The sequence below is a fragment of the Sphingomonas sp. ATCC 31555 genome, from assembly GCF_000282895.1.
GTDB lineage: Bacteria > Pseudomonadota > Alphaproteobacteria > Sphingomonadales > Sphingomonadaceae > Sphingomonas.
In genome coordinates, this window is sequence record NZ_ALBQ01000040.1 from 1 (window position 1) to 43,903 (window position 43,903).

The 43,903-nt window shown below is 65.1% G+C and carries 36 protein-coding genes, 1 tRNA gene and 1 pseudogene; 25 read left to right on the forward strand and 13 right to left on the reverse strand.

Translation table 11 applies throughout. The features are described from left to right. The first annotated feature begins 71 nt into the window (after positions 1 to 71). Together B215_RS0115150 and B215_RS20240 are read left to right on the forward strand one after the other, a co-directional pair. Complete coding sequence (locus tag B215_RS0115150) at positions 72 to 1,529, forward strand: S41 family peptidase (RefSeq protein WP_173644869.1); 1,458 nt, start codon at positions 72 to 74, stop codon at positions 1,527 to 1,529. Between the two features lie 167 nt (positions 1,530 to 1,696). Continuing rightward, the gene (locus B215_RS20240) at positions 1,697 to 2,257 is read left to right on the forward strand and encodes a DUF4142 domain-containing protein (RefSeq protein WP_019370496.1); all 561 of its coding nucleotides are present in this window, start codon (positions 1,697 to 1,699) and stop codon (positions 2,255 to 2,257) included. Positions 2,258 to 2,326: 69 nt separating this feature from the next. On the opposite strand, the gene B215_RS0115160 is transcribed toward B215_RS20240, so the two are convergent. Beyond that, entirely contained in the window at positions 2,327 to 2,914 is a 588-nt protein-coding gene (locus tag B215_RS0115160; protein ID WP_152997761.1) for an alpha/beta hydrolase, read from the reverse strand. 151 nt (positions 2,915 to 3,065) lie between these two features. Here B215_RS0115160 and B215_RS0115165 point away from each other — a divergent pair, with 151 nt between their 5' ends. Together B215_RS0115165 and B215_RS0115170 are read left to right on the forward strand one after the other, a co-directional pair. After that, the gene (locus tag B215_RS0115165) at positions 3,066 to 3,572 is read left to right on the forward strand and encodes a DNA-deoxyinosine glycosylase (RefSeq protein ID WP_019370498.1); all 507 of its coding nucleotides are present in this window, start codon (positions 3,066 to 3,068) and stop codon (positions 3,570 to 3,572) included. Positions 3,573 to 3,655: 83 nt separating this feature from the next. Then, positions 3,656 to 5,008: a GAF domain-containing sensor histidine kinase gene (locus B215_RS0115170; RefSeq protein ID WP_019370499.1), complete on the forward strand. Its 1,353-nt coding sequence runs from the start codon at positions 3,656 to 3,658 to the stop codon at positions 5,006 to 5,008. Here B215_RS0115170 and B215_RS0115175 read toward each other — a convergent pair. Continuing rightward, positions 4,969 to 5,448, reverse strand: a complete 480-nt coding sequence (locus tag B215_RS0115175) for a hypothetical protein (protein WP_019370500.1) — start codon at positions 5,446 to 5,448, stop codon at positions 4,969 to 4,971. The genes B215_RS0115170 and B215_RS0115175 overlap by 40 nt on opposite strands. 204 nt (positions 5,449 to 5,652) lie before the next feature. Here B215_RS0115175 and B215_RS0115180 point away from each other — a divergent pair, with 204 nt between their 5' ends. From B215_RS0115180 to aat, 3 genes are all read left to right on the forward strand, one after another. Continuing rightward, positions 5,653 to 6,042: a hypothetical protein gene (locus tag B215_RS0115180; RefSeq protein ID WP_019370501.1), complete on the forward strand. Its 390-nt coding sequence runs from the start codon at positions 5,653 to 5,655 to the stop codon at positions 6,040 to 6,042. A gap of 86 nt (positions 6,043 to 6,128) precedes the next feature. Then, positions 6,129 to 6,869: a ParA family protein gene (locus B215_RS0115185; protein WP_019370502.1), complete on the forward strand. Its 741-nt coding sequence runs from the start codon at positions 6,129 to 6,131 to the stop codon at positions 6,867 to 6,869. Then, a complete protein-coding gene (aat, locus tag B215_RS0115190; RefSeq protein WP_019370503.1) occupies positions 6,866 to 7,591 on the forward strand; it encodes a leucyl/phenylalanyl-tRNA--protein transferase in 726 nt (241 codons plus the stop codon). Before B215_RS0115185 ends, aat begins: the two co-directional genes overlap by 4 nt. A gap of 35 nt (positions 7,592 to 7,626) precedes the next feature. Here aat and B215_RS22085 read toward each other — a convergent pair. The 4 genes and pseudogenes from B215_RS22085 to B215_RS0115210 form a co-directional block, all read right to left on the reverse strand. Further along, positions 7,627 to 8,061, reverse strand: a pseudogene (locus B215_RS22085) (DUF2155 domain-containing protein); the annotation flags it as partial. After that, positions 8,058 to 8,450 (reverse strand): NADH:ubiquinone oxidoreductase subunit NDUFA12, encoded by a 393-nt coding sequence (locus tag B215_RS0115200; protein WP_026009300.1) that lies wholly within the window; start codon positions 8,448 to 8,450, stop codon positions 8,058 to 8,060. The pseudogene B215_RS22085 and the gene B215_RS0115200, both read right to left, overlap by 4 nt. A 50-nt stretch (positions 8,451 to 8,500) precedes the next feature. Then, complete coding sequence (locus tag B215_RS0115205; RefSeq protein WP_019370506.1) at positions 8,501 to 9,094, reverse strand: cold-shock protein; 594 nt, start codon at positions 9,092 to 9,094, stop codon at positions 8,501 to 8,503. Between the two features lie 66 nt (positions 9,095 to 9,160). After that, positions 9,161 to 9,703 (reverse strand): regulatory protein RecX, encoded by a 543-nt coding sequence (locus B215_RS0115210; protein ID WP_019370507.1) that lies wholly within the window; start codon positions 9,701 to 9,703, stop codon positions 9,161 to 9,163. 121 nt (positions 9,704 to 9,824) lie between these two features. On the opposite strand from B215_RS0115210, the gene B215_RS0115215 reads away from it, so the two are divergent. The 8 genes from B215_RS0115215 to arsH all read left to right on the forward strand — a co-directional run bounded on the left by B215_RS0115215 (position 9,825) and on the right by arsH (position 18,119). Then, positions 9,825 to 11,591: a fatty acyl-AMP ligase gene (locus B215_RS0115215; RefSeq protein WP_026009301.1), complete on the forward strand. Its 1,767-nt coding sequence runs from the start codon at positions 9,825 to 9,827 to the stop codon at positions 11,589 to 11,591. 111 nt (positions 11,592 to 11,702) lie between these two features. Further along, entirely contained in the window at positions 11,703 to 14,072 is a 2,370-nt protein-coding gene (locus tag B215_RS0115220) for a putative bifunctional diguanylate cyclase/phosphodiesterase (RefSeq protein ID WP_026009302.1), read from the forward strand. 127 nt (positions 14,073 to 14,199) lie between these two features. Continuing rightward, entirely contained in the window at positions 14,200 to 14,751 is a 552-nt protein-coding gene (locus B215_RS0115225; RefSeq protein WP_026009303.1) for an FxDxF family PEP-CTERM protein, read from the forward strand. Positions 14,752 to 14,914: 163 nt separating this feature from the next. Next, positions 14,915 to 14,991, forward strand: a tRNA-Trp gene (locus tag B215_RS0115230). A 185-nt stretch (positions 14,992 to 15,176) separates the two neighbouring features. Further along, positions 15,177 to 15,530, forward strand: a complete 354-nt coding sequence (locus B215_RS0115235; RefSeq protein WP_026009304.1) for an ArsR/SmtB family transcription factor — start codon at positions 15,177 to 15,179, stop codon at positions 15,528 to 15,530. A 64-nt stretch (positions 15,531 to 15,594) separates the two neighbouring features. Beyond that, a complete protein-coding gene (gene arsC, locus B215_RS0115240) occupies positions 15,595 to 16,020 on the forward strand; it encodes an arsenate reductase (glutaredoxin) (protein WP_019370512.1) in 426 nt (141 codons plus the stop codon). Continuing rightward, on the forward strand, positions 16,020 to 17,309 hold the full coding sequence (locus B215_RS0115245; protein ID WP_019370513.1) for an arsenic transporter: 1,290 nt from the start codon (positions 16,020 to 16,022) through the stop codon (positions 17,307 to 17,309). Before arsC ends, B215_RS0115245 begins: the two co-directional genes overlap by 1 nt. 45 nt (positions 17,310 to 17,354) lie before the next feature. Further along, positions 17,355 to 18,119 carry an arsenical resistance protein ArsH gene (gene arsH, locus B215_RS0115250; RefSeq protein WP_019370514.1) on the forward strand — a complete coding sequence of 255 codons (765 nt, stop codon included), beginning with the start codon at positions 17,355 to 17,357 and terminating at the stop codon, positions 18,117 to 18,119. Positions 18,120 to 18,176: 57 nt separating this feature from the next. Here the strand turns inward: arsH and chrA are convergent, their stop codons facing one another. Further along, the gene (gene chrA, locus B215_RS0115255) at positions 18,177 to 19,574 is read right to left on the reverse strand and encodes a chromate efflux transporter (RefSeq protein WP_019370515.1); all 1,398 of its coding nucleotides are present in this window, start codon (positions 19,572 to 19,574) and stop codon (positions 18,177 to 18,179) included. Between the two features lie 257 nt (positions 19,575 to 19,831). On the opposite strand from chrA, the gene B215_RS20965 reads away from it, so the two are divergent. The 5 genes from B215_RS20965 to B215_RS0115280 all read left to right on the forward strand — a co-directional run bounded on the left by B215_RS20965 (position 19,832) and on the right by B215_RS0115280 (position 29,292). Next, the gene (locus B215_RS20965; RefSeq protein WP_019370516.1) at positions 19,832 to 23,002 is read left to right on the forward strand and encodes a PAS domain S-box protein; all 3,171 of its coding nucleotides are present in this window, start codon (positions 19,832 to 19,834) and stop codon (positions 23,000 to 23,002) included. Positions 23,003 to 23,145: 143 nt separating this feature from the next. Next, positions 23,146 to 23,682: an RNA polymerase sigma factor gene (locus tag B215_RS0115265; RefSeq protein WP_019370517.1), complete on the forward strand. Its 537-nt coding sequence runs from the start codon at positions 23,146 to 23,148 to the stop codon at positions 23,680 to 23,682. Beyond that, on the forward strand, positions 23,666 to 24,607 hold the full coding sequence (locus tag B215_RS0115270; protein ID WP_019370518.1) for a FecR family protein: 942 nt from the start codon (positions 23,666 to 23,668) through the stop codon (positions 24,605 to 24,607). Before B215_RS0115265 ends, B215_RS0115270 begins: the two co-directional genes overlap by 17 nt. Positions 24,608 to 24,685: 78 nt before the next feature. After that, entirely contained in the window at positions 24,686 to 27,649 is a 2,964-nt protein-coding gene (locus B215_RS0115275; protein WP_152997760.1) for a TonB-dependent receptor, read from the forward strand. A 14-nt stretch (positions 27,650 to 27,663) separates the two neighbouring features. Next, positions 27,664 to 29,292, forward strand: coding sequence for an FAD-dependent oxidoreductase (locus B215_RS0115280; RefSeq protein WP_050990199.1), 1,629 nt, complete (start codon positions 27,664 to 27,666; stop codon positions 29,290 to 29,292). 61 nt (positions 29,293 to 29,353) lie between these two features. Here B215_RS0115280 and galA read toward each other — a convergent pair whose 3' ends face one another. Further along, entirely contained in the window at positions 29,354 to 31,861 is a 2,508-nt protein-coding gene (gene galA / locus B215_RS0115285; RefSeq protein ID WP_019370521.1) for a beta-galactosidase GalA, read from the reverse strand. Positions 31,862 to 32,043: 182 nt separating this feature from the next. On the opposite strand from galA, the gene B215_RS0115290 reads away from it, so the two are divergent. Together B215_RS0115290 and B215_RS0115295 are read left to right on the forward strand one after the other, a co-directional pair. Then, entirely contained in the window at positions 32,044 to 33,606 is a 1,563-nt protein-coding gene (locus B215_RS0115290; RefSeq protein ID WP_019370522.1) for an alpha-L-fucosidase, read from the forward strand. A gap of 29 nt (positions 33,607 to 33,635) precedes the next feature. Further along, complete coding sequence (locus B215_RS0115295) at positions 33,636 to 35,705, forward strand: beta-galactosidase (protein WP_026009306.1); 2,070 nt, start codon at positions 33,636 to 33,638, stop codon at positions 35,703 to 35,705. Positions 35,706 to 35,770: 65 nt separating this feature from the next. Here B215_RS0115295 and B215_RS0115300 read toward each other — a convergent pair whose 3' ends face one another. Then, entirely contained in the window at positions 35,771 to 36,553 is a 783-nt protein-coding gene (locus tag B215_RS0115300; protein ID WP_019370524.1) for an IclR family transcriptional regulator, read from the reverse strand. A 226-nt stretch (positions 36,554 to 36,779) separates the two neighbouring features. On the opposite strand from B215_RS0115300, the gene B215_RS0115305 reads away from it, so the two are divergent. The 3 genes from B215_RS0115305 (at position 36,780) to B215_RS0115315 (ending at position 41,990) form a co-directional block, all read left to right on the forward strand. Next, positions 36,780 to 39,707, forward strand: coding sequence for a TonB-dependent receptor (locus tag B215_RS0115305; RefSeq protein ID WP_037513923.1), 2,928 nt, complete (start codon positions 36,780 to 36,782; stop codon positions 39,705 to 39,707). A gap of 129 nt (positions 39,708 to 39,836) precedes the next feature. Next, on the forward strand, positions 39,837 to 41,348 hold the full coding sequence (locus B215_RS0115310) for a tryptophan halogenase family protein (protein WP_037513934.1): 1,512 nt from the start codon (positions 39,837 to 39,839) through the stop codon (positions 41,346 to 41,348). 174 nt (positions 41,349 to 41,522) lie between these two features. Next, positions 41,523 to 41,990, forward strand: coding sequence for a hypothetical protein (locus B215_RS0115315; RefSeq protein WP_019370527.1), 468 nt, complete (start codon positions 41,523 to 41,525; stop codon positions 41,988 to 41,990). A 484-nt stretch (positions 41,991 to 42,474) separates the two neighbouring features. Here the strand turns inward: B215_RS0115315 and B215_RS21595 are convergent, their stop codons facing one another. The 4 genes from B215_RS21595 to B215_RS0115335 are packed head-to-tail and all read right to left on the reverse strand — an operon-like array spanning position 42,475 to position 43,667. Further along, the gene (locus B215_RS21595; RefSeq protein WP_173644868.1) at positions 42,475 to 42,684 is read right to left on the reverse strand and encodes a hypothetical protein; all 210 of its coding nucleotides are present in this window, start codon (positions 42,682 to 42,684) and stop codon (positions 42,475 to 42,477) included. Positions 42,685 to 42,722: 38 nt separating this feature from the next. Further along, positions 42,723 to 42,980 carry an FAD-dependent oxidoreductase gene (locus B215_RS21600; protein ID WP_026009309.1) on the reverse strand — a complete coding sequence of 86 codons (258 nt, stop codon included), beginning with the start codon at positions 42,978 to 42,980 and terminating at the stop codon, positions 42,723 to 42,725. Between the two features lie 24 nt (positions 42,981 to 43,004). Further along, the gene (locus B215_RS21605; RefSeq protein WP_026009310.1) at positions 43,005 to 43,241 is read right to left on the reverse strand and encodes an FAD-dependent monooxygenase; all 237 of its coding nucleotides are present in this window, start codon (positions 43,239 to 43,241) and stop codon (positions 43,005 to 43,007) included. Positions 43,242 to 43,280: 39 nt separating this feature from the next. After that, positions 43,281 to 43,667 (reverse strand): MarR family winged helix-turn-helix transcriptional regulator, encoded by a 387-nt coding sequence (locus B215_RS0115335; RefSeq protein ID WP_236704425.1) that lies wholly within the window; start codon positions 43,665 to 43,667, stop codon positions 43,281 to 43,283. Positions 43,668 to 43,903: the final 236 nt, after the last annotated feature.

A 43,903-nucleotide genomic window follows, 5' to 3' on the forward strand; every position in this document is an offset into this window, starting at 1 on the left:
TTCCTGCGGATATGATCCAGATTGATCGGAAAACGCTCTAGCCTGGCGACCGGATAGTGGGGGTCTGCGTAATGTCCGCGAGGCGTTCGGGAGTATCGGTGCTGGTGATGGCTGCGCTGCTGGCGGGATGCGGCGGCGGTGGCAGCGGCGGAGGCACCGGAACGGTGGTGCAGCCCGCCAGCCCGACGCCGACGCCTACGCCCACGGCAACCCCCACCCCCACCAGCAGCTGTTCGCTGCGCAGCCGCCAGGATTGGGTGCTGGCGACGATGCGGGAGTGGTATCTGTTCCCCGAAACGCTACCGGCGACGCTCGATCCATCGGGCTACAGTTCGCCCGATGCCTATCTCGATGCGCTCACCGCCACTGCGCGCGCTCAGGGGCGTGACCGCTATTTCAGCTATCTCACCTCGATCGCCGAGGAGAACGCCTATTACAATTCGGGATCGAGCGCGGGCTTCGGCTTCCGCCTCGCCACCGACGGCACCTCGACAATCACCGTGGCTGAGAGCTTTGAAGGCGCCAACGCACTCCAGGCGGGCGTCGATCGCGGCACTCGGATTCTCGCGATCGGGACCAGCGCCGGCAATCTGCGCGACGTAAGCAGCATCATTGCGAGCCAAGGGCTGAACGGCATCACCGATGCGCTCGGCCCCGACACCAGCGGCACCAGCCGCGTGCTACGCGTTCAGGCTGTGGATGGCAGCGAACGGATCGTAACGCTTACCAAGAGCGAATACAGCCTGCCCCCGGTTTCCAGCCGCTACGGGGCCCAGATCCTGACAGATCCGAACGGCGGCGGGCGTGTCGGCTACATCAACCTGCGCACCTTCATCAGCACCGCGGATCCGGCGCTGCGCAACGCATTTGCCAGCTTCAAGGCACAGGGCATCACCAATCTGATCGTCGATCTGCGCTACAATGGCGGCGGTCTCGTCTCGATCGCGGAACTGTTCGGCGATCTGCTGGGCGGCGCGCGCAGCCGCACCGATGTGTTCAGCTACACCAGCTTCCGCCCCGAAAAGTCTGCCTATGACGAGACCGACTATTTCGGCCCCCAGCCGGAAGCCATCACCCCGGCGCGGATCGCCTTTATCGGCACGAGCGGCACCGCCTCGGCGAGCGAGTTGGTGATCAACGCCATGCTCCCCTATTTCCGCGCTAATATCGCGCTGATCGGCACCAACACCTATGGCAAGCCGGTGGGCCAGGTGGCGATCGACCGCGCGGCCTGCGACGATCGGTTGCGGGTGGTCGCCTTCGCCACCCAGAACGCCAACCGCCAGGGTGCCTATTTCACCGGGCTGGCCAACACGCTGGAGGCGAGCTGCAGCGCCACCGACGATCTGTCGCGCCCGCTGGGCGATGTCGGCGAGGCGTCGGTAAAAGCAGGCTTGGACTTCGTTGCCGGGCGCAGTTGCAGCCGAATCGGCGGCATCGGCGTGGCAAGCATCGCGCGCCCGTCCCGCACGCTGCTCGCCCCCGATCGGCCGACGACGATCCAGCGCGAAGTGCCTGGCATCTTCTGAGTCGCGCAGGTCCGGTCGATAGAATCGGCACCGATAAGGGCATGAACAACACGCGGAACACGCCTTCACAGCTTCGAATTAATCCGGATCAACTTCTAGTAATACCAAGACAACCTGCAACCATTGCCAAGTCCGTCTGTTCTGCACACCATCACGAGGAGGACGGCATGAAGGCGATCATCTTTGGCGGCGCGTTCGCGTCGCTTGCATTTACGGCTGCCACCGGCGCAGGCGCACCTATCCAAATGGCGGCGACTGGCCAGGATATGGCACAGGCAGGGCCGCAGACCGGCGCTGCGCCCAAGGAAGCAATTCCCTATGCCAAGATGGCAGGCGCAAGCGACTTGTACGAAATCCAGTCGTCACGGCTCGCGCAGCAGCGAGGTTCTAACGCTGCGGTACGTCAGTTCGGTCAGATGATGATCGAGCACCATACGATGACCACGCAGCAGCTTACCAGCGCCGCGCGTGCCGCGGGTGTTACCCCGCCCCCGCCCGCGCTCCAGCCGCGCCAGCAGAAGATGATCGACGAGCTGCGGGGCTTGAACGGCGCCCAATTCGACGCCGCCTATCTGCGCCAGCAGCGCATGGCACATCAGGAAGCCTTGGCGCTGCATTCGGGCTATGCCGAAAATGGCGACACGCCAGCGCTGCGCAAGGTAGCCTCCGCCGCGGTGCCGATCGTCCAACGTCATATCGACCAGCTGGCAAATCTGCCGCGCAACTGATTGGTGCTCGGGCCAGGGCGGTTCGTCCTGGCCCAGCGTTTCTCAAGCCCCTGCGCCTGCAACGTGCAATTACCGCTGCGGCGGATCGAGCACGGCGGCCAGAGCGTAGGCGGCCTGCGCGCGGCGTTCGACGACGCCCGCCGTCATCCGCATCACAAACTCGCGCGCGCCCTGCCAGCGCGACGGCGCCTCGCCGCGCGACGCGGCGTCGACCATCCCACCCCATTCCAGCGCAAGATCCTGCGCGCGGCGGACCGCCTCGCCATCGGCACGCTCGCCGCTCAACAGCAGCGACGGAAACGGCAATCGGGTGCGGGGCGATGCGAACAGCGCAGCACTTGCCCCATCGGCCTCAAGCGGATCGACGAACAGCGCACCTGCGACGCGATCGATATAGTCGCGTGGCGAAAGCCGTGCCCACCAGGTCGCCGCGAAACAGCTTCGCCCGCTCGCCACCAAAAGCACGGGTCGCTGGGCGCCCATCACGGCATGGTCCAGCTTGGCGGCCCACAGGCTGCGCTGCCGCCCGGCATCGGCCGGATCATCGAGATGCGCGCCCAACTCCCCCATGCCCAGCAGGGACTGGAGGATGCCGCTCGTGCGGCTGCCGGTCGTGACGATCGAGAAGAAATCGTTGGGGGTCGTTGCCAGTGCCACGGCGTTGCTCCCGAGTCGATGTTGGTCGATGCTATATCCTATCTGAATCGTCGACAATCGACTTCGATCCTGTTCCATGTGCTCGTCGCAGCCACGCCTCTGCAGGCCGCCGCTCGACCGCACGGCTGCGCTCTGCAAAGAGCATCGGGTGATGACGATGCGCAAATCCAGCTTCCCGCCGGTGGTCGATCGCGACGTTCGGCTGCTCGTGCTCGGGTCGTTACCCGGCGAGCGCTCGCTAGCCGCGCGGCACTATTATGCCCATCCGCAGAACCAGTTCTGGCAGCTGATTTCGCCCGCGGCCGGGCGCGACTTGGTGCCCCTACCCTACGCCGATCGACTACAGGCGCTGCTCGCCGCCCATATCGGCCTGTGGGATGTCGTGGCGAGCGCCGAGCGTCCCGGAAGCACCGATGCCGCGCTTCGCAATGTCGAGCCGCACGATATCGCTGCGCTTGCCGCCAGCCTTCCGGATCTCCGCGCCATCGCGTTCAATGGTGCCACCGCCTATCGGCACGGCATCCGACAGCTCGTTGCGACATCACAAAGCTGGACAGTGATTGCGCTGCCTTCCTCCAGCCCGCTCCACACCATCGGCGTCGCGCGAAAGCTGCCCGAATGGCAGCGCTTGGCCTGCCTCTTAGAGGGTGCGCGGTAGGACCAATATGAAACTCAGTAGCAATACCTAATAGGGCATGGTTTCTGCACACCATAGCATGTGCGAAAGGGCGCATCAGCACCATGTCGAGCGAGGAAGGGACCGTTCCAGAACGGAAACATGGGTCCGGCGCCAGTGCGCCGGCAGACCCGAGCCAGCGCGCGCTCTCCGATCTCCTCGTCACCACCACCGATCTGCTGCTGCAGGCGCCGGCGCTCGCGCCCGCCCTGGCGCAGGTGTTTCAGGGCATTCGCGCGCCGCTCGGCATCGATCTGTTCATCCATCACGAATTCAACGAAGAGACCCGCGATCTCGGGCTGGTAACCCATGGCGGCCTGAACCATGAGGAAGCGGTGGTCGGCGCGTCGGTGCGGCTGCGTCCCGGTCAGTCGACCTCAGGCACGGCGGCGCAGCGCGGCGAGATGGTGGTGGTCAGCGATGTCCCGCATTCGCAGGATCCGGGCCATTACTTCCTGCGTCTGCTGCGACTGAACAGCTTCGTCGCGGTGCCGCTCTCGCATGCCGGGAAGCTGCTCGGCACGCTAGGCTTCGGCCGGCGTGACACGGCGCCGTTCAGCGAGGCGGAAACGGGCTTTCTCCAGGCAGTGTCGCGCTATGTCGCGCTCGCCGATTACCGCATCCGGATGGATCAGGAACTGCACAGCCGGATGCAGGAACGCGACCGCGTCGTCGCCGAACGGCTGGAAATCGAGCGGCAGATGGCCGCGCGAGCCCGGGCGGGGGCGCTGGGATCGATCGCCGCCGCGATCGCGCATGAACTGAACCAGCCGCTGTCGGCCGCGGCCAATTTCATGGCGGCGCTGCGCCTGTCCCCGAATAGTGACGAACGCACGCTGGCGATCACCCGCTCCGCCGAGGAACAGCTGCACCGAGCCGGCAACATCATTCGCCGCATCCGGCACATGGCCCGGCAGACGGATTTCGTGTTCCAGATGCACGACCTTAGCGGCGTCATCGATGAAGCGCTTGATGCCGCGCGCTCGGCTGCCTCGCAGCGCCTGCCGCCGATCGCCATTCAGATCGCACCTGACGCAACCCGAGCCTGTTTCGATGCGGAGCAGATCGTTCAGGCGCTCGCCAACGTCGTCGGCGCTGCCGCCGATGCCTGCATTCATTGCCAGGGTGGGCGGATCCGAGTCTCCACGGCAGCGCTGCCCGGCGGCGAAGTCGATGTGGGCGTAACGGTTACCGGTGTTGCCGCCGATCCCGAAGGTGAAGCGACGCGCTTCAACCTGAAGAACGATGCCGGCTCCACCGTCGGGCCCAGCATCGGCCTGCCGATTGCCATGCACCTGGTGGAGGAACATGGCGGCCGCCTCTGGCTTTCGCGCTCCGAGGACGGCGGCACCACCATCCACGTCACGCTGCCGCCCAATCACCCGCCGCCCGACATCGCCTCATTGTACAAGTCGTAGCGGATCTGCTCGATCGGCAGCGGCGACGCACAGCCAGCATAGCTGCGCGCCCCGATCGTGAGCGTCGCGGACAAAGGCGAGGCCCTGTCTCCCTCGTCGCAGCGTTCTGGGCGAAGGGTGATGACCACCTTTTCGCCATCCGGCGTCTGCGTCGGATAGGATGCCTGGCCGTCCGCCATGCGGGGCGATACCGGGTAGAAGGGAATCGGCGTCGCGTCCTTGGGGCGATAGAGGATGCGGCCGGGGGCCAGATCCATCGACCAGCCGCTGCCCTCGCGATCCTCGAGCCGCAGCGGCTTGGACAGGTCGATCGTCCCCAGCATCGGCCCTGTCCGTATCGCCGGTTCCTGTGCGTTGCCGTCCTCTTTCGGCGGCTCGCCGCCACAGCCTGCAAGCAGCGCCAGGGGGAGCAGGGCCAGCACTGATCCGCGAACCGACATGCAATCTCTCCTCGCGCCCCTCCTGCGCGGGCCGCTCGCACGGGTCAAGCACAGGCGCGCCCGAACGGCACCGCTTGCGGCGGTTCCGGACTTGCGAATCCGGTCCGGATTCCGTTCATTGCGCTGCATCGCACAAGTACGTGCCGGTCCGTGCCGGATTTCCGCTTGACGATTCTTCCCCGCCCAAGGAAAAGCCCGAACGCTATGAAAAAACCCTCCCCGTTAGTCCTCTCCGTCGTCGCGACGCTTGCGCTCGCAGCATGTAACAACAAGCCGGAAGTGGTCGACGCTCGCTCGCCCGATCCGATGGCTTCGCAACTTGCGAACGCAGCCCCGGTGGAACCGCCGCCCTCGATCGAGAGCACGGTCTCGTTCCGCTGCCAGCCGGGCAACACGCTGCTGTTCGTCGATTTCTTCAAGGGCGGCAAAATGGCCGCGCTGCGCGAGGAAAAGGGCTCGATGAAGTCCGTCCTGCTCAAAGCGCCCGAAGCCGGCCAGGCCTATGTCGCCGAAGGTGGCTACAAGCTCGAAGGCACCGCCAAGGCCGCCAAGATCACGCTGGCCAACGGCACGGTCCACACCTGCAAGGCCTGAGGCCCAAGCAAATTCACAAGAACCGGCCCGGTGGGAATTCTCACCGGGCCTTTTTAATGCCAGCTTGGGGTGACAGGAGAAGCGGCATGGCGACCATCGCGATCTACAGCCTCAAAGGGGGCGTGGGGAAGACCACGCTGGCCGTGAATCTCGCCTGGTGTGCGGCCGCCCGTTCTGCGCGACGAACCTTGCTGTGGGATCTGGACCCGCAGGCGGCGTCCACCTTCCTGCTGGGCGGAGACTCGGCGGGGCGGCACCCGGCGCAGTCGATCTTCTCCAAGGACGTCGCCGCTGCGCGTCTGATCCGGCGCACGGCGTTCGAGCGTCTGGAGTTGCTGCCCGCCGACACGTCGCTGCGCGGCCTCGACCATCTGTTCCATGCGCTCGACAAGAAGAAGCGGCTGAGCAAGCTGCTCGACGATCTTTCCGAGGACTATGATAGAATCCTGCTCGATTGCCCCCCAGGGCTGACCGACACGAGCGAGCAGGTGATCCGCGCCGCCGATCTGATCGTGGTGCCGGTCGTGCCGTCGCCCCTGTCGCGCCGGGCCTTTGACGAGGTCGCCACCCATCTGGTGCAACGCGGCGCCAAGGTGCCGTTGATGCCGGTGCACGCAATGGTCGACCGCCGCCGCAAGCTCCACCTGGAAGCGTTGGCGCAGGATGCCGACTGGCCGGTGATCCCCATGGCCAGCCAGATCGAAGCGGTGGCGGTGCGGCGCTCGCCGATCGGCACCTTCGCGCCGCGGAGCGAGGGCGCGCGTGCCTTCGCCAATTTGTGGCAGACGATCGAACGCGCGATCGTGCCGGGCATTCAGGCGGCATGACCCATCGCCGGCGCCCCGAGCAGGAGATCGATCCTTCGCTCGTGCTGCGCGCCTATGCCATGGGCGTGTTCCCGATGGCCGATCATCGCACGGATCCGAGCGTCTATTGGGTCGAGCCGAAGATGCGCGGCATCCTGCCGCTGGACCGGTTCCACCTCGCCCGCTCGCTGCGCAAAACCATTGCTGCCGATCGATTTGAGGTAACCGTCGACCGCGACTTTGGCGGCGTCATCCGCCTGTGCGCGGAATCGGCGCCGGATCGTCCGGAAACCTGGATCAACGGCCCGATCGAGCGTGTGTTCGTAGCGCTGCACCGGCAGGGCCACGCCCACTCGATCGAATGCTGGCAGCACGGCGAGTTGGTGGGTGGGCTGTACGGCCTCGCCCTCGGCCGCGCATTTTTCGGGGAATCGATGGTCACACGGGTGCGCGATGCCTCGAAAGTCGCCTTCGCCCATCTGGTGGCCCGCCTGCAAGCGGGCGGCTTCCAGTTGCTCGATTGCCAGTTCATCACCGATCACCTGGCATCGCTGGGCGCGATCGAGGTGCCGCGCGACGCCTATATCGCGTTGCTGGGCGAGGCGCTGGGGGATTCGTCCGGCGTCGGCGGCGCTGCCTCCGGCGATTTCTTCGCGCTCGACGGGGCGGCGGACGATGCGGGTACGGTATCGGGCCCGCTCTCGCGGAAGGTCATCGCACAGCTTTTAGGCCAGATGTCGTAAACCGGGTGCTGGACGGCGTTGAGCGCCGGCTGTTCCTTGTACAGCCATCCGGAAAAGACGCGGTGCCACGCCTTGTCCTCGCGCAGCACGTCCATCTGCACGAACGCGCCAGTCAGCCGATCCGCTTCCCACGGCGCCGTCCGCTCGCAGGCGCGCAGCCGCAGCGTGATCTTGCCATCGATGCGAACCGCTTGGCCCGGCTTCAGCGTCACGTCGCGGGCTACGCCGTTGCGCTTGTTGAGCACGCCGATCACGGCAACGCGTTCGCGCATCGGCGTCGCCGCGGCATCGGCGGTCGCCGCATCAGGGCCGATCGACACCACTTCGGCGCCTTGGGCATCGTTTCCTGCGGCGCCGGTAATCACCAGCGCGTCACCAGCATTGTCCCCGCCAGTGGCGCCGTTGCCGCTACCGCCTTGCGAGCAGCCAGCCATAAGGGCGAGCGCGATCAGCGCCGCCGCGGCCTTCATGCGTCGGGCGTCCACGCCTCGTAGTCGCCGGTTGCGCGCACGCGCTGGCCACCCTTTTCGAGCGCGCCGGGCGGACGATAGGCAAGCTCGGTGCCCGTCTGATTCGGCACCCAGGGCTTTTCCCACTCACGCACCGGCGGCAACGCCTCATCGGGCGCGCCGTCGATCTGGTGGTGCAGCCAGCTGAACCATTCCGGCGGAATGCGGCTGGCGTCGTTGGACCCCTTGTAGATCACCCAGCGGCGCGGAATGCCGTTGGGATCACGTCCGCCCTCGAAATAGAGGTTGCCGAGCGAATCCTCGCCGATGCGCTTCTTACCGCGCAATCCCATGCGAGTGCCGAACGTGGCGCCGTTCCACCAGGTGAAGATCGGAAAAGGAAGTCCCATGGGCCGGTTCGATACCGCCAAGCGCGCGCTTCGGCAAGGTTCCGATGCGATCATTCGAGAATGCGGGGCTGCTCCACGGCGACTGCCAGCGGGCCCTTTTCACCGGCCACGATTCGCGCGCGCAGCGGCTGTCCAGGCTCGACTTCCTCAATGCCCGCGCGGCGCAGCGTTTCCATATGCACGAAGATGTCCGTGCTCTCGCCCGATCGGACCAGGAAGCCATAGCCCTTCAGGCGATTGAACCACTTGACCGCCACAGGTTCGAACGGCCCGGCATCGTCGATCAGCTTCAATCGCTCGATCCGGTCTCCGCCGCGCTTCACCGGCTCTACGGCCTCGCTGAGATCGATCGAAACAACGCTACGCGCCTGAAGTCCTCGTTGGCGCTGCACGGCAACGCATTCCAGCCGCGCGCCTTCGGGCAAGCTGCGGCGGCCATGTTCCTGCAATACCGAAAAATGAATTAGAATGTCCCCAACCGAGGGGTCATCAGCGACCATGAAGCCGAAGCCCCGCGTTACGTCGAACCATTTGACAACGCCGCAATACAGACTCCCGTCGCTCTGGGAGTCTTCATGGAACCGGACTTCCCCGCTCGCGTCGCCCGGATAGTGATCAGAATCCAGCTGTTGCTCAGCACGCATTATCGTTATCCCCCAAGCCAGCAACATTAACACAGAGTTACCAAAAAGGGGAATGGCTTTGTGTGATTAGGCCTGTCCCGCTTCGAGCAACCTTGCCGGATCCTCCCCCGGCAGCATGTTCAATATTCTAAGCGCAATCTGCGGCGAATGACCCGCCCGTAAAAATGCGGAAAGCTGCTTGTGTTTCAGCTCTCGATCGGCGGGCTCGGCGGCATAAGGCCCCAGTCGGCGCCTGCGGGCGAAGGTGATCGCGCTGGCCACTGCATCCGCCTCGATCGCTTCGGCCAGGTCTTCGGCGTCGTCACTGGCGATCCCATCCTGGCGTAGCGCCATGCTGACGCGCCGCGCACCCAAGCCACGCCGGGCCATGCTGCGCACCCGCGCTTCGGCGAACAGCCGATCGTCGACATAGCCCCGCGCTGCCATGCGTTCCGCGATATCGGCGGGGGCCGGACCGGCATCGCCGCTCCAGCCGCGCTCGCGGATCTTGCGGTCCAGATAGGCCGCGAGCTTGCCGCGGCTGGTGGCGAAACGCTCGACATAGCGCAGGGCAAGCCGCTCGAGGCTGCCGGCATCCAGCGGCGGTTTGGCACGGGGGGTGTGGGGCATACGCCTTGATTGTGCCACACTGCCAACCGATTTTGAACGATAGCGTGTAGCAGAGCCCGTGCGGAAAACTGCGTTGTGGGGGCACAACGAACTGCTACCTCACAGGGGCACGAGACAAAGAATGACATTGGACGAAACGGGATCGCTCGAAACAGTGGACATGGCAACGCTTACGCCTACACCCACGGAAGACCGTCTCCCGCGCCGTTTCGCTGACTTCGAAACGCTGGGTGACGCGCTTGATTATGCCGCGCAGGGTGTTCGTGGACTCAATTTCCACGATGCGCGCGGCAAGCTGGTACAGGCTTATGGCTTTGTTGAGCTGCGTCGCGACGCGCTCGAACAAGCGCGGCGCCTGATCGCGGCCGGCATCCGGCCGCAGGATCGCATTGCGTTGATCGCGGAGACTGGCCCCGAATTCGCAGCCCTGTTCTTCGGGGTGATCTATGCTGGTGCCTGGCCGGTGCCACTGCCGCTGCCGACCAGCTTTGGCGGCGCGCAATCCTATATCGATCAGTTGCGCGTACAGCTGGAAAGCTGCGATCCGGCACTGCTGATCTACCCGCCGGAAATCGGCGCGATGTGCGCCGAATCCGCGCGCCTGACCGGTGTCGACGCAACGGACTGGTCGACGTTTTCGCAGCGCGCCGCGCCGGAGGCCGAACTGCCCCGCGCGAACACGGACGATATCGCCTATCTGCAATATTCGAGCGGCTCCACGCGCTTTCCGCACGGCGTGGCGATCACGCACCACGCGCTGCTCAACAACCTGGCAGCGCACAGCCATGGCATGAAGCTGATCGCAACCGATCGCTGCGTTTCCTGGCTGCCCTGGTATCACGACATGGGCCTGGTCGGCTGCTTCCTGTCGCCCGTCGCGAACCAGGTATCGACCGATTATCTGAAGACCGAGGATTTCGCGCGGCGCCCGCTCGCCTGGCTGGACATGATCAGCCGCAATGCGGGTACCACCCTCTCCTATTCGCCCACCTTCGGCTACGATATCTGCGCCCGTCGCATGTCCAGCCAGACCAAGGCGAGCGAGCGGTTCGATCTCAGCCGCTGGCGTGTCGCCGGCAATGGCGCGGACATGATCCGTCCGGACGTGATGCAGCGCTTCGTCGACGCGTTCGCGGATGCCGGCTTTAACGCCACGGCGTTCCTGCCGAGCTATGGCCTCGCGGAAGCGACGCTGGCGGTATCGATCATGCCGCCGGGCGAAGGCATCGTCGTCGAATTGGTCGAAGAGACGCAGCTTTCCGGCGGCACTGCCCGTGCCGATCGCCCGCAGCGCTACCGCGCCGTCGTCAATTGCGGCAAGCCGGTGCGCGACATGGCTGTCGAGATTCGCGAAGAAGACGGCACGCCCCTGCCCGAAAAGGCGATCGGCAAGGTGTGGTGCAAGGGTCCGTCCGTCATGGTCGGCTATTTCCGGGACGAAGCGGCGACGGACGCCTGCATGGCGGATGGCTGGCTGGATACCGGCGACATGGGCTATATGTCCGATGGCTATATCTACATCGTCGGCCGCGCCAAGGACATGATCATCGTCAACGGCAAGAACCACTGGCCGCAGGACATCGAATGGGCGGTGGAACAGTTGCCCGGCTTCAAGCAGGGTGACATCGCCGCCTTCTCGATCACCACGCCGGGCGGTGAGGAAACGCCGGCCGTGCTCGTGCAATGCCGCACGTCCGACGAGCAGGAGCGACTGCGCCTGCGCGACGAGATCCGCGAGCGAGTGCGCTCGGTCACCGGCATGAACTGCGTGGTCGAACTGGTACCGCCGCGCACCCTGCCGCGGACCAGCTCGGGCAAGCTCAGCCGAGCCAAGGCCCGCAACCTTTATCTGAACGGCGAAATCAAGCCCTACGCGGTAGCGGCCTGAACTCCTGTCCCCCGGGCGCACCGGGGGACCTTCGCTCTCGTGCGGCCGAGGTTGCTGCAAGAACGTTCGGGCAGGCGTCCCTGCCTAACCTATCGCTAACCCCCCGCCGTTATGCTGCCACGGGTGAGCAGCAAGAGTACCTCATCCCTTCCCCTGCCAACGGTGGATACGCGCGCGCTGCTGGGCCTGCGAGACGCGGCGGATGCGATTGATTGGCAGCGCATGCGTGCTGCGCAACTGCATGCGGGGCGGCGCTTTGCGCCGTTGCTCCTGGCGACACAGATAACCGGCACGGCAATGGTGCTCGTCACGCTCTGGCCCCGCATTTCGCCATGGCCGCTCGCCGCCTGGGCGATGTTGGTGATATGTGCCGCCGGCTGGGTCGCTCGTCGTCGGCTTGCGTTCAACGACTGCGACGCCATTGCGGCAACTCTGGCGGACGTGCGCAAAACGCTTCCGGAAGCGATCCTGCTAGGCCTGTTATGGTCGGTCCCCGCGCTGGCCTTCGGCACCGCCCCCTCCGAGGGCATCGGCGTAAACCTTTGGGCCGCGCTGATGCTGGTCATCACCGCGATGGCGATCGCGATGGGCGCAATCCCGATGGCGAGCCTGTTGTTCGTCGGGATCATGGGGATTTCGAGCGGCGCGGCTCTGCTCGCCGTCGGCGCCCCGCTGGTCGCGCTGGCGGCCGTCTTGCTGAGTGGCATTCTGGCGATCGGCAGCTTCAGCCGGGGACGCACCCTGGTGTTGCTGCGCGCCAACCAGATCGCACTGGCGGATCGCGACGAAACCGTCAGCCTGCTGCTTCGCGAGTTCGAGGAGACCGGAAGCGATTGGCTGTGGGAGATCGACGCCCAGCGCCGCGTGGCGCGCGCCAGCCCGCGCTTCGCGCTTTCGCTGGGCCTGGATCCCAAGACCATCAACGGCATCCCCTTTCTGCAGGCCTTGACGGGCGCGCAGTGGGAAAGCGGGCGCTTTGCATCCGAACTTCACGCGCTTTCGGATAAGCTGCGCGCTCGCGAGCCGTTTCGCGACTTTCCCGTGCCGGTGCAGGTGAGCGAAGAGCAGCGCTGGTGGGAAATCTCGGCCAGCCCGAAATTTGACGAGCGGGGCGTGTTCCTTGGCTTCAGGGGCGTCGCCTCTGATGTCACCGAACAGCGACGCGCGAACGAGAAGATTCACCGCATGGCTCGCTTCGATGCGTTGACCGGTCTGCCCAACCGCCTGCACATTAACGAAACGCTGGCTCAGGCAATGGCGGAAGCGGACAAATGGGGCGCCCTCTGTGCCTTCATGATGATCGACCTGGATCGCTTCAAGGCGGTGAACGACACGCTGGGCCACCCGGTCGGCGATCGGCTCCTGCAGCGCGTGGCGGAACGGCTGAAGCGATTGACGGGCACCAACGAGATGATCGGGCGGCTCGGCGGCGACGAGTTCGCCGTTGTCGTCCGCCACGTATCAGATCCGGAGGGTGTCGAGCGGCTCGCCCAAGCCATCATCGACACCGTCTCGCGTCCTTATGAGGTGGATCAGCACACCTTGTACATCGGTGCGTCGGTCGGTGTGGCGATCGGCCCGCGCGACGGGCGGACGGCCGAGATGCTCGTGCGCTCGGCAGACTTGGCTCTGTATCGCTCAAAAGACGCCGGCGGTGGAGTGTTCCATGCCTATGAACCGCAACTGCATGTGGCGGCGGAGGAGCGCCGCGTGCTTGAAATCGCACTGCGCGGCGCGGTCGAGCAGGGCCAGACGCACCTCACCTACCAGCCCGTCGTGAACGCCTCCACCGGCGGACTGATCGGGTTCGAGGCGCTGCTGCGCTGGACGCACCCGGAATTCGGCGTTGTCCCTCCCGCGAAGTTCGTGCCTCTCGCCGAGGAAACCCGGCTGATATCCGCCATCGGCGAATGGGTGCTGCGAACCGCCTGCATGGAAGCTGCCCGCTGGGATCTTCCGGCGCGGATCGCGGTCAACGTCAGCTCCGAACAGCTGCACAGCCCCGCCTTTGCCGCGATCGTCGCCGATGCGCTCGCCAGTTCCGGCCTCGAACCCGGCCGGCTCGAGCTCGAAGTCACCGAAAGCGTGTTCCTGCGCGAAGGCACGTCCGCCGTCGCGACGCTCGAGCGGATCCTCGCCCTGGGTGTTCAACTCAGCCTGGACGATTTCGGCACGGGCTATTCCTCGCTTGGCTATCTTGCCCATACCCGGTTCAGTTCGATCAAGATCGATCGCGGCTTCGTGCAGAGCGCCTCGCGCGGCACCAAGGAGGCGATCGCGATCATCCGCGCCGTGGTTGCGCTGGCGGAGAGTCTCGGCATGGCCACCACGGCGGAGGGCGTGGAAACCGAGGACGAGCACCGCATGGTCCGGGCGCTCGGCTGCAGCCGGGCGCAGGGCTATCATTTCGGCCGGCCGCTGCCGGTGCAAGAAGCGCGCATGCTCGTGTCGAATTCCGGCAGCGCAACGATCGCGGCGTAGCCGTCATTTTCGGTCTGCCGTTCCCAGAGCGGGACGGAACCCTCTTTTTTTATTGGAACTTTCGGAACTTTCAGGGGTCTCGCCACCACGCAATGGTTGATCATTCGTTAACAGGGAGAGACCCCGCATGTTTCGTACACTTATGGCAGCGGCGCTTGGTTCCGCAGCACTTGTTTCTGTAGCACCTGCCCAGGCCGCAACCGTATTCTACGGTCCTGCCGACATGAACACCGCAGTCTCTGCGGATGGGTCGGTCTCAGTGAACTTCGGCCAGTCGGGCATCGTGGCCGGCTCGTTCACGCACATTTACGAATTCACCCTGCCGCAGAATGGTCTCGCCAGCGGCACGGTCAGCACCAGCGCCGTCAAGCTGTCGGACGTGGGCGACCTCGACCTGACGTCGGTGTTCTTCAACGGCACGCAGCTGACCGGCTTCTTCGGTGGCGGTCTCAACGAAGTCGTCTTCGCCAATGCGGTGCCGATCATGGCGGGCATGACCAACCAGATCACGATCAACGGCGTCTCGCGCGGCAACGGTTCCTATGCGGCGCAGGGTGTGTTCATTCCGACCGGCGTTCCGGAGCCGGCTGCCTGGGGCATGATGATCGGCGGTTTCGGCCTCGCCGGCATGGCGATGCGTCGCGCGCGTCGCACTTCGGTCACCTACGCGACCGCCTGACCTTCACGTCAGACAAACTTCCATTGCATATGAGGGGGGCGCTATCGTCATACGATGGCGCCCTTCGCGTTTCGAAGCGCGGCGTAAAAATGCGTCCTGCCGCCAACCGCCGCATCTTCCGCTTGCACATGCCCAAATCGCCGGATATTGGGGCGGGCCGTACAGGGGTGTAGCTCAGCTGGTTAGAGCGTCGGTCTCCAAAACCGAAGGCCCTCGGTTCGAATCCGAGCTCCCCTGCCATTTTTTCCGCCCGGGCAGACTGCGCACCCCCGCTGCGCCTCTTATGTCCGCAGCGTCGACCCAAACAGCCTAACGACGACGAGCGGCTCCGCGGATGAGCCTATATGCGCGAGCGCGTTCCCACATCGCAGTCGCCTCCAGCACAATGCTGTTGCACATATCCATATTTCCACTATATAAGAAATATGGATATGAAGCACGCCGTCGCTGGGCTTTCTGCTCTTGCCCATGAGGGGCGGCTCACGGTCTTTCGCATGCTCGTGCAGGCCGGGCCGGCCGGCATCGCTGCTGGCGAGATCGCCCGCCGGCTGGACGTCCCGCCCAACACCCTTTCGGCAAACCTAAACATCCTGTCGAACGCCGGCCTGATCAACAGCCATCGCCAAGGACGCTCCATCATTTACAGCGCTACCTTTGCGACGATGACCGATCTGCTCGCCTTCCTGATGCAGGATTGCTGCGGCGGATCCCCGGAAATCTGCGCCTCGCTCGAGGACGTCGTCCTGCGCAGCCGCTGCAACGCCGATGTCTCGGCATGATCGCGAGCGCTTGCCCCCCATTTTGTCTGGCGAACATCGCCAAGCACCCCCTGAGGAGCCCCGCATGATCGACATCATCCTCTATCACAACCCGGATTGCGGCACCTCGCGCAACGTACTCGCGATGATCCGCAACGCCGGCATAGAGCCACACATTGTCGAATATCTGAAGACCCCGCCCGCACGTGCGCTGCTGGAGCAGCTGATCGAACGCGCCGGAATGCGCCCGCGCGAGTTGCTGCGCGAAAAGGGCACGCCCTACGCCGAACTTGGTCTTGGCAATCCCGACCTACCGGATTCGGCGCTGATCGACGCGATGATGGCGCATCCAATTCTTATCAATCGGCCGATAGTGGTGTCGCCGCTGGGCGTGAAGCTTTGCCGCCCGTCCGAAGCCGTGCTCGATCTGCTGCCGGCGCCCCAGCTCGGCGCCTTCGCCAAGGAAGACGGTGAAGCGGTGATCGACGCCACCGGCCAGCGTCTCGTCTGATGCTCCTGCTGGCGGCCGCGATTTTCGTCGCCACGATCACGCTGGTGATCTGGCAACCCCGTGGCTTGGGAATCGGCTGGAGCGCGATGGGCGGCGCCGTGGTGGCGCTGCTGCTCGGCGTGGTCACCTGGTCGGATGTTCCGGTCGTGTGGAGCATCGTCTGGAACGCCACGGCGGCCTTTGTGGCGATCATCGTCATCAGCCTGCTGCTCGATGCGGCCGGCTTCTTCGATTGGGCCGCGCTGCACGTCGCGCGCTGGGGATCGGGCGACGGCAGACGCCTGTTCGTCATGATCGTGTTGCTCGGGGCAGCGGTATCCGCCCTGTTCGCCAACGACGGGGCAGCATTGATCCTGACGCCGATCGTGATCGCAATGCTGCGCGCCTTGGGATACAAGGAACGGGCGACGTTGGCCTTTGTGATGGCGGCGGGGTTCATCGCCGATACGGCGAGCCTGCCGCTCGTCGTATCCAATCTCGTCAACATCGTATCTGCCGACTTCTTCCGGATCGGGTTCGGCAAATATGCGTCGGTGATGGCTCCGGTCAATCTGGCGTCGATCGCCGCGACGCTGGGCGTGCTGCTGCTGTTCTTTCGTCGCGATATTCCCGGCCGCTACGATGTCGGCCAGCTCCGCGTTCCCGCGGAGGCTATCCGCGATGCCGCCACGTTCCGGGCGGGCTGGGTCGTCCTCGCCATGCTGCTCGCGGGCTTCTTCCTGCTCGAGCCGCTTGGGGTGCCGGTCAGTGCGATCGCGGCGGCCGGGGCCGCGCTGCTGCTGTTCGTCGCAAGGCGCGGCACGGTCATCGATGCGCGCAGCGTGCTGCGCGGCGCGCCCTGGCAGGTCGTGATCTTCTCGCTCGGCATGTATCTGGTCGTCTATGGCCTTCGGAACGCCGGTCTGACGGACCATCTGGCCAGCCTGTTCGATCGCACCGCCCGTGGTGGCGTGTGGGGCGCGGCGATGGGAACCGGCCTGATTGCCGCGCTGCTGTCTTCGATCATGAACAATATGCCGACGGTGCTGGTCGGCGCACTCGCGATCGATGCCACGCATGCAAGCGGCGCGGCGCGCGAGGCGATGGTCTATGCCAATGTCATCGGATGCGATCTTGGGCCGAAGCTGACGCCGATCGGCTCGCTCGCGACGCTGCTCTGGCTCCACGTTCTCGGCCAAAAGGGTATCCGCATTGGCTGGGGCTATTACTTCCGCGTGGGCGTCACGCTGACGGTCCCCGTTCTGGTCGTCACCTTGGCGGCCCTGGCGCTCCGGCTCGGCATCGGATGAGCAAATTCCCGGCCCGTCGACCGCCGCTTTCATGGAGGAACCCTGATGCCGCTGCGAACCCTTGCCGATCCCGATCATCTGCCGGCGCTCGATCCCGCCTATATTCGCCAACGGCCTGCGCTGGGGCTGGGCGCGCTCGATCCGGCGCCGCGGATTCTGCTGCTGTACGGCTCGCTGCGGGCGCGCTCCTTTTCGCGCCTGGCGGTCGAGGAAGCAGCCCGGCTGCTTCGTCTGTTCGGGGCAGAGACGCGCATTTTTGATCCCTCCAGCCTGCCCCTGCCCGATCAGGTGGCGGGCGACGATCACCCCGCCGTGCACGAACTGCGCGAGCTGGCCCTCTGGTCGGAAGGCCAGGTGTGGTGCAGCCCGGAACGGCACGGCCAGATCACCAGCATCATGAAGGCGCAGATCGATCATCTGCCGCTGGAAATGAAGGGGATGCGGCCCACCCAGGGGCGAACGCTGGCAGTGATGCAAGTCTCGGGCGGGTCGCAATCGTTCAACGCCGTGAACACGCTGCGCCTGCTCGGACGGTGGATGCGGATGTTCACCATCCCCAACCAGTCGTCGGTCGCGATGGCGTACAAGGAATTTGACGAGGTGGGCCGCATGCGGGCTTCGAGCTATTATGATCGCATTGTCGACGTGATGGAGGAACTGGTGCGTTTCACCGTTCTGCTCCGGCCTCACACCGCCCGGTTGGTCGACCGCTATTCGGAGCGGAAGCAGGCAGGCGTGCCCGTCGATCCGGCCTCCGACCTGTCGAGCATCGCCGTCGCCGGCATCCCGTCCGTACGGCCGCGATGCTGATCTGCCGTTGACGCGGCTCCGCTGCGAACGGTTCCGGTCCATCCGCGCGCTTGGTCTTCAGGCGATAATGCCCGACAGGTGCAGCGCCACACCCGCCCCGGCGGCGCCAGCCAGCGTCAGCAGTACGCTGGCGCGCAGGAAGAAAATGGCGGCGATGGCAGTGCCGGCGAGCAGCATCGCCCAGGGGTCCATGCTGTCGAGCACCGGCGCATCGAACCGGATCGGCCCAAGGCGGACCGGCTCCGTCTGGCGGAACAGCGTGTGCAGCGCGAACCACACCGCCAGATTGAGCACCACCCCCACCACGCCGGCGGTGATCGCGGAAAGGGCCCCGGCAACCGCCGCATTGCCCCGCAGGCGTTCGATGAATGGCGCGCCGAGGAAGATCCACAGGAAGCAGGGCACGAACGTGACCCAGGTCGCCAGCAATCCGCCAAGCGTTCCCGCCAGCAGCGGCGATAGCCCGGCCGGATCGCGATAGGCACCCAAGAAGCCGACGAACTGCAGCACCATGATCAGCGGGCCCGGCGTCGTCTCGGCCATACCCAGCCCGTCAAGCATCTCGGCCGGGCGCAGCCAGCCATATTGCCCTACCGCCTGCTGCGCGACATGGGCGAGCACGGCATACGCGCCCCCGAACGTCACCATCGCCAGGGTTGAGAAAAAAGTGGCGATGCGGCTGAACACATTGTCGGGGCCGAGCGCGATCAGCAGCCCGGCGACGGGGGTGAGCCACAGGACCAGCCATATCGCCGCCGTCAACAGTGTCTGCCGCCGGGTGGGCCGCGCATGCGCGGGCAATTCCTCACCCAGCAGCGTGTCGGCATCGGCTAGGGTGCCGCCGCGCGAGGCGCCGTGACCACCGCCGCGGAACGCCGCCTGTCCCCGCCTGCCGGACCACCAGCCGACCAGGCCGGCGCCGAACACGATCAGCGGGAACGGCGCGCCGAGGAAGAAGATCAACACGAACGCGGCGACGGCCAGTACGCGCGCCGGCACCGTCGTCAGCGCCCGCCGGCCGATGCGAACCACGGCTTCCACCACCACCGCCAACACTGCGGCCTTGAGGCCGAATAGCAGGCCCGAGACGATCCCGACCCGCCCGTAGAGCACATAGATCCAGCTGAGCATCAGGATCGCTGCCGCGCCTGGCAGGATGAACAGCACGCCCGCAACGATTCCGCCGATCGTTCGGTGCATCAGCCAGCCAATATAGGTTGCGAGCTGCTGCGCCTCGGGGCTGGGCAGCAGCATGCAATAGTTGAGCGCGTGCAAGAACCGCTGCTCCCCGATCCAACGCTTCTCGTTCACGAGGATGCGGTGCATTACGGCGATCTGCCCGGCCGGGCCGCCGAACGACAGCAGCGCGATCCGGAGCCAAACGCCGAATGCCTGGCCCAGCGAGACCGGCTGCGGCCGCGCCGGCACCGCAGGATCGATGGTCGCCTCGGTCATGGCAACACCTGCCGGCCCGCATGCTTTCGCCTTCGACGACTGCGACCGATGCATCGATTCACCTGACGTCTCCTGGCATAGTCGCGTGCCTGAAACAGCCATTGCGAATCCGCCCTGTCAATCGCCCCCCCCGGAACCGCGCAGCAAAGACCGGGTTGGTCCCTGCCGGGGCGCTGTGAGATAGTGCGCGGGAAAGGAAAGCGCCTTCGCTTGTTCATGCGCGAACCTGTGATAGGGCATCTGCAGACAAGGATTTTATGAGCGCTTCTACCGCGGCCCTTCACCTCCACTTTCTCGATGACGAAGGCGAGATCGCCGGGCTGATGCGCTCTCGCGACTGGTCGACATCCCCGTTAGGTCCGCCCGAGGCGTGGCCGAACGCGCTGCGCTTGGTCGTCGGCCTTATGCTGGCGTCGAAGTTTCCGATGTTCGTCGCCTGGGGTCCCGAACTCGGCTTCCTTTACAACGATGCCTATACCGGCATCCTGGCAGACAAGCACCCGAAGGCACTTGGCCAGCGCTTCGACGCGATCTGGCCCGAAATCTGGGCAGACATTTCGCCCCTGATCGACGCCGCGATGGCAGGTGAGGCAACCTATCGGCAGGATCTGCCGCTGCTGATGCGCCGCCACGGCTATGCCGAGCAGACCTGGTTCACCTTCTCCTACTCGCCGGTCCATGATGACAGCGGCGCGATTGCCGGCATGTTCTGCGCGTGTACGGAAACCACCCCCCGAATCCGCGCCGAACAGGCGGTGCGCGAAAGCGAGGCCCGCTTCCGCAACATGGCCGATCATGCACCGGTGATGATGTGGGTGACGGCCCCGAGCGGCTATTGCACCTATCTGAACCGCGCCTGGTATGATTTCACCGGCCAGGCGCCGCAGGAGGCGGAAGGCTATGGCTGGCTGGAGGCCACCCATCCCGACGACCGCGACGAAGCCGAGCGCGCGTTTCGTGAGGCCAACGCGGCACGGGCGTCGTTCCGCGTCGAATATCGGCTGCGGGGCGCCGACGGCAGGTATCGCTGGGCGCTCGATACCGCCGCACCGCGCTTCGGCGATGACGGCTCCTATCTCGGCTATGTCGGCTCCGTCATCGACATCGACGAGCGGCGGATGGCCGAGGAGCGGCAGCGCGACAGCGAGGCCAGGCTGCGGCGGCGTACCGACGCGCTGCCTACCTTTGTCTGGTTCGCCGAGCCGAACGGCGAGCTCAACTATTTCAACCAGCGTTGGTACGATTATACGGGCCAAACCGAGGCACAGGCGTTGCCCAATGGCTGGACGGACAGGCTGCACCCCGACGACGTGGCAGCCACGGCCGAGCATTGGGCTGAGGCCCGGGCGAACGGCACCACCTATGAGATGGAGGTCCGCTATCGGCGGCATGACGACGCCTATCGGTGGTTTGTCGCACGGGCGGAGCCGATTCGCGACGCAACGGGCGCGATCACGACCTGGGTCGGCAGCTCGATCGACATCCACGACCGCAAGGAGACGGAGACGGCTCTGCGCGCCAGCGAAGCCCAGTTCCGGCTGATGGCGGATGCGGTGCCGCAGATCATCTGGATCACCGATGCGGAAGGCCGGACGGAGTTCTTCAATAAGCACTGGTCCGACTATACCGGGTCCGAATATCATCACACGACGGCTGCCGCCGTCGCAGCCGAGCATATCCACCCCGAAGACGCCGCGGTGACGATGACGGCGTTCGATCAGGCACGCCAGACCGGCACGACCTTTCTCGTCGAACACCGGATCCGCTCGGCAGCGGGAGATTATCGCTGGTTCCTGGTCCGCGGGGAGCCGTATCGCGATCCGTTGACGAAGGAGATCGTGCGGTGGTTCGGCGCATCGGTCGACATCCATGACCGCAAGCTTGCCGAAGCAGCGGTCCGCAAGCTGAACGAAACGCTGGAGGCGCAGGTCGCGGCGCGTTCGGCGGAGCGCGACCGGCTGTGGAACCTGTCGCAGGACATGCTCGCGCGGGCGGATTATAGCGGCATGATGTCGGCGGTCAGCCCGGCGTGGGGGCAGGTGCTTGGCTGGGGCGAGCAGGAACTGCTCACCCGGGGCTACGCCACCTTCATGCACCCGGACGATGCGCCTCCAACCCTCGCCGCGATCCAGCGCATGCAGGAGACCCGCCTCCCGACACGTTTCGAAAATCGCATTGCTACCGCCGGAGGTACCTGGAAAGCCATCGAATGGACGGTGACGCCGGAGCCGGATGGCGTGAACTTCATCGCCGTCGGCCGCGACCTCAGCCACGCCAAGGCTCGCGAAGCCGAGTTGCAGGCCGCGCAGGAAGCGCTGCGCCAAAGCCAAAAGATGGAAGCAATGGGCAGCCTCACTGGCGGGGTGGCGCATGACTTCAACAATCTTCTCACGCCCATCATCGGCTCGCTGGACATGCTGGTGCGCAAGGGCGTCGGCAGCGAACGCGAGCGACGCCTGATCGACGGGGCGCTGCAATCGGCCGAGCGGGCAAAAACGCTGGTCCAGCGCCTGCTTGCATTCGCACGACGCCAGCCGCTGCAACCTGCCGCGGTCGATCTGGTCACGCTGGTCGGCGAAATGGCAGGGCTGGTCGAGTCCACGGTGGGACCGAACATCGATGTGCGCGTCGAGTTGGCCCCTGATCTGCCGCCGGCGGTGGCGGACGCCAATCAGCTGGAAATGGCGTTGCTGAACCTGGCGGTGAACGCCCGCGACGCGATGCCGCGGGGTGGACAGCTCACCATCGCTGCCGACAGGAAAAGCGTGCGCGTCGCCCATGCTGCCGGGTTGAAACCCGGCCATTACGTACGGCTGAGCGTTCGCGATACCGGCGCGGGAATGGACGCAGCGACACTGACGCGCGCGGTGGAGCCGTTCTTCTCGACCAAGGGGATCGGCAAGGGAACGGGGCTCGGCCTGTCGATGGTGCACGGCCTGACTGCGCAGCTTGGCGGCGGGCTGACGATCGACAGCGAACCGGGCGCGGGTACGGACGTGACGCTCTGGCTGCCGATCAGCGCGCTCCCGGTGCAGGAGCAGGAGCAATCTTCCGAGCGCGCCGAACGTCCGGTCGGACGGGGCCTTGCGCTGCTGGTCGACGATGAGGCTCTGGTGCGGATGAGCACGGCAGACATGCTCAACGATCTGGGATTCGAAGTCGTCGAAGTCGGATCGGCGGAGGAAGCATTGGCCCTGCTCCGGTCCGGTACGGTGCCCGAACTGCTCATTACCGATCATCTGATGCCGGGCATGAGCGGCGCGGACCTGGCGCGCGAGGCGCGGTTGATGCACCCAAGCCTGCCGGTTCTGATCGTTTCAGGCTATGCCGATGCGGAGGGCATTGCGTCGGATCTTCCTCGGCTGACCAAGCCTTTCCGCAGTGCGGACCTTGCAGCGAGCCTTTCGGCACTGTTCCCCGCTGGCTGAGGGCAGGCCGAGAGAGAGTCGGTGCCGGTTAGCCTCAGCGTCTGAACGGATTTGCGGCAGGATGATGAAGGAAACGCGATCCTGGGGACTCGAACGCGCAGGAGAGGAGAGCGGCCACGGAACGGACGGCGCTGGCGGAATGGGTGGGACGCGAGATCCTGCCGCACGAACGTGACCTGCGCAGCTGGTTGCGGTCGCGTGTGATGGCGGCCGACGACGTGGAGGATATCGTGCAGGAATGCTATTGCCGGCTATCTCAGCTCTCGGACGTTACGCACATCGCCGAACCGCGCGCCTATCTATTCACCATGGCGCGCAACCTCGCCCATCGCCAGCGGCGACGTGCGCGCGTCGTGCGGATCGAGCCGATCGCGGAAGGTGAAGGCAGCGAATTGGCGAGCGACCTGCCCCTACCCGATCGGATCGCTGCGGGGCGGCAGGAACTCGATCGGGTCCGCAGCGCGCTGGGCACACTTTCCGAGCGGGCGCGTCGGATCTTCCTGCTGCGCCGAGTAGAAGGCCTCAGCCAGAAAGAAATAGCCGCGCGGCTGGGAGTGAGCGAAGCGGTGGTCGAAAATGACGCCAGTCGCAGCCTGCGCGCCATCCTGCGGATGGTTACCGAGCCGACGGACGTCACGCCCTCGATGCAGGATGGCAAAGCCCATGTCCGATCGCGTTGAGCAACAGGCTGCCGAATGGGCGCTGCGTCATCCGCTCGATGCGGCGGACGAGGCCGCGCTGCAGGCGTGGCTGGCGGAAGATCCCGCCCATGCCGGGGCGTTGCTGCGCGCCATGGCCGGATTGAGCCTTGTTGACCAAGCCCTCGCTCCGCAAGGAGTCCACACGAGGTCGGTGCCCGGGTTCAGCAACCGGCGCAAGCTGCTTGCCGCGGGGGCCGGAGCCCTGGCAGCGAGCATTGCCGGCCTGTTTAGCTGGCAGGTTTGGCGCGGCGATCGGGTCGAGACGGCGCGTGGCGAGATACGGCGCCTGCCGCTTGCCGACGGGTCGGTCGCGATGATCAACACCGACAGCGCGCTGCATGTGACGCTGGAGCGCGACATCAGACGCGTATCGATCGATCATGGCCAGGCCTGGTTCCAGGTCGCGAAGGACCGCGCTCGCCCCTTTGTCGTCGATGCCGGTATCGCGATGGTGCGGGCCGTGGGCACGGCTTTTTCGGTGGAGCGGCGCGATCAGGGAGTGGAGGTCGCCGTCACCGAGGGCACCGTCGCGGTGTGGCCGGCCGGTGCCAGCGGCGCGATGACGATTATCGAGGCCGGTCAGTTCGCGCGCTTTCACGCCGGCGTGGCAGCCCCGGTGGTCGGCACCGCCCCCACCGCGATCGCACGCGCACTGGCCTGGCGCAGCGGCGAAATCTCACTTGAGAACGAAACCGTCGCCTACGCGGTGGCGCAGTTCAATCGATACAACCGCCAGCAGCTGGTGGTGGAAGATCAGGATCTTGCGCAGGAGCGGCTGGTCGGCCTGTTTCAGATCGACAAGCCCGAAGATTTCGCGGCGACGCTGGCCACGTCGTTCGATGCGCACGTGACCACGACGCCGCAAGAAATCCGCCTAGCGCGGAAAAAAGTCGAGCAGCACTGACGGAATCGCGGCGACGCCGGCTCGTATCGGGTGAGCGCTTCGGAACAGAAAGCGCCGACAAAGGGAGAGGCTTCACCCATGTTTTCCGTGCGTTCTCACATGCTCGGCACCGCCGCTGTCGTGCTGGCGTCCACCCTGCCGACTGCAGCGACGGCCCAGACCCGCCAGTTCGACGTATCGGCGCAACCCGCCCGGACCGGTATTCCGCAATTCGCGCATCAGGCCGGCATCCAGATCCTTGTCCCCGGCCCCCTGACGGCGAACCTTCGCGTCAACCGAGTGAAGGGCTCGTTCGACGTCGCCTCGGCGCTGCGCCTGCTGCTTGATGGGACCGATCTGGTGCCGGTGCGTGCTGGCGGCGCGATCGTCCTGCGCCGCCGTGCAACGAGTGAACGTGTCGCATTCACCCCTGCGACTGCGCAGATCGAGCCGGCGTCGATGCAGGTCGCCGCCGAGCCCGCGCCGCAGGAAGCTCAGCCGGAGCCGGAGGAGATCGTCGTCACCGGCATCCGCGCGTCGCTGCAGCAATCGATCAACGTCAAGCGCGCTGCCGGCAACATCGTCGACGTCATCACCGCGCAGGATATCGGCAAGCTTCCCGACCAGAATGTCGCCGAATCCATGAGTCGTATCACCGGCGTACAAATCACCCGTCGCGAGGGCGATGGATCGAATTTCACTGTGCGCGGCATTTCGCAGAACCGGCTGGAGATCAACGGCCGCACCTTCCTGGGCCCTGGCGCCGGCGGCAGCGCGTCACTCGAATCCGTAAGCCCGGAGATCATCTCCAGTATCGTCGTGTCGAAATCGCCCACAGCGGACATGCCGGAGGGCGCGCTGGGCGCTACCGTCAACCTCAAGACCAAGCGGCCGCTCGAACTCGCCGACTTCGTTGTCAGCGGGCGCCTGCAGGGCGCCTATACCGATCAGGCCGATCACCTCGGCTATCGCGGCTCCGCGCTGGTGTCGAAGACGTTCGGGGATACGTTCGGTATCTTGGCCAGCGCGGCCTATTCGAACACACACACCCGCGGCTATTCGTTCGATACCGGCGGCTGGACCCGCACCAACAATATCGACGGCAATGGCGACGGGGTGAACGATCCCGGCCTGTACCGCCCCAACCGCTACATGGCCCGCATCTATGATCGCGCCGAGGAACGGCTGACGCTGAACAGCTCGATCCAATATCGCCCAAGCGAGCGCTGGGAGATGATCCTCGACGGCACGTACACCCGGCTGAAACGCGAGCGGCAGAGCGCCAACTACCAGATCCTCTTCAACGACAATGACGTGGGCGCCGTGGCTGACGCCAATGGCACGGTGGTGCGCTCGACCTATACCGGCGTGACCGTACGGCCGCTGATCTATGACGAGCCGACCGAGTTCAAATCGACCAATATCGGCGTCTCGACCAAATATGAGGGCGACGTGGTGACGGTGAAGGCCGATGCGTCCTATGCCAAGGGGCTGGGCACCGATGGCGGGCCAGGTGCGTCCTTCACCTATGTGGTGGTGCCGCGTACCGGGCGCACCGCCAACGCCACGATCGACTTTTCCAGGCGCGGCACCGTGCCGGACCTGTCGCTCGCGTCCAACTTCAACCTGAACGATCCGACGCAGTATCAGCTTGCCTCAATCTTCGAGAACGACTTCCGCACCGACAATAGCGGCTATGACGGACGCGTGGACTTCACGATCCGCACCGATTTCGGCCCGCTGCGGTCGGTAGAGGTCGGCAGCCGATATGAGTCGATCCAATTCTATTCCGAAGCGCCGCAGAACATCCCGACGGCGGCCAGCCTGTTGTCGCGCGGCGACAAGAATGGCGACGGAATCCTGACCGTCGATGAGCTGCCCGGGCTGGTGTACGACAACCAGCAGGGAAGTTTCTATCCCGGCGTGCCCGGCGAGTTTCCCCGCGATATCCTGGGCGGCACGACCGACAAAGAGGCAGCACGTGCGGCCTTTGGCCTGCCGGTCCCGCGCGCGGACACGATCCCGTTCGGGCGGGTCTCGATCAAGGACGTGACTCAGGACACCTTGGCCTTCTATGCCAAGGGCAATGTCGAAACGACGATCGGATCGATGCCGCTCACCGGCAACGCCGGCGTTCGCTACATCACATTCGAGCGGATCTCCTCGGGTTACCTTTCGGATACCCAGCCCACTGCGTCCAAGTCGCGGTTCGGCTATTGGCTGCCGAGCGCCAACGCGTCGCTCGACCTGCTTCGCAACCTCACCTTCCGCCTCGCTGCGGCGAAGGTCGTCGCCCGGCCGAGCCTGAGCGATGTGGGGGTCAGCTTTGTGCCGCTATTCGTCTCGCGCACGGGATCGCGCGGCAACCCCGCACTGCGCCCGTTCGAAGCCACTCAGTACGACGCGACGCTTGAATGGTATTTTGCGCCCTCCAGCGCGCTGACCGTCGCCGGCTTCTACAAGAATGTTGATTCCTTCACGCTCAACCGCACGCAGAGCGAATTCATCCCCGGCCTGTCCGACCAGGTCGATCCGAGCACGGGCCAAGCCTATGGCGTGTTCCAGATCACGCAGCCGGTCAACGGCGCCGCCGGCAAGATCAAGGGCGTCGAGCTTGCCTATCAACAGTCGCTCCGCTTCCTGCCAGGGCCTTTGGGCAACCTAGGCGTGCAGGCGAACTATACCTATGTCGACAGCGAAACGCCGCTGATCGACGAAGCGACCGGCGCCCGGCTGCCGCTGCCGGGGCTGTCGAAGCACAGCTACAACCTCATTGGCTTTTACGAAGACAAGACGCTCTCCGCCCGCGTCGCCTATATCTATCGCTCCAGCTACTTGCTCGGTCAGGGCAGCGCCGCGGCAGGCGGCAGTTCCTATGCGGCAGCGCGAGGCCAGCTCGACGCTTCGGCGCAGCTCAACCTAACCCGCACGGTGCGGCTGACGGTGGAGGCGATCAACCTTACCCGGTCCATCGACCGGCAGTATCTGCAGGATCCGACCCGGCTGCTCACAAGCGCGCGCGAAGATCGCCGAATCTTCTTCGGCGTAGCGGCAACCTTTTGAAGGTGGTGATGGACATGCGGCCCTTGCTCCTCGCGTCGGCGGCGCTGCTCGCGCTGCCCTCCCCCGCGCGTGCACGACCTGTGGTGCCCGCTGCTGCGGACATCGTCATCTATGGCTGCACCGCCGGCGGCGTGATCGCCGCGATCGAAGGCCGCAGGCTCGGGCGCAGCGTCACGCTGGTCTGCAGGGACGCGTATTTGGGGGGAATGACCACCAACGGGCTGAGTTGGTCCGACACCGGCAACCACCGCGCAATCGGCGGACTGGCGCTGGAATTCTATCGCCGAGTGAAGCGGCATTATGACAACCCTGCTGCCTGGAACCATGCGCCGCGCCCGGCCCGGGCGGAGAACTTCATCGACGACGGCGCCATGTGGCAGTTCGAACCCAAGGTCGCCGAACGCATACTGGAGACCTGGGTGCGCGAGGCGGGGGTGCAAGTGGTGCGTAGCCAGCCGCTCGACCGCACCCGCGGCAGCGTCGAGCGGGCCGGCACCAGACTGGTCGCCTTTCGCTCGAATGGGGGGCAACGCTTCGCCGGCCGCATGTTCATCGATGCGAGCTACGAGGGCGATCTGATGGCCGCCGCCGGCATTTCTTACACAATCGGCCGCGAGGCCAATGCCACCTATGGCGAGACGCTGAACGGCGTGCAGCTGGGAAAATCCACCAACCACCAGTTCACCCTCGATATCGATCCGTACAAGGTGCCGGGCGATCCCGGCAGCGGCCTCCTGCCGCGTATCAGCGCCGAGAAGCCTGCGCCGGACGGCAGCGCCGATCGCAAGATCCAGGCCTATACCTATCGTCTATGCCTGACCGACGTCGCCGCGAACCGCATCCCGCTGCCCAAGCCGGCGGGCTATGATCCCGGGCAATATGCGCTGCTTCTGCGCTATATGGACGCGGGTTACCGCAACTTCTTCCAAAAATTCGATCGCATCCCGAACGGCAAGGCCGATGTGAACAATTTCGGCGGCTTTTCCACCGACAATATCGGCATGAACTATGGCTATCCCGAAGGCAGCGACGCCGAGCGCGCCGCGATCGCGCGCGAACATGTCCGCTATCAGCAGGGCCTGTTGTGGTTCATGGCGCACGACCCCAAGGTGCCCGCCGAAACGCGTGCGGAGATGGTCCGCTGGGGCCTGTGCCGCGACGAATTCACCGCCAATGGCGGCTGGCCGCGGGAAATGTACGTTCGCGAAGCGCGGCGGATGGTCTCCGATTTCGTAATGGCGGAGCCGGAGGTGCGTGGTCTACGCCCGACTCCGCGAGCGGTGGGCATGGGATCCTATCAGATGGATTCGCACAACACCCAGCGCATCGTCGATGCCCGGGGCTTCGCGCGCAACGAAGGCAATATCGAGGTCGGGGTCGGCCACGCCTATCCGATCAGCTATGACGCGATCGTGCCGAAGCGTGCGGAGGCAACAAACCTGTTGGTGCCGGTCGCGCTTTCGGCCTCGCACATCGCCTATGGCACGATCCGGATGGAGCCCGTCTTCATGATCCTGGGCCAGTCGGCAGCAGCCGCCGCCGATATCGCGCTCGCCAACAAGACGTCGGTGCAGGACGTGTCCTATCCCAGCCTGCGCCAGCGTCTGCTGGCGGAAGGGCAGATCCTGGCGCTGCGCCGGTAAGCGTACGCGGACGCCCACCGGCACTTCGCCTGCGCCCCTCCCGCCGGCGATCCCCCGTCGCTCAGGCGATTGGGCGCGCCGCCCGTAGCGTCAGCTTGCCCGGCAACAGCGGCTCGGCGCGGGCGCCGTCCGCCACCGCCGCGACGGTGATCGTGCCCGGTCGTCCCGTCGATTGCACGATTATCTGCGCCAGCCCGTTGAACAGCGACCGGCGCGGCTCCTTGTCGCTTTCCAGGCAATTCGGATCGCCGTTACCAACTCCGATAATCGCGCCCGGCCCCTGAATCGTGAAGGCAAGCTTGTCCATTGCCGTCGGGATCGGCCGCCCCCGCGCATCGAGCAGTTCGGCCTTCAGCATCGCCACGTCGCGGCCGTCCCCTTGGATCAACGTGCGATCGGCAGTCAGCCGGATCGTACGAGCCGGCCCGGTGGTCTCGCGCCGCTGGGTCAGCAGCCGCCCGCCCTTGCGGCCTCGCGCCTCGATGGCACCGGGCTGATACGGCACCTTCCATTCGAGATGGCCGAGCGGCGGCACCGATTGCGTGCCCATGCTGCGGCCGTTGAGCAGCAATTCCACGGTGTCACAGTTGGAATAGACCCACACCGACACCGTCTCGCCTTCGCGGCCTTCCCAGTTCCAGTGCGGAAAGACGTGCAGCGACGGCTCGGAACGCCACCAGGCGCGGTAATAATAGTGATAATCCTTGGGGAACCCGCACATGTCCACGATGCCGAACTGCGAGTTGATCGACGGCCAGCTATAGGGCGTCGGCTCGCCGCGATAGTCGAAGCCGGTCCAGGCAAAACCGCCGGCCGACCATTGCTTGCCGCCATACAGCTTCCACCAGTCTTCCGGAGTCTTCCCCCAGCCGACCACGCCGTCATAGCTGTTGACGGTGTTACGGGTCGGATCGCTGACATATTCGCCGCGTGTCGAAATCGCGCTCGACGTTTCGGAGCCATAGATCGGGCGCGTCGGATGCTTCGCATGATAGGCTTCGGGATATTCCTGATGATAGTTGAAGCCGATGATATCGAGCGGGTCGCTCACCCCCTGTTCGTTGTCGTCGTTGACCGCCGCCGACACCGGCCGGGTCGGATCGAGCGCATGACAGCGGCGCACCATGGCGGCGGCGATCGGCTTGCCCTGCTCGGCCATTTTCTTCTGCAACAACCATTCTTCGTTGCCAATCGACCAGATGATGACGGAAGGCGCATTGCGGAAGCGCTTCACCATAACTTCCAACTGCGCCATCGCCTCGGGATTGGAACTCATCTGGCGCGTCTCGCACATCACCAGCACGCCGGCACGATCGCATTCCTCGACCCATTCGGGCGTCGGCATGTTGTGGGTGGTGCGCACTGCGTTGCACCCCATCTCGCGTAGTACGTTCAGCCGATAGCGCTGGATCGCGTCGGGCAGCGCGGCGCCGACGCCGGCATGGTCCTGGTGATTGCAGGTGCCCTGCAGCTTCAGTGACTTGCCGTTGAGAAAGAAGCCCCGATCGGCATCGAAACGGAAGCTGCGCACGCCAAAGGTCACGCGATCGACGTCGCGGACGCTACCGCCGGCTGCCAGCCGTGCGGTGGCGGTATAGAGCGCCGGCGTCTCCACGGACCAGAGCTTCGCCTCGGGCAGGGTCGCGTGGACTTGGCTCTCGGCGGTGCCGCCCGCCGCGACACGAACCGCGGGCGCGGAGGCTCGCGCCACCACTTGCCCGGCAGCATCGGCGATGGTCCATTCCACCACAGCCTGCGTGTCGGCATCGGTTTCGTTAGCGACGAGGGTCGCTAGGTCGAGCGTCGCGCCGCGCCCTTCCGGCGTCGCCCGCACCACGCTTTCCCATCGCCCGAGATAGACGGGATCGTGCTTGGTCAGCCAGACATGGCGGTACAGGCCCGCGCCTTCGTAGAACCAGCCATCGCCCATCGACGCATCGACGCGCACGACGACGATGTTGTCGCCGCCATAATGCAGGAAATCGGTAAGGTCGAAGCGGAACGGCGTGTAGCCATCATTGTGGCGGCCGATATAGCAGCCGTTCACCCATAGGATCGCATCGCGCATCGCGCCATCAAACTCGATCCAGGTGCGGCGGCCGCGGTCGCTCGCCGGCACATCGAACCGGCGGCGGTACCAACCAATACTCGTCTCCGGATAGCGCCGGCCCAGCGGCTTGTAGCCATGGCCGCGATTGTTGGCGTCGCCGCTGCCGCGATCGTCATGGACAAATGGCAATTCGACCGCCCAGTCGTGCGGAAGATCGAGCGCGCGCCAGCCGCTATCGTCGAAATCGGTCTTGGCGAGCTTGAAGTCGCCAGTCTTGGCGAAGTCGCTCTGGCCATAGCCGAAGTCGAAATCCTTGGCCGGATCGCTGCCATGCCCCAGGGCAAACCGCCATCCGCTGTCGAACGGCAATATCTCGCGCGGCGCCAGTCCCATCTCACGGGCCGAAACCGGCAGGTCGGTCGCAACCGGGGCGGCGCGAGCCGCCTGCGAAAGCAATGGCGCGGCAGCGGCAAGCGACAAAACGGTGCGGCGAGAAGGGTCGAACAGGCGGTCGCTCATGATCGGATTCCGATGTTGAAGGTTGCTAAGAAGTGGAAAGGACGAGACTTCCTGACGACCGTTCAGCCGCCGGAGCCGGGCAGAACGCAAGAATACGCTTGCCACATGAAAATCAGTTTGCAAATATGCTAGCAGTAACAGGGGGGCGCCTCCAAGGTGCTGCGAAATGACCCGAGGAGCGGATGACGAACTTCAGCAAGCGTGAGATTCTGGCCGGCTCGTTCGCGACCGCCTTGGCAGTGGGAAGCGCGGGACGCGCTCGGGCGCAGGTGGGGCAGAAGCTGCCGGGCGCCGATGTCGATCCGGTGGCGGCACCCGGGCCGTTCAAGCCTACCGGCGCGTCGCTTTCCACCTACCGGACGCCGGACTGGTTCCGCGACGCCAAGTTCGGCATCTGGGCGCATTGGGGCCCACAAGCCGTTCCTGCGCAGGGGGATTGGTATGCGCGCTTCATGTACGTGCCCGGCCATCCCCATTACGAGCACCACCTCAAGACCTACGGCCACCCTTCCGAAAAGGGCTACAAGGACATCATTCCGCTCTGGACCGCTGCCAAGTTCGATCCGGAGGCACTGGTCGGTCGCTATGCAGCGGCAGGGGCAAAGTATATCGTATCCATGGGCGTCCACCACGACAATTTCGATCTGTGGAAGTCCCGCCATCACCGCTGGAACGCCGTGGCGATGGGGCCGAAGCGCGACATCGTCGGCGAACTCAAGGCGGCGGCCAAGCGCCGCGGCCTGCGCTTCGGCGTGTCCGAACACCTCGGCGCCAGCTACAACTGGTGGTATCCGAACCAGCTCTACGATCAGTTCTGGCCGCGCATGGGCAAGCGCTATGATGGCGCCGACCCGCGTTTCGTCGATCTGTATCACGGTAATCGCGACGAGCCGTTCCTCGGCGATGCCGATACCTGGTACACCAAGAACCCCGAATATCAGCGCCATTGGTTCGCCCGCATCCGCGACCTGATCGACAATTATCAGCCCGACCTGCTCTATTCGGATGGCGGCGTGCCGTTCGGCGAGATCGGCCGCGCGATGGTGGCGCACCTCTACAACAGCAGCATTGCCCGCAGCGGCAGGCTGGAGGCGGTGTACAACCACAAGGCGCTCGGCTCAGGGGAGTTCAACCAGGCCTGGGGTGTCCAGGATGTCGAACGCGGCGTGCTCAACGGCATCAATCCCCTGCCCTGGCAGACCGACACGTCGAACGGCGACTGGTTTTACAGCGAAAACGATCGCTACAAATCGGCCAGCGACGTGATCACGATGCTGGCGGACATCGTCTCGAAGAACGGCAACATGCTGCTGAACGTCGTGCTGCGCGGCGACGGCAGCCTGCCGCCGCAATCCGAGCAATTGCTGACGGAACTCGCCGCCTGGATGGCGGCGAACGGCCCGGCGATCCACGGCACCCGCCCGTGGCGCATCTTCGGCGAGGGCCCGACCGAAGCCAAGGAAGGCGCTTTCCAGGAAAAGGCGGCCTATACGCCCGAGGATATCCGCTTCACCACCAAGGGGGAGCTACTCTACGCGATCACGCTCGGCGAGCCAAAGGGGCCCGTGGCGATCAAGGCGCTCGCCCGCGGCAACCGGCACGAGAAGCGGCGGGTGCGTCAAGTACGCCTGCTCGGCCACCGCGGCGCGGTCGACTTCCGCCAGACCGACCAGGCGCTGGTGATCACCCCGCCGGGCAACCTGCCCACGCGCCACGCCAGTGCCTTCGAGATTCATTTCGCCTGACCGGCGGCCTTTTAGACGGACGGATGACCATGACCCATCGCCCCGCCAAGCGCACACTCGCCGTGCGCCTTGCCCTCACGCTTGCGGTGACAACGCTGCCAGTATCCGCTCTCGCCCAGAGTGCCGCCGGTCACCCGGATTGGCCGGGCAAGGGAGATCTGTTCGTCGGCACTTGCTATCAGCCGGTCGATCGCAGCCCTGAGCAGATCCGCCAGGACATCGCGGTGATGAAGGCGGCGGGCTTCACGATGGTCCGCATGGGCGACCTTTCTTGGGATTCGTTCGAGCCGCAGGAGGGCCGCTTCACCTTCGAATGGTTCGACAAGGTTATCGACCAGATGCACGCGGCCGGCATCCGTGTGGTCGTCGACATTCCCGGCCAGCCCGCGCCGATCTGGCTGCACAAGCGCTATCCGGGCGTCGATCTGGTCAGCCAGGCGGGCACGCGGCTCAACGCAGCCTCGCGCTATTGGGACAATATCAGCGATCCCGACTATCGCCGGCTCGCCCGCCGCCTCGCCGACAAGATGCTGCAGCGCTATGCCAAGCATCCGGCGGTGATCGCGGTGGGCTACGACAATGAGATCGGCAACGGCCGCATGTCCTATTCGGAGGCGGATCGGAAGCGCTTCGTCGGCTGGCTTCAGAAGAAATACGGGACGATCGAGGCGCTCAACAAAGCCTGGGCGACGCAGCGCTGGTCACGGCGCGTGAACAGCTGGGACGAAGTCGATCTGCCCTACGGCGAGGGCCCAGGCCCCAATGAGCGCAACCTCGATCTGCGCCGCTACTGGTCCGACGACACGATCAGCGCGCTCAAGGATCTCGAAGCCTCGCGCAAGGCCAACGCCCCCAACCTGCCCGTCGCCTCCAATTTCTGGCCGACCGCCTGGACGAAGGGCTTCGACTATCTGCGCTCCTGGGATGAGGTTTCCACCTATGGCGCGCAGGGTTTCTATCCCGGCGATCCGCTCGGCGCCGGTTTCGAAGTGATGATGAATCGCGCCGGCCACGACACGCCGGTCTGGTTCAACGAATTCACTGCCGGCGGCGGTGGCTATTACGGCACGCCCGGCCGCTCGCGGATGTGGGCCTATTTCGGGCTGCTCTATTATTCGCAGACCTTCCTCGCCTGGACGTTCAACTCGCATCTAGGCGGCGAGGAGCAGGCGTTGTTCGGCCTGATCGACCACGACGATCGCCCCTCGTGGAAGGTCGACGAGTTCGCGACTATCGCCCGCGAGTTCCAGAAGCTGCGCGGCCTGGGCTTCCCACGCTACCGCGCGCCGCAGGTGGCGATCGGCTACTCCTTCGGCACGATGTGGCTGACCAGCCCGCCTCAGGGCCCGAACACGATGAAGGAATATTTCAAGGTCGATTATACCGAACAGGCCAAGGCCGGTTATGCGCCTTTCTTCCGCGACAATATCGATGCGGCGGTGATCGACATCGGCCACGACTCAATCGACGCCTACAAGCTGGTCGTGCTGCCGGCCGCTTATCTGCTCGACGAGAAGATGACCGCCGCGGTGCGCCGCTATGTCGCCGCGGGCGGGACGGTGATCATGACCGGCTATTCGGCCAAGGTCGATGCCACCGGTAAATGGTTCGGTACACCGTTGCCCGGCGGACTGACCGATGTCTTCGGCCTGCGCACCAACGAGTTCTACCGTTCGGAGACGCCGCTCAAGGTCAGCTTCCAGGGACAGACGCTGACCGGCACCGACCCCTATTACGAAGTGCTGGAGCCGAGCAGCGCCACCACGCTCGCCAGCTTCGACAACACGCCCAAGAAGAGCCCGGCGATTACCCTGAATCGCTATGGCAAGGGCCGCGCCATCTACCTCGCCACTGCGGCGCAGGAAGCGCTGCTCGCGCCGCTGGTCCGCTCGCTCTACTCGACGCTCGGCATTGAGCGCGGGCCGGAAACGCCGGAGGGTGTGTTGGCCCGTGTCGTCGAAGGCCGCACGCTCTACGTCAACACCACGACATCGCCTGTGCGCATATCCATTGCGGGTCGCAAGCGCGATGCGATCGCCGGCGCTAGCTTCAATGGTTCGCTGCCCCTGCCCGCTTATGGTGCTGCCCTATTGGAGTGATCCGGCAGCACCGCGTTTTCGCAAATGCAAAATAGATCGCGCATGTGAACGTTTGCACGCACGGTCTATTCCGGCTCGTACCCCAGTCGATCGGAAATCCGTGCCGTAGCGGCGCGCAGCTTTTCGCGCGCCGCCTCAAGATCCATCTTCTGTGAGCCGTCGATCAACGCGAGAAAGGGAATCGTCAGCGCCGCGACGACGATCCGGTCGAAGCCGAAGATCGGGTAGCTGATATCGGTGACACCGAAAGTGACCGGGCTCTTGCGGCTGTCATAACCGAGCCGCCGGACGGTCGCGAGCCGATCCGCCAGCCAACTGCGGTCAACAGCGGTGCCCCGCTCCTCTTCCGCCGCGCGCACCATACGCTCGGTGAGGTTCAGGTTGGAAAAGGCGAGCAGCACCTGGCCCGAGCAGCTCTGCACCAGGTCGATCTGCGCGCCCACCTTCAAAGCGAATCCGCGACTTGCCGGCGATTCCTCACGCGCTACCACCAGGCCATGTCCCCGACTGGCGACAACCAGATGGCAGGACTGCACCGTATCGCGCGCGAGCATCTGCATCTCTGGCAACGCGGCGCGAATCAGATCCTGGGACGGCGTGGAACGCAACGCGACGTCGAGCAGCTTATAGGCCACGGCATATTTGTCGGTCACCTCCGATCGGCGGAGATAGCCCAGCTGCTCCATCACGACGACGATGCGAAACAGTTCGCCCACCGATCGGCCGAGCTCGGCCGCCATTTCACTTACCAGCGCGCCTTCGGGGCGACCGGCCAGCAACTCGATGACTTCGAACGCCTTTTCAATCGCCGGGGCGGAATAGGTCTTCTTGGACCCGGTTCGCGCCATAGTGCCTCCTTTGCCGTGTGCACCCTCCCTCGCGCGAAAGCGCGGCGCGTGCAACGGGGCACTGCGGCAGCCGTCCCTAGGTGCAGGTCCGCTTTCCCTCGGAGAATATCAAAACCAAAAAATTTTAGTTGCCGCATATGAATTCCAATTTTCATATGCGGCAGGTAGCGCTATCATCATATTTATAAGGTCGGCAGAAACGGCGGCTATCTGGAGGGGAAAGACGATGAGGGGTACGACACACATCTTTGCGACGGCATCCGTGCTGGCGATGACCACGGCGGCGCTCGCACTGCCGGCAGCGGCCCAGACGACCACGCCGCAGGACAGCCAGGAACCGTCCGCGCCTGCCACCGAGGCGGATCGGGCCGCCGTGGAAGGCGAGATCGTCGTCACCGGCCTGCGTGCCAGCCTCGCTTCGGCCCAGGCGGTGAAGCAGAACGCCGAACAGATCGTCGATTCGATCACCGCGCAGGACATTGGCCGCTTCCCCGACGTCAACGTCGCGGAGTCGCTGCAGCGCATCTCGGGCATCCAGATCCAGCGCAACCTCGGCGAAGGCAGCACGGTCGCAATTCGCGGCCTGAGCAACATCCGCACGGAGCTGAACGGCCACGATATCTTCACCGCCAACGGCGGCGTCGGCCTGTCGTTCGAAGAAGTCGGGCCCGATCTGCTCAGCCGGGTCGACGTGTACAAAAATCCCTCGGCGGAGATGATCGAAGGCTCGCTGGGCGGCACGATCGATCTGCGCACCCGCATGCCGTTCGACGCCAATGGCCGGATCATCTCTGCCACCGTCGCGGGCACCCGCTACGATCTTGCCAAGAAGAATGGCTGGAACGCCTCCGCGCTCTACAGCAATCGCTGGAACACCGGCATTGGCGAGATCGGCTTCCTGCTAAACGGCTCCTATCAGAAATCGGCGTTCCGGCAGGACATGGATCAGATCGAGCCCTATCTGTGGCACGGCCCCAATCCGTCGCCCGATGGTGCGCCGGTACAGTCCACGCTGGTGCCGGGCTATGCCAATCAGAACGTCCAGGTTCCCAAGGGCGGCGGCTTCAACGTGGCGCAAGGCGATCGGAGGCGCACCAGCGTTTCCGGCGCGCTGCAGTGGAAGCCGGCTGACAACGTTGAAGTCTATGCGCGGGTGCTCAACGCAAGCTACAAGTTCCGCGACACCGGCGTTGCCTATTTCGCTACCGACGAGAGCGCGGCACCGGTCGGCACCTTTACGGTCGAAAACGGCGTCGCCACGTCAGGCGCATTGGCCAATCCGTCCGGTGCGGCGATCACCTACGGCGCCAATCGCTCGACCCGTACCACGGACATCAGCGGCGGCTTGAAATGGTCCATCGGCGACCATCTCCACTTGGTGTTCGACTATCAGCATATCGACGCCAAGGTGGATCAGGACTCGCTGAACCTCACCATCACGCCCTATGCCGCCAGCGGCGGCGCGCCGGGCGTGTTCACCGGCAACTATTATTATGTCTTCGACAATCGCGGTGAGTTCCCCACCCAGGGGGCGATCGATCCGGTGACGGGACAACCGTCCAACTTCTTCGCCAACCCGGCGAACTACGGCTTCACCGCGATCCAGCCCACGCGCACCCGCAACACTGCCAAAGGCGACAGCCCGCGGCTGGACCTGACTTGGGAATTCGATGACGGGAGCTTCCTGAAGTCAATCACCGCAGGCGCCAGGTATAGCGGCAAGACCGCGATCAACCGCGAGACCAACGTTGGGAACTGGACGACGATTGGTGGCACTTGCGCCAACTGGTCGACGGCAGCGAACTGCTACCGCGTTTCCGATCACCCCGAATTCGTCGAGAACAATCCGGGCCAGGCTACGCTGCTGCGCGGTGCCGCGTCCAGTTCGGTGTTCGGGCCTATCCTGCAGTGGAACCTGTATGACGCCCAGCATCCGGAATCGGCCTCCGCGCACGTCAAGGAAATCAGCGGGCAGACGGTCGGCTTCGGTGATCTCGACAACCCGGCGCAGTCCACCACCAGCCGCGTGAAGGAACATGATTACGCCGCCTATCTGCGCACGGCGTTCGGCACCGACATTGGCAGCATGACGTTCGACGGAAACATCGGCCTGCGCTATGTCCGCACGGAGGCGACCGGCACTGGCTTCGAGGTGCTAAGCTATCGCACGGCGGGTGGCACCAATCCCACCAGCACATCGATCGTCGAGCCCTATGAAGGCGGTCGCAACTATTCGAAATGGCTGCCCAGCGTGAACCTGCGGCTCCGCATCACGCCTCAGATCCAGGCGCGCTTCGCATTTTCGAAGAACATCTTCCGGCCCACCTTTACCCAGCTCAACCCCAGCTACACGCTGTCACCGGTCTATGACGGGGCAAGCGCCACGCCGACTCCGATCAACGCCTCGGCACCCTATAACCCGACGACCAATCCCTATCAGGGATCGGGATCGGTTTCGGGCAACCCCAATTTGCGGCCGGAGCGGGTGACCTCGTTCGACGGTGCGCTGGAATGGTATTTCGAACGCGCCGGCTATGTGTTCGTCACCGTCTTCCGCAAGGATCTGCGCGACATTATCGACAGCCGCAGCTTCCTGACGTCGCGCGACATTGCGGGCGTCGGCACGGTGCAGTTCAACGTCAGCGCCGTAGTCAACACTCCCAAGGGCTCGGTGCAGGGCTTCGAAATCGGCGGCCAGAAGTTCTTCGACTTCCTGCCGGGGCCGCTGTCGGGCCTCGGCATCTCGGCAAACTACACCTTTGCAGACAGTGATGCTGGCACGGTCGCCTCGGGGTCGCTCGGATCGCAGACCCAGTTCGCGGTCCCTCTGATCAACTTGTCGCGCAACAGCTACAATCTGATCGCGCTCTACGACAAATACGGAATCAACGCCCGCGTCGCCTATAACTGGCGCGACAAATATCTGGACTCGATCTCGGAAGTCGGCGCCGCCAGCCTGCCGATCTACTTCAAGGCCTATGGTACGCTCGATGCGTCGCTCAGCTACGATATCACCAAGCAATTCTCGGTGACGGTCGACGGGCAGAACCTGCTCGATACGGTCAACAAGAGCTACCAGGGCGAGCCGCGCTACCTGCGAAACTACCAGATCAACGATCGGCGCTTCTCCGTGCGGCTGCGCGCGCTGTTCTGATCCCAGCGCCCGGGTACCTCCTCGGTTAGGGCGCACTCCTGGAGGGCAACTGCGCGAGCATTCGTGCAGTTGCCCTTCTTTTCCGACAATCCTGTAGGCGGCGCGGGGATGCGCCGTGGGGAACGCAGCATGCAGGACAAGCCGGTTACCAGCGTCGTGATCGCCGGCGGCGGTACGGCCGGGTGGATGGCCGCGGCGACCCTGTCGCGCAATTTCGGGCCGGACGCGCTGAAGGTCACTCTCGTGGAGTCGGCCGAAATTGGCACCGTCGGCGTCGGCGAGGCGACGATCCCACCGATCCTGCAGCTCAATGCCCAGCTGGGAATCGATGAAGACGACCTCCTCCGGCGCACCCAGGGCACCTACAAGCTGGGGATCGAATTTGTCGATTGGGGGCGGCAAGGCAGCCGCTATTTTCATCCGTTTGGCAGCTATGGCGCAGACCTTGGCGGAGTCGCCTTCCACCATCACTGGCTGCGCACCCGCGAAGGAGCACTGGCCGACTATTCGCTCAACACCGGCGCGGCACTGGCCGGCAAGTTCGATCGGCCTACCGAAGATCCGCGCAGCGTATTGTCGAAACTGTCCTATGCGCTGCATTTCGATGCGACGCTCTACGCCGCGTTGCTGCGCGAGCGATCGCTGGAACAGGGCGTCGAGGCGGTCGAGGGGCGGATTGCGCGGGTGGTGCTTGATCAACTGTCGGGGCATGTCGATCGCCTGGACCTCGCCGACGGCCGAACACTGCGGGCCGATCTCTATATCGACTGCACCGGCTTTCGCGGCCTGCTGATCGAGCAGGCGCTGAACACCGGCTATGAAGACTGGAGCCACTGGCTGCCGATGGACCGCGCGCTTGCGGTGCCGACCGCGCCGGCCGGCCCACCTTTGCCGTATACGCGTTCTACTGCCGATGCCGCAGGCTGGCGCTGGCGGATTCCGCTGCAGCACCGGGTGGGCAACGGCCATGTGTATAGCAGCGCCTTCACCGACGAAGCGGCGGCGACGGAGGCACTGGTCGCCGGTCTGGACGGGCAGATGTTGGCGGCGCCCCGCGCGCTGTCGTTCACGACAGGCCGGCGTCGCAAGATGTGGAACCGGAACGTCGTGGCGCTGGGGCTGGCGGGCGGCTTTGTCGAGCCACTGGAGTCGACCAGCATCCATCTGATCCAGCGCGGCGTCGTCACGCTGATGTCGCTGTTCCCCGCCGGCGGCTTCGTCCAGGCGGAGATCGATTGCTACAATCGGTTGATGCAGGCGGAGATGGAGGAAGTCCGAGACTTCGTCATCCTTCACTATAAGCAATCCCTTCGGGACGACACGCCTTTCTGGCGCGCCGTGCAGGCGATGTCGGTGCCCGACAGCCTGGCCGAGCGCATGGCGATCTTCGCCCATTGCGGACGCCTGCTGCTCGGTCCCGGCGAATTGTTCCGCGAGCCGAGCTGGGTTGCCGTGATGCTGGGCCAGGGCCTTGTGCCGCAGGGCTATGATCCGCTCGCCAACGGCATTCCGGAGTCCGATCTGCGCCCTGCACTGCAGCGGATGCGAGCGGTAATCGGCCGCGGGGTAGAGGCGCTGCCTTCGCACGCCGCGTTCCTCCGAGAGCGTTCATCCGCCGAACCCGGTGAACGCGCCGGCTAAGGCCCGCAGCGCGCAGGCATTGCCCGCAGGCTCCTGCCGGAGGGCTGCCGGAACGCCCGCGCCAGCGCGACGTTTTCCAGCGACTGGGTGAGCGCCCGCCTCCGCACGGCAGCGCGAACTTAATTTGCAAGGGCGCCGCCCGGCGCCTGCGCTAGCGACGGGAAGGAACACGGCATGAAGCCAGCAACCGCAGCCTTGCTCGGCGGGCTTGTCGCCGGGGTGGTGACCACGGGCGTCATGATCGCCGGCCGCAAAACCGGACTCCTCCACAAGACCCTGGATCGCGACGCGGTCGACTGGATCGATCGGACCACCGGTTCCCGCGCGGCGATCGGCGATCTCGGCACCAGCCTCGTCGAATTCGGCAATCATCTGGGTGCCTCGGCGGCGTTCGGCCTCGGCTATGCCGAACTGCGCCGCGCGCTGCCGGATAGCTCGGCTGTGCTGCTCGGGGCCGCATATGGCGCCGGGCTCTACGCGGTGAACATCGCCGGCATTGCGCCGCTGCTCGGCATCACCGAAGGCGAGAAGAAGGCCGGCCCGTCCAAGGCGGCCGAGCGACTGGGACTGCACCTGCTGCAAACCATATTGACGGCAGTGATCGCCGATCGGCTCGTCCCGCCGAGGCGTGCCGCCGCATGACGGCCCGCCGGTAGCTGCACACCGATCCGGCCGCGGCGTCTGCCCTATGCCGCCCGCCGCCGCCTGGTCCATGCCAAACCCAGAACGGTGAGCGACGCGAGCAGTACGACGCCCCCCGCAAGCGTCGCGTCGTCGCCTTATCGCTGGGCCGTGGCGCGGCCCCTCCACCGGCCGCTGCATAATCGGGCAGGCGCACCTCCTCGGCATCGCGCACCAGCGCCGCCGCGAACAGCTTTCGCAGCGCGGGCGTTGCGGCAAGGCGCAAGGTACCGTGCATCACCGAAATCTCCGCCCGGCTGTGCGGCCAAAGCAGCCGCGGCACGATCTTGGGAACCCCCTGTCCTTCCTTGACGAACGGCCGCAGGATTTGTTCGTAGCGCGACAGGGCAGAGGCAAGAGTCGGCGCCGCCGCCAGCTCGTTCGCCAGCACATAGCCGCCAACGATCGCCAGCGTGGTGCCGATGCCCGACAGCGGCGTCGCGCATCAGGCGGCATCGCCGATCAGGATGACGCGGCCGTTCGACCAGCGATCCATCTTCAGCTGGTGCAGCACTTCGAAGTAGAAGTCTTCCGTCGCATCCATGCCGTCGAGCAGACGGCCGAACAGCCATTCCTCGCGGTCGAACAGCTCGCGCAGCCAGGCCTTCTGCCGGGCGGTGTCCCAATGCTGCCCCTCCCCCGGCTTCTTCTGCACGCCCATATAGACGTGCAGCTTGTTGTCCGGGCCAGGCTTCAGGATGGCGCCTCGCCGGGAAAAACCCTTTCCCGCGTCGATGATCCCACGCCCTCCGCAACGATCACCAGATCATAGCGCCCCTGCCGCCCGCTCTCGAATGTCACGTCGACGCCGCCGCCATCCTGCGACACGGCGGCGATCGTGTCTCCGAACCGGAACGTCGCGCGGTCCTGTGCAGCTTCGTGGATCAGCCGGGCAATGTCACCGCGACGGATTTCCAACTCGGCGCTGGGCCCCTCGCCCTTTTCCGCCACTTCGAACCGTGCGATCGTCCGATCCTACGCGTTCACCCAATCCGTGCCGCGTTCACCCGTGGTGCGTTCCAGCGCGCGCGCTTCCAGTCCCATGGCGCGCAGCACCTTGCGGCCGGCGCCGCGCACCTCGACATTCTGGCCGCCATCAAGGAAGCAGGCGCTTTTCTCAACCACCTCCACATCGAAACCATGACGGGCCAGCCGCGAGGCCGTGGTGGCGCCGGCAACGCTGGCACCTGTGACGAGAATACGGTTCGGCATGATGTACTCGTTCGGCAGGCAGAAACATCATGCATGATATTATGTTCCGCTCGCACTTTCCAGATTGGCGATCAACCGCTGTAGGAGGCGCGTCAACGCCTGCGCCTCCTCGGGAGAAAGCGCCGCCACGCCCAGCGCATTGGCGTCGAGGAGGATCTCGCGTCCCAGCGCAGCTGCCGCCATTCCCCGTTCGGTCAACGAAACCAGGGCAGCCCGCCGGTCGTCTGCGCTCGGCGTGCGCGCGATTAGGGCCAGAGCCTCCAGTTTCGCCAGCAGCGCCACCATCGCCGGCTGCTTCACGGCTGAATCGGCGACAAGATCGCGCTGTCGCATCGGCCCTTTCCACGACAGCAGCAGGATCGGTCCGAGCAGGGCAAGGGTAAGCCCGTGTGGACGCAAGCGGGAATCGACCAGCCGATTGAACACGCGCGCGGCATGATTGGCCAAATACCCCGGCGCGATCGCAGCCTCGGGGTGAATTGCAGGGTCTTCTCCTAGCGCCATGCCCTGTCTCTAGCGCCGGCCGTCAAACCGGTCGACACGTCGATCTTCAGCAAGCGGGTCGCATGCGAGTTCGCCGACCTGATCACTCAGTGTGGGCCGCCGAAGACGGTGATCATAGACGCACAAAAGCCCCGGAGCGTTAGCTTCGGGGCTTTTGT

Coding starts and splice junctions, on each gene's coding strand:
- B215_RS0115150 (WP_173644869.1), top strand. CDS start 72: ATGTCCGCGAGGCGTTCGGGAGTATCGGTGCTGGTGATGGCTGCGCTG.
- B215_RS20240 (WP_019370496.1), top strand. CDS start 1,697: ATGAAGGCGATCATCTTTGGCGGCGCGTTCGCGTCGCTTGCATTTACG.
- B215_RS0115165 (WP_019370498.1), top strand. CDS start 3,066: ATGACGATGCGCAAATCCAGCTTCCCGCCGGTGGTCGATCGCGACGTT.
- B215_RS0115170 (WP_019370499.1), top strand. CDS start 3,656: ATGTCGAGCGAGGAAGGGACCGTTCCAGAACGGAAACATGGGTCCGGC.
- B215_RS0115175 (WP_019370500.1), bottom strand. CDS start 5,448: ATGTCGGTTCGCGGATCAGTGCTGGCCCTGCTCCCCCTGGCGCTGCTT.
- B215_RS0115180 (WP_019370501.1), top strand. CDS start 5,653: ATGAAAAAACCCTCCCCGTTAGTCCTCTCCGTCGTCGCGACGCTTGCG.
- B215_RS0115185 (WP_019370502.1), top strand. CDS start 6,129: ATGGCGACCATCGCGATCTACAGCCTCAAAGGGGGCGTGGGGAAGACC.
- aat (WP_019370503.1), top strand. CDS start 6,866: ATGACCCATCGCCGGCGCCCCGAGCAGGAGATCGATCCTTCGCTCGTG.
- B215_RS0115200 (WP_026009300.1), bottom strand. CDS start 8,450: ATGGGACTTCCTTTTCCGATCTTCACCTGGTGGAACGGCGCCACGTTC.
- B215_RS0115205 (WP_019370506.1), bottom strand. CDS start 9,094: ATGCGTGCTGAGCAACAGCTGGATTCTGATCACTATCCGGGCGACGCG.
- B215_RS0115210 (WP_019370507.1), bottom strand. CDS start 9,703: ATGCCCCACACCCCCCGTGCCAAACCGCCGCTGGATGCCGGCAGCCTC.
- B215_RS0115215 (WP_026009301.1), top strand. CDS start 9,825: ATGACATTGGACGAAACGGGATCGCTCGAAACAGTGGACATGGCAACG.
- B215_RS0115220 (WP_026009302.1), top strand. CDS start 11,703: ATGCTGCCACGGGTGAGCAGCAAGAGTACCTCATCCCTTCCCCTGCCA.
- B215_RS0115225 (WP_026009303.1), top strand. CDS start 14,200: ATGTTTCGTACACTTATGGCAGCGGCGCTTGGTTCCGCAGCACTTGTT.
- B215_RS0115235 (WP_026009304.1), top strand. CDS start 15,177: ATGGATATGAAGCACGCCGTCGCTGGGCTTTCTGCTCTTGCCCATGAG.
- arsC (WP_019370512.1), top strand. CDS start 15,595: ATGATCGACATCATCCTCTATCACAACCCGGATTGCGGCACCTCGCGC.
- B215_RS0115245 (WP_019370513.1), top strand. CDS start 16,020: ATGCTCCTGCTGGCGGCCGCGATTTTCGTCGCCACGATCACGCTGGTG.
- arsH (WP_019370514.1), top strand. CDS start 17,355: ATGCCGCTGCGAACCCTTGCCGATCCCGATCATCTGCCGGCGCTCGAT.
- chrA (WP_019370515.1), bottom strand. CDS start 19,574: ATGACCGAGGCGACCATCGATCCTGCGGTGCCGGCGCGGCCGCAGCCG.
- B215_RS20965 (WP_019370516.1), top strand. CDS start 19,832: ATGAGCGCTTCTACCGCGGCCCTTCACCTCCACTTTCTCGATGACGAA.
- B215_RS0115270 (WP_019370518.1), top strand. CDS start 23,666: ATGTCCGATCGCGTTGAGCAACAGGCTGCCGAATGGGCGCTGCGTCAT.
- B215_RS0115275 (WP_152997760.1), top strand. CDS start 24,686: ATGTTTTCCGTGCGTTCTCACATGCTCGGCACCGCCGCTGTCGTGCTG.
- B215_RS0115280 (WP_050990199.1), top strand. CDS start 27,664: ATGCGGCCCTTGCTCCTCGCGTCGGCGGCGCTGCTCGCGCTGCCCTCC.
- galA (WP_019370521.1), bottom strand. CDS start 31,861: ATGAGCGACCGCCTGTTCGACCCTTCTCGCCGCACCGTTTTGTCGCTT.
- B215_RS0115290 (WP_019370522.1), top strand. CDS start 32,044: ATGACGAACTTCAGCAAGCGTGAGATTCTGGCCGGCTCGTTCGCGACC.
- B215_RS0115295 (WP_026009306.1), top strand. CDS start 33,636: ATGACCCATCGCCCCGCCAAGCGCACACTCGCCGTGCGCCTTGCCCTC.
- B215_RS0115300 (WP_019370524.1), bottom strand. CDS start 36,553: ATGGCGCGAACCGGGTCCAAGAAGACCTATTCCGCCCCGGCGATTGAA.
- B215_RS0115305 (WP_037513923.1), top strand. CDS start 36,780: ATGAGGGGTACGACACACATCTTTGCGACGGCATCCGTGCTGGCGATG.
- B215_RS0115310 (WP_037513934.1), top strand. CDS start 39,837: ATGCAGGACAAGCCGGTTACCAGCGTCGTGATCGCCGGCGGCGGTACG.
- B215_RS0115315 (WP_019370527.1), top strand. CDS start 41,523: ATGAAGCCAGCAACCGCAGCCTTGCTCGGCGGGCTTGTCGCCGGGGTG.
- B215_RS21605 (WP_026009310.1), bottom strand. CDS start 43,241: ATGCCGAACCGTATTCTCGTCACAGGTGCCAGCGTTGCCGGCGCCACC.